The organism is Umezawaea beigongshangensis (genome assembly GCF_016464305.1).
Lineage (GTDB): Bacteria > Actinomycetota > Actinomycetes > Mycobacteriales > Pseudonocardiaceae > Umezawaea_A > Umezawaea_A beigongshangensis.
In genome coordinates, this window is record NZ_JAEIOJ010000009.1 from 110,178 (window position 1) to 167,848 (window position 57,671).

45 protein-coding genes (2 of these 45 cut by a window edge) are annotated in these 57,671 nt (G+C 74.2%); 28 read left to right on the forward strand and 17 right to left on the reverse strand.

The features are described 5' to 3' along the window. Together IMZ35_RS21915 and IMZ35_RS21920 are read right to left on the reverse strand one after the other, a co-directional pair. On the reverse strand, positions 1-426 hold the 5' portion of the coding sequence (locus tag IMZ35_RS21915; protein ID WP_199443032.1) for a B3/B4 domain-containing protein. 282 nt of this gene lie to the left of the window's left edge; 426 of the gene's 708 nt are visible here — the first part of the coding sequence; the start codon lies at positions 424-426; its stop codon lies off the left edge, out of view. A 973-nt stretch (positions 427-1,399) separates the two neighbouring features. After that, a complete protein-coding gene (locus tag IMZ35_RS21920) occupies positions 1,400-2,668 on the reverse strand; it encodes a hypothetical protein (RefSeq protein ID WP_199443033.1) in 1,269 nt (422 codons plus the stop codon). Positions 2,669-3,435: 767 nt separating this feature from the next. Between IMZ35_RS21920 and IMZ35_RS21925 the strand changes: the two genes are divergently transcribed. Then, complete coding sequence (locus tag IMZ35_RS21925) at positions 3,436-4,161, forward strand: dienelactone hydrolase family protein (protein WP_199443034.1); 726 nt, start codon at positions 3,436-3,438, stop codon at positions 4,159-4,161. Between the two features lie 230 nt (positions 4,162-4,391). Here the strand turns inward: IMZ35_RS21925 and IMZ35_RS21930 are convergent, their stop codons facing one another. Both IMZ35_RS21930 and IMZ35_RS21935 read right to left on the reverse strand, forming a co-directional pair. After that, positions 4,392-5,288 carry an alpha/beta fold hydrolase gene (locus IMZ35_RS21930; protein ID WP_199443035.1) on the reverse strand — a complete coding sequence of 299 codons (897 nt, stop codon included), beginning with the start codon at positions 5,286-5,288 and terminating at the stop codon, positions 4,392-4,394. 203 nt (positions 5,289-5,491) lie between these two features. Continuing rightward, positions 5,492-5,989 carry a MarR family winged helix-turn-helix transcriptional regulator gene (locus IMZ35_RS21935; RefSeq protein WP_199443036.1) on the reverse strand — a complete coding sequence of 166 codons (498 nt, stop codon included), beginning with the start codon at positions 5,987-5,989 and terminating at the stop codon, positions 5,492-5,494. Between the two features lie 278 nt (positions 5,990-6,267). Here IMZ35_RS21935 and IMZ35_RS21940 point away from each other — a divergent pair, with 278 nt between their 5' ends. Then, positions 6,268-7,242 carry a methyltransferase gene (locus IMZ35_RS21940; protein WP_199443188.1) on the forward strand — a complete coding sequence of 325 codons (975 nt, stop codon included), beginning with the start codon at positions 6,268-6,270 and terminating at the stop codon, positions 7,240-7,242. Between the two features lie 72 nt (positions 7,243-7,314). Here the strand turns inward: IMZ35_RS21940 and add are convergent, their stop codons facing one another. Together add and IMZ35_RS31505 are read right to left on the reverse strand one after the other, a co-directional pair. Beyond that, complete coding sequence (gene add / locus IMZ35_RS21945) at positions 7,315-8,319, reverse strand: adenosine deaminase (RefSeq protein WP_199443189.1); 1,005 nt, start codon at positions 8,317-8,319, stop codon at positions 7,315-7,317. Between the two features lie 320 nt (positions 8,320-8,639). Then, the gene (locus tag IMZ35_RS31505; RefSeq protein WP_267877214.1) at positions 8,640-8,774 is read right to left on the reverse strand and encodes a hypothetical protein; all 135 of its coding nucleotides are present in this window, start codon (positions 8,772-8,774) and stop codon (positions 8,640-8,642) included. 587 nt (positions 8,775-9,361) lie between these two features. Here IMZ35_RS31505 and IMZ35_RS21950 point away from each other — a divergent pair. Next, positions 9,362-9,619: a hypothetical protein gene (locus tag IMZ35_RS21950; protein ID WP_199443037.1), complete on the forward strand. Its 258-nt coding sequence runs from the start codon at positions 9,362-9,364 to the stop codon at positions 9,617-9,619. Positions 9,620-9,809: 190 nt separating this feature from the next. On the opposite strand, the gene IMZ35_RS21955 is transcribed toward IMZ35_RS21950, so the two are convergent. Further along, positions 9,810-11,792: an amino acid transporter gene (locus IMZ35_RS21955; protein WP_199443038.1), complete on the reverse strand. Its 1,983-nt coding sequence runs from the start codon at positions 11,790-11,792 to the stop codon at positions 9,810-9,812. A gap of 498 nt (positions 11,793-12,290) precedes the next feature. Further along, positions 12,291-12,716, reverse strand: a complete 426-nt coding sequence (locus IMZ35_RS21960) for a DUF3995 domain-containing protein (RefSeq protein WP_199443039.1) — start codon at positions 12,714-12,716, stop codon at positions 12,291-12,293. A 59-nt stretch (positions 12,717-12,775) separates the two neighbouring features. On the opposite strand from IMZ35_RS21960, the gene IMZ35_RS21965 reads away from it, so the two are divergent. Both IMZ35_RS21965 and IMZ35_RS21970 read left to right on the forward strand, forming a co-directional pair. Continuing rightward, positions 12,776-13,357 (forward strand): TetR/AcrR family transcriptional regulator, encoded by a 582-nt coding sequence (locus IMZ35_RS21965; RefSeq protein ID WP_199443040.1) that lies wholly within the window; start codon positions 12,776-12,778, stop codon positions 13,355-13,357. A gap of 61 nt (positions 13,358-13,418) precedes the next feature. Beyond that, the gene (locus IMZ35_RS21970; protein ID WP_199443041.1) at positions 13,419-13,919 is read left to right on the forward strand and encodes a S1 RNA-binding domain-containing protein; all 501 of its coding nucleotides are present in this window, start codon (positions 13,419-13,421) and stop codon (positions 13,917-13,919) included. Between the two features lie 138 nt (positions 13,920-14,057). Here the strand turns inward: IMZ35_RS21970 and IMZ35_RS21975 are convergent, their stop codons facing one another. Further along, complete coding sequence (locus IMZ35_RS21975) at positions 14,058-14,999, reverse strand: DnaB-like helicase C-terminal domain-containing protein (protein ID WP_199443042.1); 942 nt, start codon at positions 14,997-14,999, stop codon at positions 14,058-14,060. 69 nt (positions 15,000-15,068) lie between these two features. Between IMZ35_RS21975 and IMZ35_RS21980 the strand changes: the two genes are divergently transcribed. From IMZ35_RS21980 to IMZ35_RS22000, 5 genes are all read left to right on the forward strand, one after another. Continuing rightward, positions 15,069-15,383: a hypothetical protein gene (locus tag IMZ35_RS21980; protein WP_199443043.1), complete on the forward strand. Its 315-nt coding sequence runs from the start codon at positions 15,069-15,071 to the stop codon at positions 15,381-15,383. A gap of 303 nt (positions 15,384-15,686) precedes the next feature. Further along, the gene (locus IMZ35_RS21985; RefSeq protein ID WP_199443044.1) at positions 15,687-16,418 is read left to right on the forward strand and encodes an IclR family transcriptional regulator; all 732 of its coding nucleotides are present in this window, start codon (positions 15,687-15,689) and stop codon (positions 16,416-16,418) included. A gap of 116 nt (positions 16,419-16,534) precedes the next feature. Next, the gene (locus tag IMZ35_RS21990) at positions 16,535-17,647 is read left to right on the forward strand and encodes a carbon-nitrogen hydrolase family protein (RefSeq protein WP_199443045.1); all 1,113 of its coding nucleotides are present in this window, start codon (positions 16,535-16,537) and stop codon (positions 17,645-17,647) included. Continuing rightward, positions 17,644-18,606 carry a serine/threonine dehydratase gene (locus IMZ35_RS21995; protein ID WP_199443046.1) on the forward strand — a complete coding sequence of 321 codons (963 nt, stop codon included), beginning with the start codon at positions 17,644-17,646 and terminating at the stop codon, positions 18,604-18,606. The genes IMZ35_RS21990 and IMZ35_RS21995 overlap by 4 nt, the downstream gene beginning before the upstream one ends. Before the next feature lie 636 nt (positions 18,607-19,242). After that, positions 19,243-19,788 carry an AAA family ATPase gene (locus IMZ35_RS22000; RefSeq protein ID WP_307868566.1) on the forward strand — a complete coding sequence of 182 codons (546 nt, stop codon included), beginning with the start codon at positions 19,243-19,245 and terminating at the stop codon, positions 19,786-19,788. Between the two features lie 402 nt (positions 19,789-20,190). Here the strand turns inward: IMZ35_RS22000 and IMZ35_RS22005 are convergent, their stop codons facing one another. Beyond that, complete coding sequence (locus IMZ35_RS22005) at positions 20,191-20,403, reverse strand: hypothetical protein (RefSeq protein WP_199443047.1); 213 nt, start codon at positions 20,401-20,403, stop codon at positions 20,191-20,193. A gap of 241 nt (positions 20,404-20,644) precedes the next feature. Then, complete coding sequence (locus tag IMZ35_RS22010) at positions 20,645-21,445, reverse strand: NAD(P)H-dependent oxidoreductase (protein WP_199443048.1); 801 nt, start codon at positions 21,443-21,445, stop codon at positions 20,645-20,647. 262 nt (positions 21,446-21,707) lie between these two features. On the opposite strand from IMZ35_RS22010, the gene IMZ35_RS22015 reads away from it, so the two are divergent. From IMZ35_RS22015 to IMZ35_RS22030, 4 genes are all read left to right on the forward strand, one after another. Beyond that, complete coding sequence (locus tag IMZ35_RS22015) at positions 21,708-22,850, forward strand: sensor histidine kinase (RefSeq protein ID WP_199443049.1); 1,143 nt, start codon at positions 21,708-21,710, stop codon at positions 22,848-22,850. Next, on the forward strand, positions 22,847-23,524 hold the full coding sequence (locus IMZ35_RS22020) for a response regulator (protein WP_199443050.1): 678 nt from the start codon (positions 22,847-22,849) through the stop codon (positions 23,522-23,524). The genes IMZ35_RS22015 and IMZ35_RS22020 overlap by 4 nt, the downstream gene beginning before the upstream one ends. Positions 23,525-23,707: 183 nt before the next feature. Continuing rightward, positions 23,708-24,403: a DUF2306 domain-containing protein gene (locus IMZ35_RS22025; RefSeq protein ID WP_199443051.1), complete on the forward strand. Its 696-nt coding sequence runs from the start codon at positions 23,708-23,710 to the stop codon at positions 24,401-24,403. A gap of 308 nt (positions 24,404-24,711) precedes the next feature. Next, positions 24,712-25,164 carry a DUF2000 family protein gene (locus IMZ35_RS22030; RefSeq protein WP_199443052.1) on the forward strand — a complete coding sequence of 151 codons (453 nt, stop codon included), beginning with the start codon at positions 24,712-24,714 and terminating at the stop codon, positions 25,162-25,164. A gap of 639 nt (positions 25,165-25,803) precedes the next feature. Here IMZ35_RS22030 and IMZ35_RS22035 read toward each other — a convergent pair. Then, positions 25,804-26,568: a class I SAM-dependent methyltransferase gene (locus IMZ35_RS22035; protein ID WP_199443053.1), complete on the reverse strand. Its 765-nt coding sequence runs from the start codon at positions 26,566-26,568 to the stop codon at positions 25,804-25,806. Between the two features lie 107 nt (positions 26,569-26,675). Between IMZ35_RS22035 and IMZ35_RS22040 the strand changes: the two genes are divergently transcribed. The 9 genes from IMZ35_RS22040 to IMZ35_RS22080 are packed head-to-tail and all read left to right on the forward strand — an operon-like array spanning position 26,676 to position 45,935. After that, entirely contained in the window at positions 26,676-30,488 is a 3,813-nt protein-coding gene (locus IMZ35_RS22040; RefSeq protein WP_199443054.1) for a non-ribosomal peptide synthetase, read from the forward strand. Further along, entirely contained in the window at positions 30,485-36,907 is a 6,423-nt protein-coding gene (locus tag IMZ35_RS22045; protein WP_199443055.1) for a type I polyketide synthase, read from the forward strand. The genes IMZ35_RS22040 and IMZ35_RS22045 overlap by 4 nt, the downstream gene beginning before the upstream one ends. Then, entirely contained in the window at positions 36,904-38,412 is a 1,509-nt protein-coding gene (locus IMZ35_RS22050) for an ABC transporter substrate-binding protein (RefSeq protein ID WP_199443056.1), read from the forward strand. Before IMZ35_RS22045 ends, IMZ35_RS22050 begins: the two co-directional genes overlap by 4 nt. Then, positions 38,409-39,350, forward strand: coding sequence for an ABC transporter permease subunit (locus IMZ35_RS22055; protein ID WP_199443057.1), 942 nt, complete (start codon positions 38,409-38,411; stop codon positions 39,348-39,350). Before IMZ35_RS22050 ends, IMZ35_RS22055 begins: the two co-directional genes overlap by 4 nt. Continuing rightward, complete coding sequence (locus tag IMZ35_RS22060) at positions 39,347-40,123, forward strand: ABC transporter permease subunit (protein ID WP_199443058.1); 777 nt, start codon at positions 39,347-39,349, stop codon at positions 40,121-40,123. Before IMZ35_RS22055 ends, IMZ35_RS22060 begins: the two co-directional genes overlap by 4 nt. Next, positions 40,120-41,508 (forward strand): ABC transporter ATP-binding protein, encoded by a 1,389-nt coding sequence (locus IMZ35_RS22065; RefSeq protein WP_199443059.1) that lies wholly within the window; start codon positions 40,120-40,122, stop codon positions 41,506-41,508. The genes IMZ35_RS22060 and IMZ35_RS22065 overlap by 4 nt, the downstream gene beginning before the upstream one ends. Beyond that, a complete protein-coding gene (locus IMZ35_RS22070; RefSeq protein ID WP_199443060.1) occupies positions 41,501-42,829 on the forward strand; it encodes a class I SAM-dependent methyltransferase in 1,329 nt (442 codons plus the stop codon). Before IMZ35_RS22065 ends, IMZ35_RS22070 begins: the two co-directional genes overlap by 8 nt. Continuing rightward, positions 42,826-43,956 carry a class I SAM-dependent methyltransferase gene (locus IMZ35_RS22075; RefSeq protein WP_199443061.1) on the forward strand — a complete coding sequence of 377 codons (1,131 nt, stop codon included), beginning with the start codon at positions 42,826-42,828 and terminating at the stop codon, positions 43,954-43,956. Before IMZ35_RS22070 ends, IMZ35_RS22075 begins: the two co-directional genes overlap by 4 nt. A gap of 2 nt (positions 43,957-43,958) precedes the next feature. Beyond that, positions 43,959-45,935, forward strand: a complete 1,977-nt coding sequence (locus IMZ35_RS22080) for a condensation domain-containing protein (RefSeq protein ID WP_199443062.1) — start codon at positions 43,959-43,961, stop codon at positions 45,933-45,935. Between the two features lie 8 nt (positions 45,936-45,943). On the opposite strand, the gene IMZ35_RS22085 is transcribed toward IMZ35_RS22080, so the two are convergent. Further along, complete coding sequence (locus IMZ35_RS22085) at positions 45,944-46,897, reverse strand: NAD(P)/FAD-dependent oxidoreductase (RefSeq protein WP_307868568.1); 954 nt, start codon at positions 46,895-46,897, stop codon at positions 45,944-45,946. Between the two features lie 78 nt (positions 46,898-46,975). Here IMZ35_RS22085 and IMZ35_RS22090 point away from each other — a divergent pair, with 78 nt between their 5' ends. Both IMZ35_RS22090 and IMZ35_RS22095 read left to right on the forward strand, forming a co-directional pair. After that, positions 46,976-48,094: a saccharopine dehydrogenase NADP-binding domain-containing protein gene (locus IMZ35_RS22090; protein WP_199443063.1), complete on the forward strand. Its 1,119-nt coding sequence runs from the start codon at positions 46,976-46,978 to the stop codon at positions 48,092-48,094. Between the two features lie 73 nt (positions 48,095-48,167). Then, the gene (locus IMZ35_RS22095) at positions 48,168-48,602 is read left to right on the forward strand and encodes a Fur family transcriptional regulator (protein WP_199443064.1); all 435 of its coding nucleotides are present in this window, start codon (positions 48,168-48,170) and stop codon (positions 48,600-48,602) included. Positions 48,603-48,663: 61 nt separating this feature from the next. On the opposite strand, the gene IMZ35_RS22100 is transcribed toward IMZ35_RS22095, so the two are convergent. Beyond that, the gene (locus IMZ35_RS22100; protein ID WP_199443065.1) at positions 48,664-49,623 is read right to left on the reverse strand and encodes a GlxA family transcriptional regulator; all 960 of its coding nucleotides are present in this window, start codon (positions 49,621-49,623) and stop codon (positions 48,664-48,666) included. Positions 49,624-49,694: 71 nt separating this feature from the next. Here IMZ35_RS22100 and IMZ35_RS22105 point away from each other — a divergent pair, with 71 nt between their 5' ends. Further along, positions 49,695-50,417, forward strand: a complete 723-nt coding sequence (locus IMZ35_RS22105; protein WP_229372927.1) for a DJ-1/PfpI family protein — start codon at positions 49,695-49,697, stop codon at positions 50,415-50,417. Between the two features lie 292 nt (positions 50,418-50,709). On the opposite strand, the gene IMZ35_RS22110 is transcribed toward IMZ35_RS22105, so the two are convergent. Together IMZ35_RS22110 and IMZ35_RS22115 are read right to left on the reverse strand one after the other, a co-directional pair. Beyond that, positions 50,710-51,207: a hypothetical protein gene (locus IMZ35_RS22110; protein WP_199443066.1), complete on the reverse strand. Its 498-nt coding sequence runs from the start codon at positions 51,205-51,207 to the stop codon at positions 50,710-50,712. A gap of 130 nt (positions 51,208-51,337) precedes the next feature. Beyond that, complete coding sequence (locus tag IMZ35_RS22115; protein WP_199443067.1) at positions 51,338-51,544, reverse strand: hypothetical protein; 207 nt, start codon at positions 51,542-51,544, stop codon at positions 51,338-51,340. A gap of 214 nt (positions 51,545-51,758) precedes the next feature. On the opposite strand from IMZ35_RS22115, the gene IMZ35_RS22120 reads away from it, so the two are divergent. Further along, a complete protein-coding gene (locus IMZ35_RS22120) occupies positions 51,759-55,424 on the forward strand; it encodes a S8 family peptidase (RefSeq protein WP_199443068.1) in 3,666 nt (1,221 codons plus the stop codon). A 69-nt stretch (positions 55,425-55,493) separates the two neighbouring features. On the opposite strand, the gene IMZ35_RS22125 is transcribed toward IMZ35_RS22120, so the two are convergent. Continuing rightward, complete coding sequence (locus tag IMZ35_RS22125; RefSeq protein ID WP_199443069.1) at positions 55,494-56,108, reverse strand: leucine-rich repeat domain-containing protein; 615 nt, start codon at positions 56,106-56,108, stop codon at positions 55,494-55,496. 194 nt (positions 56,109-56,302) lie between these two features. Here IMZ35_RS22125 and IMZ35_RS22130 point away from each other — a divergent pair, with 194 nt between their 5' ends. After that, positions 56,303-57,671: the 5' portion of a reprolysin-like metallopeptidase gene (locus IMZ35_RS22130; RefSeq protein ID WP_199443070.1), read on the forward strand. It continues 1,130 nt past the right edge of the window; 1,369 of the gene's 2,499 nt are visible here — the first part of the coding sequence; its start codon is at positions 56,303-56,305; its stop codon lies beyond the right edge, outside the window.

Below are 57,671 nucleotides of genomic sequence, written 5' to 3' on the forward strand. Positions count from 1 at the left end.
CGGGATGAAGGTCTCGGTGCCCTCGGCGTGGCGGATCTCGACGTCGCCGGTGACGTGGTCGAGGTCGAAGGCGCCTGCGGGCAGGCCGTGGCGGACGGAGACGACGTTGTAGGAGTCGACGGCCGGGTTGATCCGAGGCAGGGTGCCCTTCTTCGCCATGCGGCGGCCGAGCGCGTCGACGCTGGGGCGGACACGGCGGGGGTTGGTGCCGAAGGAGCGGTAGGCCGTGTGCCACGCCTCGATGCGCGGGTCGTTCTCGTCGGCGGGAGTCCAGACGCCGGTGGCGAGCTGCCGTTCCAGGTCCTCCAGGGCGGCGGTGGTGGCGGGCCAGGTTTCGTGGCCGCGCAGGCCGGTGACGGTGACGACGGCGATGAGGGTGTCGGGAAAGGCGTCGGCGACGGCGGGGCTGAGGAGGAAGGTGGTCATCGCGTAGAGGGGTTCCGTTTCGGATGTCGAGCGGACTGGGGCGGTGCGGTCACGTGCAGCGCTGCGGTGTGCTCGCCTCCACCGTCGTGGGCCTGGCGACTCCTCCAGCGAGATCCACGCATCCCGCGAGGTCAACGACGCCGAGGCGCGCGGAAGCGGGAACGCCGAGTCGGAGACGTCCTGTCCTCGGCGCCGGTGGTGGCCGCGTGGAGCCGGACCGGCTCGGAGTCGGGCCTGCGCCGTGCCCGGGTTCGCAGCCTAACCGATGCGGCCGTCCCCGGGAGGAGCGAGCAGGAGGTGCTGACGCAGGGCGTGGAAGTCCGTTGACAGAGCTCCCAGCACAACGTGCTGCCGGTGTCGTCGCGCCGGTTTCGCGATCCCGGGGGCCGCGGACCGGGCCGAGCCCGGTCGACCGCGGCCGGGCGGGCGGCGAGCACCACCTGGTCACCGGCGGCGCGGGCGTCCCGCTGGCAGTGGTCCTCACCGGCGGCGACGCCGTCGCATCGGTGCGCGGCACACGCGGACGACCACGCCACCGACCGGGCACCCTGTTCGCCGACCGCGTCTGCGACAGCGACCCGCACCGCGAAGCGCTGCGGCAGCGGAGGATCGGGCCGTTCGTCACCCGACCCGGCACACCGCACGGCTCAGGCTCGCGCGTCGCGCGCCGGGTGGTGGAACGCAGCAACTCCCGGCCGCACCGGTTCCGGCGCCTGCGCGCCCGCTGGGAACACCGCGCCGACATCCACGAAGCCTTCCTCCCGCTCGCCCGCGCCTCATCCACCACCGACGCCCCGGGCATTCTGACAGAAGGTCTCATCACGACGAAGTGCTGCTGGAGCACCGGGAAGCGGGTGCACCGGTGCCTCGGCCGCGCTGCGTTCGGCCGGAGAGAGCGCGGTCTCCGCGAGCAGGTCGAGACAGCTCGCGGAGACCGCGGATGGCGGTGGAGCGGGTGCGGGTGCGGGTGCTCTCAGTAGTCGAAGGCGGGGTCGGCCCAGTTGTGCCACTCGTCCCAGACCCTGTGGGTTCCGGAACGATTGGGGCCGGCGTTCTTCGCCCGTTCGCCGGTGTGCTCGTCGACGGTGATCATGTACTTCCAGGCGTCGTGTTCTGTGGCGCCCGCGGTCGTAAAGGGGAAGTTGAAGAAGTGGCCGCGCCAGTTGTTCGTCGTGACCAGCAGCGTGTGCAGTGCCCGCACGGTGGTGTAGTTGTGCGGGTGGTCGAGATCGCTGAGGTAGGAAATGCCGTCTGCGGCATCTCCCCAGAACACGACCTGGGTGTGCTTCGGAAACTCGGCCTTGTGGTCGCGGGAGTGGCGTTCGAGGTCGGACAACCCCATGTCCTGCCGCAGGAAGCGGATCTGCTCCGGTGCGGTGCGGGTCGATTCGAGGCCGACGTAGTGGCGCCACCGGGGGTTGTACCTCGCGAGCCGGTTCTCCTCCTGGCTCTTCATGTGCTTGTAGATGAAGGCGAAGTGCGACGTCTGGCTCTGCATCTTCTTCAGCCACGCCCGGCCGCCCTGGTGGATGTTCCTGAAGTATCCCCCCATCGCCGCGCCGGGCATCATCAGGGTGTGCGTCTTGAGCCAGTTCCCGGTCTTGGCGTTGATGCCCCGTGCGATGTGCAGAGCGCGTTCCCGGACCTGCGCGGTGTTCTCCAGGTTCGTCTCGACCGGCATGACGCCCTGCAACGAGGTGATTCCCTCGTTCTTGGCCCGGTTGACGATCCCGCTCATGTCGTCGACGAACTTGTCCGCGTTCACCGTGAGCTTCCCGTCGTTCTGAAGCCACACGCGCTGGTAGAGGTAGACGTTCACCCCCTGTCGGTTCAGTTCTCCGAGCAGCGCCATCACCTCCTCGTCGCGCTGGGCCCGCGTTCTGTTGATCTCAGCCAGATCCGGGTCGGCGAGCATCCGCAGTGTCACCGTGCGGAATCCGTTGTTCTGCAGCGAGTAGGCGGCCGTGGCGTAGGAAATCCCTCGGGTGTCGAACGTGATCCCCAGGTGATCGGTTTCACCGCCCAACCACTCCGTCTTCCACTTCAGGCCCTGCACGGCTCCCGGGTCCTGTGCTCGTTCTGCGATCCCCGGAACGGACGTCGGGGCGGAGGTCGTCCCACCGGCCGCCGGAGCGCTTCCCGCTCCCAGCGAACTGCCCACCACCGCCACGGCGATGGCGATTCCCGCCAGTCGTGACTTCTTCGTCCGGCCGGTCGTGGCCTGCGCGCCGACCGGCATCACAATTCTTCGCACCTGTTTCCCCCGATTCTCGCTGCAGCGTCTCGTGGCGCCTGCTGAGCACGGTAGGCGGCATATCACCCTACGGTGCAGAACACCGCCCGAACGAGTGACAGCATCCCGACGCACTTCCGCGCACACATCTCGCGCTCGCCCTTCGCCGCCGCGTCAGCACAGCGCGAGAAGAGCCGAACACCCCACCTGAAACGCGCGTGCACCCGTTTGCCGCATCGCACCGGATTTCACGCACCCTTTTGCCGGAATTCTCCACTCCGGGTATCACCGGTGGGCCGCGGGGGTGAGGCGAACAAACGTTCAGCCCTTGGATGGTCACCTCTTTCAGAGCAACGGTGAGTCCGTGGAGTGTGCAGTGCTCGTGGCGACCGGCGCCACGCCGCGGTGTTCGGGGTACGCGCCGGACGGTCCGACGGGCCTCGACCCCGGACGTTGGACTCCAGACACACCTGGACCTCGATGGTCGGGGGTGAACCGGAGTCCTGCGGGGAACCACACTCCTCGCCCCCGTCACGCTCAGGGACAGACGGCACGGGGGCGGGCTGTGCGGGGAGCGAGGACGCGAGCGCTCTCTCGCATCGCCGCACGACACCAGGAGATCGAGCGCCCACGTGCTCGGGTCGGAGCAGGGAAACGGCAACCGAGGAACATCCGTGTCCTCAGAGGTTTCTGGCGCGGCCAGAGGGAGACCGCGCTGTTCTGCCAGCGGCGAACCCCGGCCCGACCGTGCCCGTCGATCGCTACCGTCCGCTCCCATGACGACGATCACCACGCGCACGGTCGAGTACCCGGCCGACGGCCTGACGATGCGCGGGCACCTCGCGCTTCCGGCCGGTACCGACCGCAGGCCCGCAGTGCTGCTCGGACCAGAGGGCACGGGGCTCAGCGACGTCGAGCGCCGCCGGGCCGACACCCTCGCCGAACTGGGGTACGTGGCGCTTGCCTTCGACATCCACGGCGGACGCTATCTGAGCGACCCCGAGGAGATGCTGGCCCGTTGCACGCCGTTGCTCGCCGACCCCGACCGGATGCGGGGCATCGGCCACGCGGCGCTCGACGTGCTGCGCGCCGAACCGCGGATCGACCCCGACCGGATCGCCGCCGTCGGCTACGGCACCGGCGGCGTGATCGCGCTGGAACTCGGGCGCGACGGCGTCGACCTGCGCGCGATCGGGACCGTCAACGGACTGACCACCGGCCGACCGGACGAGGCGGCGCGCATCCGCTGTCCGGTGTGGGCCGGGGTCGGGTCGGAAGACCCGATCATGCCGCCCGCGCAACGGGACGCGTTCACGGCCGAGATGCAGGCCGCGGGCGTCGACTGGCGCCTCGTGGTCTACGGCGGCGCCTTGCACGCCTTCCACCACCCGCCGGTCGACCACACCGTGCTCCCCGGCGTCGGACACCACCCGCGGCATGCGCAGCGGGCCTGGCACGACGTCGTCGACCTGCTCGCCGAGTGCCTGCCCGTGACGGAGTGATCTGGTCGATCCGCACTCGGGCACCCACTGCACGGTGAGGCTGCGCCGCGGAACGCTGCTGCTGCGGCCCGCAGTTCGGCGATCGGACGGCTGTCGGCGCCGACCGGATCGGCCTGGTCCACCCGGCGTGCACGACCGCGTCGCCCTCGTCCAGGCCCGCGCACCCCGTCGCCCCGATGACGAGGACCCGCACCCGGTGCTCCTGGAACTGTCGGTGCCGGGAAGGGAGGTCAGTCGGCGTCGGGCCCGAAGAAGCGGGCCAGGCGGGCGGCGAGCCAGCGGGGGTTGTCCGCGCCGATGGTGTGCGCGCTGCCGGGAACCACGTCCGCACGCACGTCGCGGGCCGCCTCGCGGGCGCCATCCAGCAGGGGTTGCTGCGGCAGGCCGTGCTCACCGTTGAGCACGAGCACGGGCATGCTCAAGCGGGCACCGGCGCGGGCGGCCCGGCCGTCCTCGACCAGGGTGGCGTAGTGCTCGAACCCGCCGCGCATCGCGTCCGGTGCCCGGTGGACACGCAGCAGTTCGGCCCGGTCGGCAGCGGTGATGCCGCCGGCCGTCATCAGCGACCAGAACCTCTCGAGGTACTGCTCCTCCCGGCCCGCGGTCAGTTCGGCGGCGAGTTCGGTCTGAGCGTGGAACCCGAAGTGCCAGTGGCCGCCGGTGGCCACGTTCATGCGCTCCTCCAGACCGAAACCGGGCAGGAACGCCTCGGACAGGACCAGTCGCCGGATCTCACCGGAGCGGGCCTGAGCCCAGGCGTGCGCGGTCATGGTCCCGACGTCGGTGCCCACCAGGTTCAGCTCGGTCAGGCCCAGGGACCGCACCAGCTGGTGCAGGTCTTCGGCTTCCTCCCGCTTGGTCCAGTGCCCGGCCGGCTTGTCCGAGTGCCCCGATCCGCGCAGATCCGGCGCGATGACGGTGAACCCGGCCTCGGCCAGCAGGGGCAGCGTTGCTCGCCACTCGAGCCAGGTGAACGGCCAGCCGTGCAGCAGGACCACGGCCGGACCCTCGCCGCCCAGCACGTAGTGGATGCGAACGCCGTTGACGTGCGCGTACTCGTGGCGGAAGCCCGGCAGTCCCGCGACTTCGCCGGGGGGAACCGCGCTGCGCGTCGATGGTGTGGTCATGACACTCCTTTTGCTTGCCCAGGCAACAATAGCCTCTTTGTCCTTGCCTGGGCAAGCAATGTGTGGCTGGCACCGCTCAGCGTCGCCGCGGCCACGTCGTGCCAGCGGCCGCAGGTGCCCGCTGCGCGCCTCCGGCCGTCCGGCCGAGAACGCGGCGGCCGACCGCGAGTCGGGAGCAGGGCGAGTGCACCGGGTCGTCGCGTTCAGTCCGAGCGGCGGCGGGGCGCGGCCGAGCGGGGTGGCGTCGAGCGCATGTGGTCGCGCACCGGCGCCAGCAGACGGGCGAGGACCGTGACGTCGTCACGGGACAGCGGTGCGAACAGCAGGCTGCTGACCACCTCGACGTGACCGGGCAACACCTGCGCGAGCAGCGCACGTCCGGCGTCGGTGATGGTGACGGTGACGCTGCGCTCGTCGTCCGGAGAAGGGGCGCGCACGACCAGACCCGCCTTCTCCAGCAGCCCCGCCTGGTAGGTCAGGCCGCTGCGGCTGTAGACGACGCCGTCAGCCAGGTCGGTCATGCGGTGACCGCCCGTCGGCGAGTCCCCGAGCCGGGCCAGCAGCTGGAACTGCACGTAGCTGAGGTCGCCGGCTTCGCGCAACTGCTGCTCGACCGCGTGGCGGAGCAGGCTGGTCACCTCGATGAGGTCGAAGTAGGCGCCGAGCTGCACGGAGTCGAGCGACGGCGGCGAATCAGGCATGATCGCAGTTTACTGCTTCGAATTCAAATGGTGCGTTGTGACGCCGTTCCGACCGCCACGACCCTGCCGGGCCGCGTCGGGTGCGGGTGTCCCCGCGCCCGCCTGCTCCGCGAACACGGCGGACACGGACGCGGCCGTCGCGCCAGCCTCCCGCTCTGCGGTGTCCGCGCGAGAACGCCGCGGTGGCCGCGCGCGGTGCCGAACGGGTCGCCAGAGCCGGTTGCCGTGGATAGGTTCGGGCCGTGGACCTACCAACGGCAGCACGCTCGGTCCTCGACATGGCCGATCTGGCCACTCCCATGTCCATCCGGGTCGCCGCGACGCTCGGCCTGGTGGAGCGCGCGGGGAGCGGAGCCACGGCCGAGCAACTCGCTTCCGAGACCGGGACCGCGACGTCCGCACTGCGACGCTTGCTCGATCATCTGGTCACGATCGGCGTCTTCGAACTCGATCCGCGGTCCGGCCGCTACCGCCCCACGCAGCTCGGAGTCCAGATGAGCGGGGACGCCCCGGCGGGGATCAAGCCCCTGCTCGACATCAACAGCGCCGGCGGACGCGCCGAACTCGCCTTCGTCGACCTCCTCCAGACGGTCACCACCGGCGCTCCCGCCTACCCGCACCGGTACGGGCGCGACTTCTGGGCAGACCTCGACGCCGAACCGGCACTGCGGCGCACGTTCGACGCCCAGATGAACTGGCGGTTCCGCGAGCAGGCGCCGCAGATCGCCCGACGCTTCGACTGGAGCCGCTTCCCCACCATCGTCGACGTGGGCGGAGGCGACGGGCCGCTGCTCGTCGAGATCCTGCGTGCCCATCCAGGCGTCAGGGGCCGGGTTCTGGACCTGGCGCCCGCAGCGGCCGCCGCCGCCGAGAGGTTCGCGGCCACCGGAATCGGCGACCGGGCGAGTGCCGCAGCCGGCAGCTTCTTCGATCCCCTGCCCGCAGGCGCCGACGCCTACCTGCTGTCCGACGTCCTGCACGACCGGGACGACGAACACGCCCGCCTGATCCTGGCCGGGTACCGCCGGGCCGCCGCGCCGGAGGACGGCACCGTGGTCGTCGTCGAGCCGGTGCGCGGCCAGGGCGTCGGCACCGCGATCAACCTGTTCGTGCTGGTGTGCTTCGGCGGCAGGGAACGCACGGTCGAGGAGCTGGCCGAGCTGGCCGCCGACTGCGGACTCGTCCTCCGCGGCTCGGCACAGGTCGCCGACGGGCGCACGGCACTGGAATTCGGGGTCGCGCCCGCGCGGTGAACCGACCCGGCCGCCGAACACGGCCCCGTCGTGCTGCCCGCCGCCGAACGCGGGCAGCACGACGGGGGACACTCACGCCGCAGGCACCGCGGAGATCTCCGCCAGGAGTTCCGTCTTCCGCTCCGGCGGCAGGAACGACGCCCGGACACCGTTCGCCGCCAACGCCGCCACCTCGGCGTGCCGCAGCCCCGACGTCGAGGCGACCGCCAGGTACTCGCCTTCGAGCGTGGCACCGAACATCGGCGGGTCGTCGGTGTTCAGGGTGACCACCACGCCGTGGCCGAGCAGCCGTCGCACCGGATGCGCCGCGATCGACGGCACCTGACCGGTCCGCACGTTCGACGTCGGGCACACCTCCAGCGCAATGGCGTGCTCCACCAGGTGGTCGAGCAGGGCCGGGTCCGTCGCCGCCGACGTGCCGTGACCGATCCGCTCGGCGCCCAGGTCCCGCACGGCCGACCACACCGTCGCGGGGCCCGTGGTCTCGCCGGCGTGCGGCACGCTGTGCAGCCCCGCCTCCCGGGCGGCGGTGAAGAACGGCGCGAACTGCGCCCGCCCCACCCCCGCCTCCGGTCCGGCGAGGCCGAACGCGACGAGCCCGTCCGGCCGTTCCCCCAACGCGAACGCCAACGTCTCCCGCCCGGCGGTGACGCCCTTCTCACCGGGGATGTCGAACACCCACGCCAGCTCGACACCGTGGTCCCGCTGTGCCTCCGCACGGCCGGACGCCAGGCCGGCGAGCAGCTCGTCGCCCGCCATGCCGTCGAGGACGTGGTTGTACGGGGTCACGGTCACCTCGGCGTACCGCACGTTCTGTCGTGCCAGCTCGCCGGCCAGCCCGGCGACGAGGACGTGGATGTCGTCGCGGTCGCGCAGCATCGACTGCACGGCCCAGTAGACCTTCAGGAAGTGGTCGAAGTCCCGGAACTCGTAGAACCGGGCCAGTTCACCCCGGTCGGTCGGCACCCCGGCCTCGGGGTGGCGCTTCGCCAGTGCCAACACGGTGTCGACGCTCGCCGATCCGACGAGGTGGACGTGCAGCTCGACCTTGGGCAGGGCACGGATGTACTCACGCAGCACGAAGAACAGCTCCCCGGGAGGAATGAGGCGGACGGAGTCAGGTGAAACGCGGTGACCAGGGAGCGGCGTCACCACGTTCTGTGTCACTGCCGTACAGCGGCAGCTTGAACTCCGGCACGAGTTCTACCGTAGCCAGCCGTGTTCCCGTGGTCCAGCACTCCCGCTGCGCTTCGCCGTTCTCGTGCTGTCCTCGCCGGTGGTGCGCTCGCCCGGCGCGGTGTTGGCGGCGTGGACGCCAGAAGGACCGTGCTCGACGCGAGAAACGCCGTCCACCGTGTGGACGGCCTCTTCGCGCCAGTCGCCGAGGACGTCGCCGATCAGGGCGGGTCGCGGCCCCCGCTGGCGTTGACGGCGCTGAACTTCCCCGTGGTCGGGACGGGCGGCACGCCGTCGGGCGGTGATCCCCCGCCACCGCGGTCGGCGACCGTGCCCCGTCCGGCGCTGCTGGACACCTCACCGGGCTGCGTGACCTCCGGGCCAGGGCGAGTTTCGAGGGCAGCACGACGGTGCAGTCGGTGAGAGGCCGCGCCCACCTCCGCAGCACGACCGGCCCGTCACCGGGGGCACGGCGCGGAGGAACCGACGAGGTCGCCGGGGAACAGCTCCCGGCGGGCGTCCACAGTGGCTCACGGGTGCGCGCGTCGGTGCTCAGATCGGTGTCCTCGCCCGGCTCCAGACCGGGTTGAGCGCGAACAGGTGCCGCTCCTCACCACCGACGACCACCGCGGCGGTGCGGTCGGCGGTGCCAGCGCCCGCTGGTCGGTCTCCGGCGCCAGCACGGCCCGCCTCGAGTCCTGCGACCGGCGCACCGCCGCGTCCAGCTCGGCGCGCGGGACGTCGACGAGTTCGCGGCGCGAGCCGGTCGGAGAGGTCCGGTCACCCTCCCGGCACACGCTGCGGCACGCCTGCACCACGCGGACCTCCACCCCGGCCTCGGAGACCGCACCTCCGTCTTCTCCACCGTCTACCGTGTGATCACGACCGTGTTCGCGCCACGAGCGATCGCGGTCCGGCTCACGGGAAGGGGGTGAGGTGTTCGGTGCGCTACCTGCCCGCGGGTGACCGACCGGGACTGTCGGCCTGGTGGGGGCCGATCTGCCTGGGCCTGGCGCTGCTGAGCTGGCTGTTCCCGGTGGGTGGCGTCGCCGTCGCCGCGGCGGCGGTGACGTGCGGCGTGCTGTCGATGGCCACGGACCGCGACTACCGCCTGGACTGGACCGCCCTGCTCGGAACTCCCATCGGCACGGCACAACTGGCGCTGTCGCTGCTGCTGGCGCTGGACGCCACGAGCCGGTGACACCACGGGTCGAACGGACCGGAGGCGAGCGGCGGGGCTCGCGGCGGGTCCGCGAGCCCCGCGAACACGACAGCCGCTGGCCGGACCTCCGCGGACCGGCGCGCAGGACGTCGAGGCGGCTCGGGGAAGAGCCCCGGAGCCGCCTCCCCGCCCCCGCCCGCGGAGCAGCAGGTCGCCGCAGGATCGGCGGTCAGCCGCCGACGTGGATGCCGGGTCGGCGATCGGGGTCCGGTTCGACGCTGCGGATGATCTCGCGGACGACGGGCGCGGTGTCACCGCGTCCCAGGATGAGGTAGCGGAACAGGTGCCCCAGGGGGTTGCCCTCGCTCCACGCGAAGTGGCAGTGCGGTCGCACACCGGTGGTGTCGCGCAGGGCGAGCAGGACGGCCGCGATGGCGTTGGGTGCGGCGGGGCTGCCGACGCGCAGCACGTGGAAGCCGTCGACGTCGACGCCCCGGACCACCAGCGCGTCGCTGAAGTCCGACGGGTCGACGACGTCGACCTCCAGGAACAGGACGTCGGCCGTGCCGGGCACGGGGTTCGTGCCGCGCTGCTCGGCCTCCTTGTCGCGGTACTCGGCGGCGTCACCGCCCTGACGGCGGTTGGCGATGACGGTCAGGGCGCCGTCGTGAGCGATGGAGTCGGTGACGAAGCGGCGAGCGGCATCGTCGAACTCGATGTGCTCCACCCGCAACTCGGTGGTGCGCGTGACGCGGGAGACCAGCGAGACGGCGATGATGCCGAGGATGAAGAAGGCGGAGATGGTGATGCCGTCGGGCTTCTCGATCACGTTCTCGACCAGGGCGTAGATCAGGATCAGGGTCAGCGCGGTGAACGCGATCGCCGCGCCGCGCTGCCGGCGTCGTGCGGCCGAGATGGTGACGGCGGCCGAGGCGGAGACCATCATGGCCAGGATGCCGGTGGCGTAGGCGCCGGCCTGGGCGTTGACGTCGGCCTGGAAGACGATCGTGACCAGGACGCAGATCGCCGTGTAGACCAGCACGACCGGTCGCACCGCGCGCGTCCAGTCCGGGGCCATGCCGTAGGCGGGCAGGTAGCGGGGCACGATGTTGATCAGCCCGGCCATCGCCGAAGCGCCGGCGAACCACAGGATGAGGATGCTGCTGATGTCGTAGGCGGTCCCGACCCACTCGCCGAGCAGTTCGTGGGCCAGGTACGCCAGCGCCCGGCCGCTGGCCTGTCCGCCGGGCTGGAACTCCTCCGCCGGGATCAGGACGGTGGTGACGAAGGTGGTGGAGAGCAGGTAGACGGACATGATCAGCGCGGCGGCGGTGAGCAGCTTGCGGGTGTTGCGGATGCGGTCGTCCAGCCGCTGCCCGGCCGTGTCGCCGTCGGCGGCCACCAGGGGCATCATGCTCACACCGGTCTCGAACCCCGACAGGCCCAGCACCAGCAGCGGGAACGCCAGGATCGCCGGGCCGACGACGCCGGCGACGCCACCGCCACCCGCGGTCAGCGCGTCCAGCCAGCGCTCCAGCGCGACGGGCCCGGAGATCACCTCCAGCACACCGGCGACCACGACCACGGCGTTGAGCAGCAGGAACACCGCGACCAGCGGGATCGCCACGCCCACGGCCTCGGAGAACCCGAGCAGGAACACCCCGCCCAGCACCAGCAGCAGCACCACGGTCACCAGCACCTCGTGACCGTGCAGCAGCGCCGGGGCGTGCGGGTTCTCCAGCGCGTGCACGGTGGCGTCTGCGGAGGACAGGGTGATGGTGATGATCCACGACGTGGCGACGAACCCCAGCAGGACCAGCACGAACAGCTTGCCGCGCCAGAACGGCAGCAGCTTCTCCAGCATCGCCACCGATCCCTGCCCGTGCGGGCTCTCCTTCGCCACCCGCCGGTACATCGGCAGCATCCCCAGCAGGGTCAGCGCGACGATCAGCAGCGTGGCCAGCGGTGAGAGGGCCCCGGCGGCCAGCGCGGCGATACCGGGCAAGTAGGACAGGGTGGAGAAGTAGTCCACACCCGTCAGGCACATGACCTTCCACCACGCCTGCGGGGTCGTGTGCTGCTCCGTGCTCTCCGGTCCCACCGGCTGCACCCGGTGCTGCAACAACCACCGTCCCAGCCGTGACGAGGGCGTGGACGGCCGAACCGGACCGTCCACCCGCGCGGGGAGCGCGAACTCCGGTGTGTCGGTCATGCAGAGTCTCCTGGTGGTGAGCACTCCGGCGGGTCCGGGGTGCGGCCGTGGCACACCGGGGCGTGCAGCGGTGGTCCGGGCCGCACCGGGTCGATCCGGCCGGACACAGCGGGCAGTCAACTTCCCCGCGAGTTCCGCTGAGGTGAAAATCGCGGCGTTCGGCGTAAAGATCGCGTCAAAACCGCTCCGCCGAGGTCGCCGTCGAACTCGATCCGCCTCCGGTTCGCCCGAAGCAGGCCGCCCGGCTCCCCCGCACAGCCCGCTCATCACCGCACCACCCGGCACCAGCCCCGAGCGGCAGCTCACGAGCGACGGTCCCGGCGGGAACGGTCACGGGGCCACGAGCGAACCGGCTCGGAATGCGCGCTCCGGCACCGCGAACGCCACCACCGCTGTGCCGGTCCGCCGACGAGCACCCTCGCGACGCCGTGTCGCGGCCGAGGAACTCGCGACGGCGGACGTCCGGCTCGCGTGCAGCTTCCGCAGCTCCGCCGCCGATCAGGGGGCGGGGTGGAGAAGTGCGAGGACCGCGCAGGACGTGGCCAAGCCCAGGCACAGCGGTGAGTAGTAGCGCCTGTCGAGCCGGGCGAACTCGGTGTCGCGACGCGACGACATCACCAGCCCGGCCGCGCCACGCAGCAGGAGCACGACCGCGACGCCTCCCGCACCCGCGGCGGGAAGCCACCGGGGTCCCGGCACGGCGACCAGATCGGCCCGCGCGGCGACCAGGTAGGCAGCCACGCAGAGCAGCGAGGCCACCGCGAGCGTCATCCCCGGCGTCGGCAGCTTGTCCACGGGGACGTCCACCACCCGGCGGGCGAAGTCCTCACGTGTGCGCAGCGGCCACGGCGAGAACGTCCACACGACGTGCAGCACGCCGACCAGCAGCAGCACCACGGCGGTGAGCAGGGCCAACACGGTCACGACGACCTCCCATCCTCCATACACCCCTGTACGGTTTTCCGTACAGTACCGTACGGAAGGTGGCGAAGCAGCGGCTCTCGAAACAGGACTGGCTCACCGCGGCGCTCACCGCCCTGGCCGAGGGCGGGGTGGGCGCCGTGGCCGTCGAGCCCCTCGCCCACCGGCTCGGTGTGACGCGCGGCAGCTTCTACTGGCACTTCGCCGATCGCAACGCCCTGCTGCGCGAGGCGCTCGAGTGGTGGGAGGCGCAGGGCACCGAGGCCGTCATCGAGCGGGTCGACGGCATCGCCGAGCCCCGTCAGCGGCTGCGAGCGCTGTTCCGCATCGCCATCACCGAGGACCCGACGAACGGGCTGGAGCCCGCGCTCGTGGCACACGCCGACGATCCGGTGGTGGCGCCCGCGCTGCACCGCGTCACCCGACGCCGCACCGCGTTCCTCGCCGAGGTGTACGCCGAACTCGGCCTTCCGGCACCGCAGGCCCGCTACCAGGCCGCGTGCGCGTACGCGGCGTACGTCGGCTGGATGCAGCTCCGGCGAGCCACCCCGACGGCACTACCGGAGATCGCCGACGACCCCGACGCCCTCACCCACTTCGTGGAGCACCTCGTGCTCGCGATCCCGGACACCACACCGCCCTGATCACGACAACGGCTCGTTCCGCCACGTGTCGCCGCGGCGGATCGGGACGGCGGAACGAGCGGTGCACCCCCTGATCGAGGAACTCCTCACCCCGGTCGACCACCTGACGGCCGAGACGTCCGCGGTCGACGTCGGCGGCTTCGAAGCGATGATCACCGTTCCCGAGCTGTCGTGGTGCCACGTCGGCCACCCCTGCCAGGTCGTCTCCGTCGGCCAGGCGATCACCGCCACGATCCTCGACGTCGACCCGGTCCGCGAACGCGTGTCGCTGTCGCTCACGGACCTGCACGACGACCCGGTACCGCTTCTGGCCGCGAAGATCGGTCAGACCGTCCTCGGTCGCGTCACCGAACTCGTGCCGTTCGGCGCGTTCGTGCGCGTGGAAGAAGCGGACCGCACGTTCGCAGGACTGGTGCACGACTCCGACCTGTTCGCCGGGCGCACCGACGATCTCCGGCGCAGCATCCAGGTCGGTCAGGCTCTCCGGGTCGCGATCGTGGACGTCGACCCGGTCGAACGGCGCACCACGCTCTCGCGTCGGCACGCCGCCCCGCAGTCCTGATCCGAGCCGTGCCCCCGACACCGGACTGATCGCCGTCGACGCCGGACTGCCCGCGTTGCGCAGCGGGGAGCAGACACGTCACCGACCCGCCGGTGCTTCTGCGACCCGGCACCAGAAGCGAGTCCGCACCTCGCGGTGTCACCCCGTGACGATGGGGACGAAGCGGCCGTAGTGGAGTTGCTGGGCGAGCAGGACGGTGGCGGTGGGTCCGTGCCGGTGTTTGGCGAGGATCAGGTCGGCTTCACCGGCCCGCGGGTCGTCTCGGTCCCAGGCGTCGGGGCGGTGGATCAGCAGGACGTGGTCGGCCACGTGGGCGATGGTTCCGGAATCGCGGAGATCGGCGAGGCTCGGCGGTGGCGGGACGGGTTGCCGGGGGCCGGGGTTGACGGACAGCTGGGCGGTGGTGACGATCGCGGTGCCGGTGTCCAGGGCGAGCCGCTTCAACCGCCGGGTGACCTCGGCGACCTCGCGTTCGCGGTTCTCGTAGGGCGTGTCGCGGCGAGCGGTGACCATGTGGAGGGAGTCGACGACGACGAGCCGCACGTCCTGATCCGCGGCCAGCGTCGTGACGGTGTCGGTCAGGGCGGTGATGTCCGGGTCGGCCAGGCGGGTGATGACGACGGACTTGTCCTGGATGGCGGTCATCCGTTTCGCCACGCGGCTCCGGTCGGCTTCGGTCAGCTGGCCCGACCGCGCGTCCGCGAGGCGAATCCTGGCCTCGGCGCTGATCAGCCGCCGGGTGATCGCCTCCGCTGTGTCGTCCAGCGACAAGTAAGCGGCGGGAACGTCGTGGCGGAAGGCCGCCCTGCGGAGGAAGTCCAGGGCCAGGGTGCTGGAACCGACGCCGGGATGAGCCCCGATCACGGTCAGCGATCCGCGCGGCAGGCCGTTCGTGACCGCGTCGAGCTCGGCGAAGCCCGTCGGGATGTCGTGCGCGGCGCCCCCGCGGCCGGCGGCGGTGTCCAACTCCTCCAGCGTCGCCCGGAGCACGTCGTCGAACTGCCCGTCCCGGTGCGACTCGACGACCTGCTCGGTGCGGGCGGCAGCAGGATCCGGGTCTGCCTCGGAAGAAGTTGTCACCCGGCCTTTATATCCACTTCCGCAGACGCGGCTCGCACAGCACTCACCTCGATCCGCCAGGCCGGTGACGTGGTGCCTCTCGTCCGTCTGCCGCTCGACGCGGTGCACCACACCACACCGACGCCGGATCGCGAGGAGCGCTCCGGGAAGGCGGCGCTGCGCGGGGTCGGCGCGCGGGTTCGCGTCCTGCCGGCACTCACCGATGTGATCGACCAGCACGAGGCTCCGGCGGTTCAACTCGGGGTTCGAAGCGACAGTGCCGATTTCGGGAGCGTCGTGGACAGCGGGTGCGCGAGAGCGACGTCGCGCACCCGGCTCGACGAGTTGAACTTTCCGGGGTCGAGCTTGCCGCTGGCGACTCGGGGCGTCAGACGATGCGCGTGACACGATCGTCGACTCGCCACCGGTCCGGTCCGCTCCCCCGCTCCGCCGACCTGGTTCCTCTCCAGGAGGTCGACACGGGTCGGCCCGGCCTCGTCGAGGTGCGGTCGCCGAGAGCGGTGCGCGCGTCCAGGCCGGTGAGGTCGCCGTACGCTGGGCGTCGAGGGCGTGGAGGTTCAGGGCCAGCCCCGCGGCCGGCACCGGCAGGACGGTCACAGCGCGGGAAGTGCCGACGGTCCGGCTCCGTTCGTCCTGGAGCCCGGACCACCCTCCTGACAGGAGTGCACGGGGAAGGACGGTGAGACGATGAGCGGACGGTCGCTCGGACGCGGGGTCTTGGACGGGGCCTTCTCGATCCTCGGTGCTCTGGAGGCCTCCGGTGCCCCTGTGCGCTGCGCCGAGATCACGCGCGCGACGGGTATACCCAAGCAGACCGTGTCCCGGTTGCTGGCACAGCTGGAGGCGCGCGGTGCCGTGGAGCGGGTCGGCGAGGGGTTCGCACTCGGCTCCGGCCTGTTCCGCCTCGGATCGCGCTGGTCCGGAGCGCAACTGGCCGCAGCGGGTCAACCCGTCCTGGCGGAGCTGCACCGACGGACGGGAGCGACCGTGCACCTCGCGGTCATGGTCGACGACGCCGTCTGCTACGTGGCCAAGCTCGTGGGGCGGGACGGGAACGTCGCCCCTTCGGAGGTCGGACGCCTTCAGCCGCCGGCCGGCAGCGCGGTCGGCAGGGTCCTCCTCGCGGGGCTCCCTCCGGAACAGCGCGGGCGCGTGCTGGCCTCCGTGACCGACCGGGAGATCGCGAAACGCGCTCGTGCGGCCCTCGACGGGTTCACCCGATCCGGCGTGGCCTTCGACCACGAAGAGGTGAGTGCCGGGCTGTGCTGCGCCGCCGCGCCCGTCGTGGCCCGCCGCGGGTCCATCACCGGGGCGCTGTCGGTGTCCGTCCCGGCGTCCCGGCCGCTGTCCCCACTGGCGGACCAGGTTCGTGCAGCCGCCAGGGCGCTCTCGCGTCTTCGCGAGGCCGTCTCACCGTGAACCGCCGTGAAGCGGGTCGACCGTCCCGTCGCAGTTCGAGCCGGCTACTGCCCCGCGTGTCCCGCTGAACGGGGCGACGGCTTCCCCAGCTGCGTCGTCGTCGGCATCCTCACGGCATGACCGGTGACGACAGCACTCACGACAGCACGGGCACGGGCACGGGCACGGGCCGGGCGAGAGTCGTTCGGGCAGGCGTGGTGCAGGCCGCTCCGGTTCCGTTCGATCCGGTGGCCACGCTGCGCGTCGTGGAGCGGTGGCTGTCCGAGGCGGCCGAGCGGAACCTGGATCTCGTGGTGTTCCCCGAGGCGTTCGTCGGCGGCTACCCCAAGGGGTCGGCGTTCGGGGGAGTCGTGGGCGACCGGACCCCCGCGGGACGGGACGAGTTCGCCCGGTACTGGAACGGCGCCGTGGAGGTGCCCGGTCCCGTCACGGACCGCTTGGGCGAACTGGCGGCCGATACCCGCACGCACCTGGTCATCGGCGTCGTCGAACGGGAGTACGGCACGCTCTACTGCACGGTCCTGTTCTTCTCCGACACGGGAGTCCTGCTCGGGAAGCGGCGCAAGCTCGTGCCCACCGGTGCCGAGCGGATGATCTGGGGGTTCGGCGACGGCTCGACCCTCGGGGTGCACGGCACCGAGCTCGGCAGACTCGGGGCCGTGATCTGCTGGGAGAACCTCATGCCCGCGCTGCGGTTGGCCATGTACGCGCAAGGCGTCGAGCTGTACTGCGCGCCGACAGCGGACAGCAGGGAAAGCCACCACGCGACCATGCGCCACATCGCCGTGGAGGGCAGGTGCTTCGTGCTGGCGGCGAACCAGTACCTGCGCACGGGGGACTTCCCCCCGGACCACCCCACGCCGTACGGCGACGACCCGGCGCAACTCGTCTCGCGGGGTGGTAGCAGCATCATCGGCCCGCTGGGCGAGGTGCTGGCCGGTCCCGTCCTGGACCAGGAGGCCCTGCTGACCGCGGACCTCGACATGGCGCTGATCCCCCGCGCTCGCTACGACTTCGACGCCGTCGGCCACTACGCGCGGCCCGACGTCTTCCGCCTCCAGGTGGACACCACGGCCCGCCGCGCCGTGCAGATCACCGGCGGGCCGAGCGCCTCCCCCTCGGGCGAACCTCCCGACACGTTCACCTCGTCGGGTGTCACGCCCGGCGACACGACCGACACGTCCGTCCTCCTTCACGGGTGGTCCGGCCCCCTCGGACACCGCTCATGAGCGCACAGCCCGTCACCGTCCCCACCTTGCGGGACATCGAGCGCGCGGCCGTGCGGATTCGCGACGTGGTGCGCCGCACACCCGTGATCCGGGTGGCGGCCGGGGAGTTGGACGTGCCCGTCCCCGTCGTCGTGAAGCTGGAACTCCTCCAGCACACCGGCTCCTTCAAGGTCCGCGGCGCGTCCAACGCGCTCGCCCTCCTGCGCACCGCGGAACGCGGCGCCCCGACCGCCGGCGTCTGCTGCGCGTCGGGGGGCAACCACGGGGCCGCCGTGGCCTGGGCGGCGCGCGAAGCTGGCCTGCCGGCCACCGTGTTCGTGCCCGACTTCTCCCCCGAGGTCAAGACCGACGTCGTCGAAACCCTCGGCGCACGCCTGCGCCGCGTCGAAGGCTTCTACGCCGACGCACTGGCGGCCAGCCAGGACCACGCCCGGCGCGAGGGCGCCGTCCACGTCGACGCCTACGACGACCCGCAGACGGTGGCGGGGCAGGGCACGCTCGGCCTGGAACTCGCCGAGCAGGTACCGGAGGGGCAGCCCGTGCTGGTCGGGTGCGGCGGAGGAGGCCTGTACGCGGGGGTCGCCCTGGCGCTGGACGGACGCAACCGCGTGATCGCAGCCGAACCGTCCTCGGCGCCCTCGCTCACAGCAGCGCTGGAGGCGGGAGAACCGGTGGACGTGGAAGTCGGCGGCATCGCCGTGGACAGCTTGGGCGCTCGCCGAGCGGGGCGCATAGCCACCGCTGTCGGCCTCTCGCTCGGAACGAAGACCCTCACCGTCGCCGACGAGGACATCGCCGCCGCCCGCGCACTCCTGTGGCAGCGGCTGCGCGTCGTGGCAGAGCCCGGCGGAGCCACCGCCCTCGCCGCGCTGCTCGCCCACCCCGAACGCTTCCCGGACGGGGCCACCGTCGTCGTCTCAGGAGCCAACGCAGCACCCTCGTCACCCACCGGCTTCTGAGGAGCCGCTGTCCTGCGGGATCTGCGCGACGTCCGGCTCCCGGCCACGGCGGAGGAGCCGGAGCAGGTCGAGACCGGCGCCGTCGCGGGATTCGTGCCGCGGAGGGGGTCCCCGGAGGCGGAAGCCCGCACGGACCTCCCGCGGCGGTGGTCGCGCACCCTCCGACGCCGGGGTGCGCTCGGCCCGCCTCACGAACCGGTGCCGCGCCGCGCAGCAGTGGAGTCGTCGCACGACCCGTTGGCGTCCGGGTCCTCGCTCTGCCGCCGCATCCCGCAGCGCGCTCCGCCCAGCCACCCCGAGACTCACCGGCGCCACTGCCGGTACCGTTGTCCTGATCACGGACCGCCCGCGGTCGTGGTGCTGTCGCGCGGTACCCGCGACTCAGCCGATCCCGGGGCGATCGGTGACGTCACCCGCCCCACCCCCGGAAGGTCGCCGAGTGCTCGACACCGCCGACTCGTGGTCGACCACCACCGGTTCCGCGGTGAGGGTCGCACCGCTCGGTGCGCGCCGCACCGCAACCGCGGCGAACCGCACCCGCACCAGCGGCGCCGTCCAGCGCCGGCAAGCCAGCTCCAGCGGCTGGACCGCACGCGCCGCCGACGTCGGTGGACGAGACCGGAAGGACGCACACCCGTGATCTCAGCACCGGAGCAGGCCGTCGTCCTGATCACCGGGATTCAAGCGGCCGGGAAGTCGACCACCGCACAGCTGCTGGCCGAACGCCTGCCGCGCTCGGTGCACCTGCGAGGTGACCTGTTCCGGCGGATGGTGGTCAACGGCAGAGCGGACATGACTCCCGAACCGTCCGAGGAGGCGGTGCGGCAACTGCGCCTGCGCTACCGGCTGACCGCGGCCGCAGCCGACGACTACTTCCGGGAGGGGTTCACCGTCATCGCCCAGGACGTCGTCCTCGGCGAGCACCTCACCGACGTGGTCCAGATGATCCAGCAGCGGCCGCTGCTGGTCGTGGTGCTCGCCCCGCGGGTCAGCGCCATCGCCGCCAGGGAGGCCGGGCGGGGGAAGAACGCCTACGGCGAATGGACGATCAACCTCCTCGACCGCGGCCTGCGCCACGACACACCACGCCTCGGCCTCTGGCTCGACACCTCCGACCAGACCCCGGAGGACACCGTGGAAGAGATCATCGACCGCGCGTGGACCGAGGCCCGCGTTCCCTGAACGAGCGAGAGCTCCACCTGTCGCAGGACGGCCCCGGCACCGGGGACCGGGGCCACCGCGGATGAACACGCCGTCGTCGACCGCGCTCGTGTCCACCCATGCCGCGGGATCGACGAGGATCTTTCGGGACGTGCCGTCCGCTGCCCGGTCGGGTCGAGCGCCGTGCTCGTCAACCGGGACGTTCGACGACGCGTAGTCGGCTGCGGCCAGCAGGACCACCCGGGTGTGGAAGCGCGGAGTCGCAGTCCCACCACGATCGCGAGGAGCGGGAGCGAGCGCGGCGTGCGCCCGGCAAGATCTCGGTCCTCCGGTGTTCCGCCGGTCCTGCCCAGCAGCACGCCGCACGGCCGTTCCTCGGCCCCGCCCTCGTCCACCAGCCCGATCGCTCCCACTCCCCGTCCGTCACCTCCGGACGCGCTGGTCCGACGCGCGCGGCGCTGCGAGTTCGGCCGTCTGCCGCCGTTCCAGCCGCAGCCGGGCGTTGGAGACCAGCGCGATCGCGACAGCGACGGAGACGACGGAGATCCGCGCCCACAGGGGGACGTCGAAAGCGGCCAGCACGACCCCCAGATCCAGGTACAGCACACCCTCGACCACAGCCAGAGCTCTGCTCACCCGATCGACCCCACTGCGCCGGAGAGGAGTGCGACCAGGACCACGAGCGGGCGCGGGCGGCTGCGCTGTCACCTCGCCGACGACGCTCTGGACCGGACGGGCCGTCGTCGTGTTCGCGGCTCTCGTCCTCGCCGCAGCACGGCAGGGGCCGACGTGGAACTCGGCGGCGGCTGCCCACCCCGCTGGACCTCTTCCGCACCCGTCCGTCTCCGATCCGGCGCCGTGCCGACGCATCGTCGGGTCAGTCGTGATCAGCCAGGTGGATTCCCAGGTCGGTGCGGCCGGGCATCAGGTCCTCCCGCAGCGCGCGCGTGTTGCCGTAGTCGCCGTCGCGCAGCCGCCGGAACCTCCGGGCGGGTTCGGCGGCGACACCGCCGAGTCTGGTGACCAGACGCTCGACCTGGTGCTCGACGCCGTCGAGCCCCAGCGCGTCGGCGTCGTGGACCACGTGCAGGTCCAGAGCTTCGATCCCGACGTACCACAGGATGCCGTGGGTGAGGGGGAAGAGCAGGGAATCGAGGTCGCCGCTGATGCCGCGCCGTCCGACGGAGCGCTCGTCCTCACCGGCGGTGACCACGATCAGCGCCTTGCGCCCGACCAGTCCGCCGTCGCCGTACCGGCGGGGCACGCCGAGTTCGGGGTCGAGGTCGCCGTAGGCGAACCCGTTGGTCAGCACCCGGTCGAACCACCCCTTGAGGATCGCCGGCGGTCCGTACCACCACAGCGGGAACTGCAGGACGAGCAGCTCCGCCGCCGCGAGCTTGGCCTGCTCCTCACGGACGTCGGCCGGCAGCTGCCCGCGGGCGTGGGCCTCCCCGGCCAGGTCGGCGATGCTCCCCTCGCGTCCCGACGGTTCCCCCAGGTCGCGTTCGGACAGCACGGGGTCGAAGCCCTGGGCCCAGAGGTCCGAGACCGCCACCTCGTACTGCTGCGACAACGCCTTGGTCCCGGCCTGCAGGAGGCGGTCGTTCAACGATCCCCGACGCGGGTGCGCGTACACCCACAGAGCGGTGCCGGGCTCCGGCGGATGAACGATGGTCATACGTCACCTCTGCGTGAAGAGCGCTTGCGTGTCACAGCTCCAGTGAAGCGACGAACAACGAGACGCGGAATGGTCCACGCTCTCGATCCGATGTGCGATCGTCCGAAGATCGCGGCACGGACGCCCTCCGCCGGGCAGGACGTGCGGCGAGTCACCCACCCCGCCGCAGGCGGTCGCCGGCGTGCGAGCACCTCCGCCCGCGGTGCCGGCACCTCCTGCCTCGGGCCGATCCGGCGGGGCGGGGCTCTCGTATCATCAGCGGGTGCAGGACGTTCTCCGCTCCACGTGGGGTGAACCGCGGCCCCACCGGCCGCCGCGGCAGGTGTGGCGGGACCGGGCGCTCGTGGGCGTGCTCGTGGTGGCGGCGACCCTGGAAGCGGTCCTCCGGACGGATCTCCCGTGGCGGGGGCTGTGGGCGGTCGTGGTGATCGGGCTGGCGCCCACGCTGCTGTGGCGCCGCACCCGGCCGCTGCTCGTCGTCGCCGTCGCCTTCGGCGTCACCGGTCTGGTCCCGCTGGTGACGGGCGACCGGGCGGAGCCGTACACGGCGGCCTTCATGCTGGTCCTGGTGTACTCGGTGGTCAGGTGGGGCTCCGGCCGCGAAGCCGTCACCGGCCTGGTGATCGTGGTCGGCGCCGCGTCTCTCTCCCTGGCCCTCCGCCAGGCCGTTCTCGCCGACGCGATCGGCGGGGCGGCCGTGGTGTTCTCGGCCGTGGCCCTCGGTGCGGCGCTGCGGTACCGGGCCCGGTCGCGGACCCGCGAACTGGCTCAGGTCAAGCTGCTGGAACGGGAACGGCTGGCCCGCGACCTGCACGACACCGTCGCCCACCACGTCTCGGCGATCGCGATCCGCGCCCAGGCCGGTCTCGCGACGTCGGTGTCGCAGCCGGACGCCGCGGCCGACGCGCTGCGCCTGATCGAGGCCGAGGCGTCGCGCGCCCTGGCCGAGATGCGAGCGATGGTGCGCGTCCTGCGACGCGACGACCTCGTCGACCTCGTCGACCTGGAGCCCAGCCCGCGCATCGCCGACCTCGGGCAGCTCTCGGCCAGGGCCCGCACCGGCCCGTCGGTCGAGGTGAGCCTCTCCGGCGACGTGGACGACGTCCACCCGTCGATCGGCGCCGCGACCTACCGCCTGGCCCAGGAGGCGGTCACCAACGCGCGGCGGCACGCCCGGCACGCCACCCTCATCGAGGTCCGCGTCGCCGCTGACGACACGTCGGTGCACCTGCGCGTGAGCGACGACGGCGAGGGTTCCGCCCGCCGGACGACCCCACCGGGGTACGGACTCATCGGCATGTTCGAGCGCGTCGACCTGCTCGGAGGCACCTGCGCGGCGGGCCCCGGTCGTGATCGGGGCTGGACCGTGACGGCCACCCTGCCCAGGACGGGGTCCGCGCTGTGAGCGTCCGGGTGGTCGTCGCCGACGACCAGGAGATCGTCCGCACCGGGCTCACGATGATCCTCGACGCCCAGCCTGGCATCGAGGTCGTCGGCGCGGCGGCCGACGGGGGACGCGCCGTGGAGCTCGCCCGGAGCCTGCGCCCGGACGTGTGCCTGTTCGACATCCGCATGCCGGGGGTCGACGGCATCGAGGCCACCCGGCTCCTGGCCGGACCGGACGTGGCCGACCCCCTGGCGGTCGTCGTCATCACCACGTTCGACCTGGACGAGTACGTCTACGCCGCGCTCAGGGCCGGTGCTCTGGGCTTCCTGCTCAAGGACGCGGGGCCCGCGCTGCTCGCCCAGGCCGTCCGGGCCGCCGCCGACGGCGACGCGCTCATCGCCCCGAACGTCACCGCACGGCTGCTCAGGACCTTCGCCGCCGCCGGTCCCTCGGCACCGCCCGCGCAACCCGTCGAACCGCTCACGGACCGCGAGGAGCAGGTCCTCGTCACCGTGGCACGGGGGCGGACCAACAGCGAGATCGCCGACGAGCTGCACATCACCCTGAGCACGGTCAAGACGCACGTCGCGAGCCTGATGGCCAAGCTGGGGGTCCGGAACCGGGTCGAGATCGCCATGTGGGCCCACGAGACCCGGCGCGTCGGGAGCGGGTCCGGCCGTCACAGGCGGTGACGCACGACCGGGCGCCGACCGAAAGTACGAGTCGCCACCCGTCCGGGAGAACGGCTCGGCTCCGGCCCTTCTCCCGATGACCGCCACGGCGTCGGTGACGAGACTCGGACCACGACGCCGGACACGGCGTCGTGGCGCCGACCTCCCGCCGACGGGCGGCCGGGACGACGAAGGGCCTCCGCCATGACCTCCTCCTCCACCAGGGCCGACCGGCTCGTGCCCACCGCGCTGATCGCGCTCACCCTCGTCCCGGCGCTCGGCGGGGCCGTCCGCCTCGCCGACCTGGCGGGCGGTGAGGCCACCCCGGAGAGCGCGAGGTTCTTCGCCGCGCCCCTGCCGGTGGTGCTGCACATCGTCAGCGCCGTCCTGTACTGCCTCGTGGGCGCCTTCCAGTTCGCGCCGGGGTTCCGCCGCCGCAACCCCGGCAGGCACCGCGCCCTCGGCCGCGTCCTGGTGCCGGCCGGTCTCGTGATGGGCCTGTCGGGGTTGTGGATGACGCTGTTCTACCCCTACCCGGAGGGTGACGGCGACCTGCTCGCCGCCTTCCGGCTGGTGTTCGGTGCCGCCACGGTGCTGGCCATCGTCCTCGGCCTCACCGCGATCCGGCGACGCGACGTCGTCCGGCACCGTGCGTGGATGATCCGGGGTTACGCGATCGCCCAGGGCGCGGGCACGCAGGCGCTGGTCACGTCGGCGTGGGTGGTGCTCGTCGGCCCTGCCGCCGGGTTGACCCGGACACTGCTGCTGGGAGCGGGCTGGGTGATCAACGTGGCCGTCGCGGAGTGGCTGGTCCGGCGACGGCGGTCCGGTTCCGCGCGCACCGCCGGTGTCACCGGCCGCCGGTCCGGTGCGCCGCAGGAGGTCGGTCGACGGTTCTGACCACCGGTGAGGCCAGGAGGAGGACGGCGCCGTGCCGATCACCACGACGGCCGTCGACACGATCGTCCCGAGGTCGACGTCGGACGTCGGGTTCGCGAACCGGATCACGACCGCGGGAGTTCACCCGAGTTCGACGTCTGCCGAACGCGTGTCCCGCACGGGAGCAGGGACCCCGAACGATGTTCGGCGCACCGCGCTGCCGGCCGCTTCCGCCCGAACGAGGTTCTGCGGCGCGCGACCACGGCGGTGTCGGGTGGTTCGCTGCGTCCTCGACACCGTCGACGCTCGACCCGAATTAGAGTGATCTCGTGAACGACCCGGTGGTCGGCCGTCTGGAGACGAAGATCGTCGTCATCCTGGCGGAGGGGCTCGGCGCCGCGGAGGCGGCCAACGCCGCGGCGGTGCTGGCGCTCAGCGCCAGCGCGGAGAGCTCCGACCTGGGCCCGGCGGGGATCGACGCCCACGGCGTCGACCACGGGCGGATCGACCGCCACCCCGTGCCCGTCCTCGTGAGCGACCAGGCCACCCTGGCGAGGGTGCACGCCGAGAGCACGCAGGGGGACGAGCCCCTGCACGTCGTGGCGTTCACCGAGGTGGCGAGACGGGCGCGCGACTACGACGCGTACCTCGCCGACCTGCGCACGACCGCTCCCGAGGACAACTCCTACGTGGGCCTGCTCCTGCGCGGCCCGCGACGCCGCGTCACCCGCGTCACCAGGCGTCTGCGGCTCTACGACGGGACCGGTGCCGCACCGGCGTAGACGGACCGCGCAGACGCCCCTCCCCCGCGCACCCGCGCCGGACTCCGGCCGAGACCGCCGAGCTGTCCACCGGTTCGTCGCTCGTGGAGACGGGGATCTGCGGTCAGCCGGTGGCGCACCACGCGACGACCCCGGCCAGGAGCGCGCTGACGGAGAGGTCGAACTCGGTGAGCACGACGCCGTGGCCCCGCAGCGGGTCGACGACCCGCTGCGCGCCGCGCTCGTCGCCGTCGTGCTCGTGGTGGTCCAGGTGGACGTGCGCCGCGCCGACGCCCGCCGCCGGCGGGGTGTGACGAGGCCGTACCGGCGCACCACCTCCGCGCGGTCGGGACCGGTCCTGGCCGACACCCCTCCCCGGTCCACCTCGACCGCGGTGGTCGGCACCCGCACCTGTGTCCCGGAGTCCTCGTCCGGTGTCGCTGTCGTGCGACCTCCTCGACGCGGACGTGACGGCCGCCGCGCGGCCGCCGGAGACCGGCGGTACCGGGACGACCGGGCGGCGGGGCCGGTCTCGGACGGGGCGACGGACCGGCGGGGCTCCGGCGGACGACGAGCAGGCGATCCGGTCCGCGTGGTGGCCCTGCCGAGCGCGGCGCAGGTCCCGCTCACCGGATCGTGGTCCTCCCGTTACCCGCGCGATCAGCCCAGGCGCCAGGCCGCCACCGCGGGCGGCGCCGTCAGCGGGACGAAGCCCGCTGCGGCCAGTTCGGCGTCCAGGGTCGGACGGGACACCACGGCGGCGTCGAACTCGGCGGTGTCCTCGGACACGAGAGCGTCCTCGCGCCACGCGCGGTAGGTGATGCTCCAGCGCATCGCGTCAGGCCCGGTCGGGACGGCCGAGGCGGTGTGGTCGTAGCGGTGCCGGCCGAGGGCGCGGCCGGGCACGGTCACGGGTGCCACCTCCAGCGGCTCGTCCGGTACCGGAGCGTCGACGACCACCACACCGCCCGGCGTGAGGTTGCGGGCGCACCACGACCACAGCCGCGGCCGGTCCTCGGCACCGAAGTGGCTCAACGCGTTGAACGCCACCACGGCGTCCACCGGTCCGGGCAGCGCCACGTCCGGTGCGCGTCCCGGCAGCAGGGTCACGGCACGCGCCGTGCGCTCGCGCTCCAGCATCCGCGTCGCCAGGGCGGCGCGCATGGCCGGCGCGGGCTCGATCGCGAACACCTCGCCGTCCGGCGGCAGCAGCTCGACCAGGGCGCGGGTGAACGTCCCGGTGCCCGGTCCGATCTCGGCGACCGTGGTGGCGCCGCGCAGCGGGGACGGCAGCGCCGCCACCACGGTCTCGACCGCCGCCGCGGGGAAGATCGCGTCGTAGTACTGCGCGTTCACGGCGTAGTTGCGCTCGACCGACTCGTGGTCAGCGTTCATCAGGACCTCCAGGACAGCGGTGCCGATCACACCACGAGTTGACACACCAATGGGTGAAAATGATAACCATTAATAGGAAGGTCGGGTGAACGGGTCGACTGCGACACGACGAACCGACGCGAACCGAAGGAGCCACGGTGAGCACCACCCCCGCCCACCCGACCACCGCCGGAGACGAGTTGACGGCAGCGGTGACGGTCGCCGTCGCCGACGCGCTCGACCTCTCCCCCGACGAACTCGACCCCGAGGTCCCGCTGGTCGAGCTGGGCCTGGAGTCCTTCACCGCCGTGCGGCTGCGGCGGCGGCTGCGCGAGGACACCGGGGTCGGGCTCGCGCTGACGGACTTCCTGGGCGGCGCCACGGCGCGCACGGTCGCCGAGGCGCTCGCCGCGGCGGACCCGGCGCGCGGCGCGGCCGTGGACGAGACCGCTGCGGCCGACGCGGTCGCGGACGACGGGACGTTCCCGCTGACGCCCGTGCAGATCGCCTACTGGGTGGGACGCGACCCGTCGTTCCCGCTGGGCGGGGTGGCGACGTTCTTCTACCGCGAGTTCGAGCACGACACCGCCGAGGACCCGGACGCCGAGGTCGCGCGGCTGACCGCCGCGTGGAACCTGCTCGTGCGGCGGCACCCGGCGCTGCGGACGGTCGTCGACGGCGACGCGCGCGGCCGGGTCCTGGAGGAGGTGCCGGAGCTGGTGCTCCCGGTGACCGACCTGCGCCACCTGCCCCCCGCCGCGGCGGTCGACGAGGCCGAGCGGTTGCGGCACGGCTGGTCCCACCAGGTGCGGCCCGCCGACCGGTGGCCGCTCTACGACCTGCGGGTGGTGCTGCTGCCCACCGGTCGTACGCGGGTCTGCGTCGGGACCGACGTGCTGGCGCTGGACCTCGCCGGGTGGGTGCAGGTGATCTCCGAGTGGGGCGCGCTGGTCGCCGACCCCGTCGCCGAACTGCCGCCGCCGGCGTCCACGTTCGCCGCGTTCGCCCGCCGCCGCACCGCACCGGCCGCCGTCGCCGCGCTGGACCTGCCGCCCGGTCCGGCGCTGCCGCTGGCCACCGATCCGCGGGAGCTGCGTTCGCACCGCTTCACCCGCACCGCGACGGAGCTGACGCCGCGGAGGTGGGCGGAGCTGCGGCGGCGGGCGGCCCGCCACGGGCTCAGCCCGACCGGGGTGCTGCTCGCGGCGTGCTCGCTGACGCTGGCCCGCTGGGGCGCCACCGACGAGTTCTGCCTCACCGCCACGCTGTTCGACCGGCCCGACGAGGCCGAGCTGGCGCACGTGGTGGGCGACTTCACCTCCACCGTCCCGGTGCGCGTCCCGCGGTGGGAGCCGTTGCGGGGCGAGGGTTTCGCCGCCTGGGCGGGCTCGGTCAACACCTCCTTCTGGTCCGCCATGGACGGACGCGACAGCGCGCTCGTCAGCGGCGCGGCGGCGCTGGAGGCACCTCGCCACCCGGTGGTGTTCACCAGCGGGCTGGGTCTGACCCCGGACGGCCGCGACCCGGCCGGCTGGCTGGGCCGGGAGGTCTTCGGCATCTCCCAGACCCCGCAGGTGCTGCTGGACCACATCGTGCTGGAGGAGGGCGGCCGCCTGCGGATCTGCTGGGACGCGGTGGACACCGCGTACCCGGACGGACTCGTCGCGGGCATGGCGCGGGCGCACGCGCTGCTGCTGGAGCGGCTGGCCGACTCCGACGCGGCGTGGGAGGACCCGTCGCTGGGCTGGGTGCCGTCGTTCGAACCGGACGCGGAGCTGAACGCGACCCCCTTCGGCGAGGCGGGACCGCTGCTGGACGACCCGCTGCGCGCCGCCGCGCGGGACGCGGGTGAGCGGCCCGCGCTGCTGGACGCCCGCGGTGTCACCTCGCACGAGGAGCTGGCCGCCGTCGCGCGCGCCCTGGGGGCGCGGCTGGCCGGCGCCGGCGTGGGGCCGGGAGATCTGGTCGCGGTGTCCGCGCCGAAGGGGCGCGAGCAGGTGGCGGCGCTGCTGGGCGTGTCGGCGAGCGGCGCGGGGTACGTGCCGGTGGAGCCGTCGTGGCCCGCGGAGCGGGTGGCGTCGGTGTGCGAGCAGGCCGGGGTGCGGCACGCCGTCGTCGCGGCGGGCGCCGCTCCGGCGTGGCCGGAGGGCGTGCGGGTGCACGAGGCCACCACGAGCGACCCGGCCGGCCCGGCCACCACAGCCGACCCGGTCGGCGAGCCGCGGCGGCCCGTGCCCGGCGACCTGGCCTACGCGATCTTCACCTCCGGCTCGACCGGCCGCCCCAAGGGCGTGGCGGTCGAGCACCGCGCCGCCCGCACCACGATCGACGACCTCGTGGACCGGTTCCCGATCGGGCCGCGGGACCGGGTGCTGGCGCTCTCGGCGTTCAGCTTCGACCTGTCGGTGCACGACGTGTTCGGCGTCCTCGGCGCGGGTGGTGCGCTGGTGCTGCCCGACGCCGACCGGCAGCGCGATCCGGGCCACTGGCTGGAGCTCGCGGAGCGGCACGGGGTGACGCTGTGGAACACGGCGCCCGCGCTGCTGGAGATGCTCGTGGAGTACGCCGAGATCGACCCGGACCTGGCGGCGCGGGCACTGCGGCCGCTGCGGCTGGTGTTCCTCTCCGGCGACTGGATCCCGGTGACGCTGCCCGACCGGCTGCGCGCGCTGGCCCCGTCCGCGACGGTGGTGAGCCTCGGCGGGGCCACCGAGGCGGCGATCTGGTCGATCTGCCACGTGGTCGAGGACGTCGACCCGGCGTGGAGCAGCATCCCCTACGGGCGCGCGCTGCGCGGACAGAGCTTCCACGTCCTCGACGAGCACGGCGCTCCCTGCCCGGTGGGCGAGCCCGGTGAGCTGCACATCGGCGGTGACGGTCTGGCGCGCGGCTACGCCGGTGATCCCGCGCAGACCGCGCAGCGCTTCGTCCACCACCCGGTGCTGGGGCGGCGGTTGTACCGGACCGGCGACCTGGGGCGCTGGCGGCACGACGGTGAGATCGAGTTCCTGGGCCGGGTGGACCGGCAGGTGAAGATCCGCGGTCACCGCATCGAGCTGGGCGAGGTCGAGTCGGTGCTCGACCGGGTGCCGTCGGTGCGCAAGTCGGTGGCGCTGGCGGTGCCGGGGCCCGACGACCGGCCCCGGCTGGTGGCGCACGTCGTGCCCGCCGGGTCCGCGGAGTCCGTGGTGGAGGCCGACCTGGTGGCGCACCTGCGGCAGCGGGTGCCCGACTACATGGTGCCCAGCCGGTTCTGCGTGCACCCGGAGTTCCCGGTGACCCCCAACGGCAAGGTCGACTACGCGGCGCTGCCCAACCCGTACCGGCGCGGCACCGCGCACGCCGAGGTCGTCGCGGAGGCGCCGCCCGCCGCGGACCCGGTGGTGGACGGGTCGTGGTGGGAGAACGCGGTGGCGCGGGCCGCCGCGCTGGGGCTGGAGGTGTCGCTGGGCGTGGCCCCCGGCGCGCTCGCTCCCGCCGACGCGCTGGAGTCGGCGGCCCGGTGGAGCCGCGAGACGCGGCGAGAGGCGCGGGCGCGCGGTGCGGCGCTGGAGGAGCGGTTCGCGCCGGACGGACTGGTGCGTCTCGTCGCCGCACCCGGCGCCGTGCCGGTTCCCGCTCCGCTTCCCGAGTCCGCTCCCGTCCCGGTCGCCCCGGTCGCCGACCCGGAGGTGGAGCGGGTCGTGGCGGAGGTGTTCTCCGAGCTGCTCGGCTGCGCGGTGGACGCGGAGGCGCCGTTCTTCTCCCTCGGCGCCACGTCGCTGACGCTGGTGCTCGCCACGCGGCGGCTGGTCGACCGCGGCTGGTCGCGGCTCGCGGTGGTGGACCTGTTCGCCCACCCGTCCGCCCGCGCCCTCGCCGCCTTCCTCACCGGCGTCGCCACCCCCGCCGCGCCACCACCACCGGTGCCGTCAGCGGCACCGGTGGGTCGGCGGGCGGCTCGGCTGCTGGCGCAGGAGGTGGCCCGGTGATCGCCGTGGTCGGAGCGGCGTGCCGCTTCCCCGGCGCCGCGGACGCGGAGGCGTACTGGGACCTGCTGATCGACGGGCGCAGCGGCCTGACCCGTCTGTCCGAGGAGGACATGCGGGCCGCGGGCACGCCGCCGGAGGTGCTGCGCTCCCCCGGACTGGTGCCGGTGGCCGGCCTGATCGCCGGACAGGACCTGTTCGACCCGGAGCCCTTCGGGCTCACCGACGCCGAAGCGGCGCTGATGGACCCGCAGCAGCGGCTGTTCCTGCGCGCCTGCTGGGAGGCGCTGGAGAACGCCGGGCACGGCGGCGGGCGCGGGGCCGGCACCGTCGGGGTGTACGCGGGATCGGCGCACAGCGCCTACCTGACGGCGAACCTGCCCGGTCGCTGGGACCCCGCCGGTGGTGGCACCGATCCGGTGGGCAGTCTGCGCACCGCGATCGCCACCCACGCCGACTACCTGCCGCTGCACGTCGCGCACCGGCTGGACCTGACCGGTCCCGCGGTGTCGGTCGCCACGACCTGCTCCACGTCGCTGGTGGCCGTGCACACCGCGGCGCAGGCCCTGCTGGCCGAGGAGTGCGACACCGCGCTCGCCGGAGGCGTGTCGCTGATCGTGCCGCAGGGCCGGGGCTACGTGCACGTGCCCGACGGCATCTACTCCGCCGACGGTGTCGTGCGGCCGTACTCGGCGCGCGGCACCGGGATCGTGTACTCCCAGGGCGTCGGCGCGGTGGTGCTGCGGCGGCTGGAGGACGCGCTCGCCGACGGCGATCCGGTGCTGGCCGTGCTGCGCGGTTCGGCGGTGAGCAACGACGGCGCGGACCGGGCCGGGTTCACCGCGCCGTCGCCGCGCGGGCAGGCCAGGGCCATCGCCGAGGCGCAGGCCGTCGCGGGGGTGGCCCCGCGCGCGGTCGGCTACGTCGAGGGCCACGGCACCGCCACGGCGCTGGGCGACCCGGTCGAGGTGGCCGCGCTGCGGACGGTGTTCGGCTCGGCGGAGCGGCCGTGGTGCGGCCTGGGTTCGGTGAAGGGCAACATCGGCCACGCCAACAGCGCCGCCGGCGTCGCCTCGCTGATCAAGACCGTGCTGGCGCTGTCGCGCGGTTCGGTGCCGCCGTCGCTGCACGCCGAGCCGCTCAACCCCGCGCTGGGTCTGGAGGGCTCTCCGTTCGAGGTGGTCACCACCGCGCGCCCGTGGTCGCCGGACGCGCCGTTCGCCGGGGTGAGCTCCTTCGGCATCGGCGGCACGAACTGCCACGTCGTGCTCGGTCCTCCGCCCGCGCCTCGGCCGGTGTCCCCCGACCCCCGGCCGCAGGTGCTGGTGGTGTCCGGGCGCGGTGACGACGCGGCCCGCGGCGCGGCCCTCGCCCTGGCCGACCACGTCGAGGGTGTCGGGCCGGACGTTCTGGCCGATCTGGCGCACACCCTCGACGTCGGCCGGGTGCACCAGCGGCGGCGGGTGGCCGTCGTCGCCTCGCCCGAGGACCCCGCGGCGGCGGCGCGGACGCTGCGCACCGCGGTGCCGGTGCCCGTGACGGCACCGGCCCCGCGGGTGGTGTTCGCCTTCCCCGGCGCCGGGAGCCAGTACGGCGGCATGGGCGGCGGGCTCTACGAGCGCGAGCCGGTGTTCGCCGAGGCGGTGGACGAGTGCGCCGCCCTGCTGCGGCCGCTGCTGGGCGTGGACGTGCGCGAGGTGGTGCGCGGGACGGCGGCGGAGCACCGGGTGCGCGACGCGGCCCTCGGGCTGCCCGCGCTGTTCACCGTCTCGCTGGCGACGGCGCGGCTGCTCGCGGCGTGGGGCGTGCGGCCGGACGCGGTGCTGGGGCACAGCCTCGGCGAGTACACCGCGGCGGTCGTGGCCGGTGGCCTGGAACTGCGGGACGCCGCACGACTGGTGGCGGTGCGCTGCACGGAGGTGTCGCGGGTCGCCGGGAACGGGGCGATGCTGTCGCTGGACCTGGGCGCGGACGAGGTGCGGACGCTGCTGGGCGGGCACCCGCTGGTGGACCTGGCCGTGGTCAACGGCCCGCGGGCGAGCGTGGTGTCGGGACCGTCGGACGCCGTGGCGGGACTGGCGGCCGAGGCACGCCGTGCCGGGGTGCGGTGCCGGGAGCTGCGGGTGGACGCGGCGCTGCACTCGCGCCTGGTGGACCCGGCGGTGCCCGCCGTGCGGCGCGCGGCGGCGGGCCTGCCCGCCCCGGTGCCGACGGCGACCGTGGTGAGCACGCTGACCGGCGGGCCCGTGCTCGCCGAGCTGGCCACCGCCGAGCACTGGGCGCGGCAACTGCGGGAACCCGTGCGGTTCTCCGAGGCGCTGCGTGCCGCCGTGGGCGCAGGACCGTCCCTGCTGGTGCAGGTGGGGCCGGGTGCGGCGCTGGTGTCGCTGGCCCGCTCCCACGCCCTGCCCGGTCTGGTGGACTCGGTGGGGACCCTCGATCACGAGCGGCGCGCCGAGGAGCCGGTGACGGTGCGCGAGGCGGTGGCGCGGCTGTGGGCGCGCGGCGCGGACGTGGCGCTGCCCGGCGAGCCGGGTGCGCGCCGCAGGGTCGCCGCGCCGGGCTACGCGTTCCAGGAGCGGCGGCTGTGGATCGACCCGCCCGCCGAGGACCGTCCGGTCCCCCGCGACCTGCTGCTGCACCGGCCGCGCTGGCAGCGGGTGCCCGTGCTGCCCGCGCGCGTGCCGCGGGGCCGGTTCGCGCTCGTGCGCGTCGGCGGGGACGTCGCGGTGCACGACGCGCTGCGCGCCGCGACGACGTGGACCGAGCTGTCCGACGTGGACGGCCCGTCGCTGGACGGGCTGCTGGTGCTCGCCGGTGGCGACGACGTCGCCGCCGTGGTGCGCGACTGCGCGGAGCTGGCGCGGACGCTGACCGAGCGCGGCGTGCGCCCGGCGGTGCTGCTGACCGCCGCGGCCGGAGCGGACGCGGTGGAGAGCGCCGACCGGCCGAACCCGGCGGCGACGGCGGCGAAGGCGCTGACCCGCGTGCTGGCGCAGGAGCAGCGCGTCGCCCGGTGGCGCACCGCCGACACCGGGCCGCTGGCCCCGGCCGAGGCGGCCGCGGCGCTGCTGGCCGAGCTGGCCGACCTCGCCGGAGGTGGCGAGGTCGGCGAGGTCGCGCCGCGCGGGCGGGTGCGGTGGCAGCGGGAGGTCGTCCCGCACGCCCCCGATCCGGCCGAGCCGGTGACCCTGCGCGGCGGGTGGGCGGTCGTGGCGGGCGGGCTCGGCGACGTCGGCCTCGTCGTGGCCGCTCACCTGGCGCGGGCGGGAGCACGGGTCGTGGTGACCTCGCGACGCCCGGTCTCCGACGTGCCGCACGCCCGGCGGGCGCTGGCGGCGCTGGCGGGCGACGGCTGCGACATCACCACCCGCGTCCTGGACGCGGCCGACCCCGCCGGGTGGGAGCGGCTGCTGGTCGAACTGGCGGGAAGCGCGCCCGTGGCGGTCGTGGTGCACGCGGCCGGTGCCGCCGCCACGGCCGGGACGCACCCGCTGCGGGTCACCGGCGCCGAGCAGGTGGCCCGGCAGCTGCACGGCAAGGCCGGTGGCGCGGTGGCGCTGCGCGAGGCGGTGCGGCGGCTGCCCGCGTCGGCCCGCCCGGCGTCGGTGCTGCTGATGTCCTCGGCGGCCGTGCTGGTCGGCGGGATCGGCACCGGCGCCTACGCCGCTGCCAACGCCGTGCTCGACGCGACCGCCGAGGCCGCGGACGACGACACCGCGACCCGCTGGACGAGCGTGGTCTGGGACGGCTGGAAGGTCGGCCCCGGCGGCGACGAGCGCACGGTCGTGCTGCGCGACGCCCTCGACGCGGCGACCGGCGCGTCCGCTCTGGAGCGCGTGCTCGCGCTGCACCGCGACGGCCGCGCCGAGTCGGTGGTGGCGGTGTCGCGCACCGACCTGCGCGCCCGCTCCACCGCACCCGTCCCCGTCGGCGACGAGCCGGGCGAGGGCGACGAGCTCACCGATCCGGTGCAGCGGCGGATCGCCGCGCTGTGGAGCGAGCTGTTCGGCGTGCCGGTGCGTTCGGCCGACGCGGACTTCTTCGCCCTGGGCGGGCACTCGCTGCTGGCGACCGGCATGCTCACCTCGCTGGGCCGCGAGCACGACGCCGACCTGCGACTGCGGGACCTGCTCGACGCGCCGACCGTGGGAGCGCTGGCCGGGCTGGTGCGCGAGCGGGCGGGTGGGAGCGCGTCCGCGCCCGTCACCACCGCCGCCGTCCCGGCCGCCGAGGTGAGCTCCTGGCCGCTGACGCGCGTGCAGCACGCCTACTGGGTGGGGCGCGACGGCGGCTACCGGTGGGGTGACGTGCCCTGCCACTTCTACCTGGAGCACGACTGCGCCGAGCTGGACGTGGCGCGTCACGAGGAGGCGTGGAACCGGGTCGTCGCCCGGCACCCGTCGCTGCGGGCGGTCGTCGACGCGCAGGGCAGCATGACGGTGCTCCCCGAGGTCCCCCGCTACCGGATCAGGGTGCACGACCTGCGCGAGGTCGGCGAGGCCGAGCGGGAGCGACGGCTGGCATCGCTGCGCGAGCGGGTGTCCCGCAAGCCGGGACCGTCCGACCGGTGGCCGCTGTTCCAGGTGCGGGCGGCGCTGCTGCCGCACGGGCGGGTGCGGTTGTTCACCGGCGTGGACGTGCTGGTGTGCGACGCCGCGAGCTGGGGCGTGATCGACCGCGAGCTGCGTCACCACCACCTGAACCCCGACGTCGACCTCCCTCCGGTGGGGGTGCACCCGGCGGAGTGCGTGCGCGCCCTGGAGGAGCGCCGCGACGGCCCCGCGGGACAGCGGGCCGCCACCTACTGGCGGGAGCGGCTGGCCGAGCTCCCCGCCGCTCCCGCCCTGCCGCTGGACGACGCCGCGGACGCGCCCCGGTTCCAGCGGCACGCGGCGGTGCTCGACGCGCCGCGCTGGCGGGCGCTGCGCGAGACCGCCGCCCGCCACCGGGTCACCCCGACGGCGGTGCTGCTGACCGTCTACGCCGACGTGCTGGCGGCGTGGAGCGGCCAGGACTCGTTCTCCGTGGTGCTGACGCTGTTCGACCGGCCCGACGTGCACCCGGACGTGGCGCACGTGGTCGGCGACTTCACCTCGCTGGTGCTGCACGCCGTGGACCGCTCCCCGGCGGAGTCCTTCGCCGAGCGGGTGCGCCGCACGCAGCGGCGGTTGTTCGACGACCTGGACCACCGGGAGTTCTCGGCGCTGGAGGTGCTGGCCGAGCGGTCGGCCGCCGCCGGTGAGCTGGTGTCGGTGCCGGTGGTGTTCACCAGCGCACTCGGCCTGTCCGGCGAGGACCACGATCCGGCCTGGGCCGGCGAGCGGGTGGCCGCGCTGAGCCAGACCCCGCAGACGCTGCTGGACCACCAGGTGCTGGAGGAGCACGGAGAGCTGCACCTGCAGTGGGACGCGCTGCACCCGGTGCTGCCGCCCGATCGGGTGCGCGCCGCCGTGGCCGAGCACGCCGAGCGGGTGCGGCTGCTGGCCGACGACCCGGACGCGTGGGGCTCTACCGCGGAGTCCGGAGTGGACGACGGGTCCGAGGAGTCCGGAGTGGACGACGAGGACGTGGCGGTGCTGCTGCGGGCCGGCACGGGCCGGCGGACGCTGTTCCTGCTGCACCCCTCCGGCGGCGACGTGCTGTGCTACGCCGACCTGGCGCGGCGGCTCGACCCCGCGGTGTCGGTGGTGGCGCTGACCGATCCCGGTCTGTCCGGCGCCGGCGCACCGGAGAGCGTGACCGGACTGGCGCGGCTGTACGCGGGGGTGGTGCGGCGGTACCAGCCGTCCGGGCCGTACCTGCTGGGCGGCTGGTCGATGGGCGGCGACCTCGCCCACGAGGTCGCCCGCGTCCTGCACGAGCAGGGGCTGCGCACCGCGGCGCTGGTGCTGCTGGACTCCCACGACCCGTCGCTGATCACCGCGACGCCGGGAGAGGCGGAGCTGGCTCGGCGCTACCTGGCGTCGCTGGAGGGCTACCTCGACGTCGACCTCGGCTCGCGGGAGCGCACGACGGGGCACGTCGACGGCGCGCTGCAGCGCGAGGTCGACGACGCGCTGACCTCGCACGGCCTGCTGCGTCCCGGCGACACCGCCGCCACCCGCCTGGAGGTGTTCGCCCGGCACCTGCGCGGCCTGGCCGAGCACACCCCGCGCCCGCTGCCCGACCCGAGCACGCGTGCCCTGGTCGTGCGAGCGGCGCGCACCTCGCCCCGCAACTCCGGCATCGGCATGGGCGTGGACGACGTGCCCGCCGGAGTGCCCGACCTGGGCTGGTCGGCCCACCTGGCCGGGCCGGTGCGCCTGGCCGCGGTCGACGCCCACCACTACTCGCTGCTGCGCGGCGACGCCGTGTCCGCGATCGCGGACCTGGTCGACGCGCTGCTGCACCGCACGGACGACGAGAGGCACACCCCGTGAGACACCCACTGCGCCGCGCCGCGACGCTGACCGCCGCCGCACTGACCGCCGCGGCCTGCTCCGCCGGCGCGGACAGCGCGGCACCGGAGCACACCGACGTGCTGCGCTACGCCGCGGTCGGCGCCGCCGCCACCGCGAGCAACGACCCGCACGGCGGGCTGGGCAACGAGTCGGACGCGATGCGCTTCGCCCTGGTCTACGACGTGCTCACGGTCGCCGGGCCGGACGGGCGGACCGCGCCGCGGCTGGCCGCGTCGTGGGAGCCCGACGAGAGCCTGACGCACTGGCGCGTCGCGCTGCGCGAGGACGCCCGCTTCACCGACGGCAGCGCCGTCGACTCCGGCGACGTGCTGTTCTCCCTGCGGCGGATGGCCGACAAGGCCGCCGAGAACTACGGCCGCATGGCGATGTTCGACCTCGGCGCCTCCCGCGCCGTCGACGAGCACACCCTGGAACTCGTCACCCGCGCGCCGTTCGCACGGGTGCCGGAGGCGTTGCAGTCGGCCACGTTCGTCGTGCCCGAGGGCACCACCGACTTCAGCAGCGCCCCGCCCGGCTCCGGCCCCTACCGCATCGCCGGTGGTGATCCGGCCGCCGTCGCGCTGGAGCGCAACGACGACTGGTGGGGCGAGCCGGCTCCGACCGGGCGCGTGGAGATCTCCGCGATCGCCGACCCGCAGGCCCGCGCGGACGCGGTGCTGTCCGGGCGCGCCGACGTCGCGGGCAGCGTCAGCCCCACCGCCGCCGAGCAGGCGCGCGGCGCGGGCGTGCAGGTGGTGCGCCGCCCCGGTGTCACCGCCTACCCCGTGGTGATGCGCACCGACCGCGCCCCGTTCGACGACCCGCGGGTGCGGGAGGCGGTGAAGCTGGCCGCCGACCGGCAGCAGCTGCTGGACACCGTGTTCCTCGGCTTCGGGGAGATCGGCAACGACCTCATCACCCCGGCGGACCCCAGCAGCCCGGACCTGCCGCAGCGGGAGCGCGACCTCGACCGGGCGCGCGCGCTGCTCGCCGAGGCCGGACGCGGCGACGGACTGTCGGTGGAGCTGGTCACCACCACCGCCTACCCCGGCATGGACGCCTCCGCGACCCTGCTGGCGCAGCAGCTCGGCGAGATCGGCATCGACGTGTCGGTGCGGGTCGAACCGCAGGAGACCTACTGGACCTCGGTGTACGCGCAGTCGGACTTCTACGTCAGCTACCTCGGCGGCATCGGTTTCCTGGACGTGTCGCGGATCGCGCTGCGCGCCGACTCCCCCACCAACGAGACCGCTTGGCGGCGGGCCGACTGGGAGCGCGACCTCGACACCGCGCTGGCCGACCCCGACCCCGCCTCGTCGGACCGGGCGCTGGGCGAGCTGCAGACGCGGCTGCGCGACGAGGGCGGCTACCTCGTGTGGGGCACGGGCGACGGGCTCGACCTGGCGCGGCCCGGTGTGAGCGACCTGCCTACTGGTCCGGGGTTCGCCCGGCTGTTCGTCGACCGGGTGCGGGTCGGGGCGTGACGAGCGCACCGCCGTTGCGCGCCGGGGTCGCGGTCCTGGCGCGTGCCGGCGCCACGGCGGTGCTGCTGTCGGTCGTGGTGTTCGCGGCCGTGGAGGTGCTGCCCGGTGACGCCGCGGCGGCGCGCACCGGCGGGCGCGCGGACGCCGCGCGACTGGCGCGGCTGCGCGAGGCCACCGGGCTGGACGACCCGCTGTGGCAGCGGTGGCTGAGCTGGGCCGCCGGGCTGCTGCGGGGCGACTGGGGCACCTCGCTGCTGACCGACCGGCCGGTGGCCGACCTCGTGCTGCCGCGGCTGGCGGCGACGGCCGTGCTCACCGGTGCCGCGCTGCTGGTGGCGGTGCCTCTGGTGCTGGCGCTGGCGTGGCTGGTCGGCACGGCGCGGCCGGGGCGCTCGCGCGTCGGCGGCGCGGTGCTCACGGCGCTGGCGGCGGTGCCGCAGGCGGTGGTGGTCGCGGTGCTGGTGCTCGTGCTGGCCGGGTTGCTCCGGTGGCTGCCCGCGGTGTCGCTGCTGCCGCCGGGAGTGCCTCCGCTGCGACGCCCCGAGGTGCTGGTGCTGCCAGCGCTGGCCCTGGCGCTGCCGTCGGCGGCGTGGGGCGGTGCGCTGCTGGCGGGTGTGGTGGCCGACGCGTGCGCCGCGCCGCACGTGCGGGACGCGCGGGTGCGCGGGATGCCGCCGTGGCGGGTGCACCGCGACCACGTGGCGCCGTTCGTGCTGGCCCCGGCGGTGCGGGTGCTGGCGGCGGTCGCGGCGGGAGCGGTGTCGTCGGCGGCGCTGGTGGAGACGGTGTTCGGCTATCGGGGACTGGGTGAGCTGCTGGTGGGCGCGGTGGCGGGACGCGACGCGCCCGTGGTGGCGGTGACGGGTCTGCTGGGCGGGCTGGTGGTCGTGGTGGGCGCGGCGGTGGCCGACCTGGTGGCGCTGGCGGTGACGCGGTGAGGCCGGGGGCCGGTGCGGTCGCCGGGGTGGTCGTGGTGGTGGCGGCGCTGAGCGGTGGGCTGGTCGCGCCGCACGACCCGGCCGCGGTGGTCGGGACGCCGTTCTCCGTGCCCGGTGGTGCGTTCCCGCTGGGCACGGACGGGCTGGGGCGCGACGTGCTGTCGCGGGTGCTGGCCGGGGGTGCGCGGCTGGTGCTGCTGGCCCTGGCCGGCGGAGCCGCGGCGACCGCGGCCGGTGTGGTGGTCGGGTTGCTCGCCGGATGGGTCGGCGGGGTGACCGACCGGCTGCTGACCGCGGCGCTGGACCTGCTCGCGGCACTGCCGCTGCTGCTGGTCGCGCTGGTGCTGGCGGTCGCGGTGCCCGGTGGCGCGGCGGTCGTGGTGGCCGCCGTCGCCGGAGGCGCGCCGCTGACCGCGCGCGTGGTGCGCGACGCGGCGAGCCGCTTCCGCGGCAGCGGCTGGGTCGAGGCGGCCCGCGGGCGCGGGGAGAGCACGGGTGCGGTGCTGGTGCGCGAACTCGCGCCCGCGCTGGGCCCGCTGGTCGCGGCGGACGCGGCGCTGCGGTTCGTGCTCGGGCTGCAACTGGCCTGCACGGTGGCGCTGCTGGGCTTCGGGCCGCAGCCGCCCTCGCCGGACTGGGCGCTGATGCTGCGGGAGAACCTGCCCGGCGCGGCGCTGAACCCCGCGGGTGTCGCCGCGCCCGCCGCGGCGCTGGTGCTGCTGGCGTGCGGGGTGGCGTGGTCGGCGCTGTCCCGGCGCGGGGTGGCGGGATGAGCGCCGTGCTGGACGTGCGGGGACTCGTGGTCGCGGACGCGACCGGCCGCGTCCTGCTCGGCCCGGTGACCGTGACCGCCGGCAACTCCGAGGTCGTGGCGGTCGTGGGCCCCTCCGGCACCGGCAAGACGACGTTCGTGCACGCGCTGCTGGACGCGCTGCCGCCCGGCCTGGCGCGCGCGGGCGGCGAGGTGCGCTGGCGCGGCTCGGTCGTGCGGCGGGGGCGGGCGGCGCGGACGTGGCGCAGGCGGGAGACCGCGGTGCTCGGGCAGGACCCGGCCGCCGCGCTGCACCCGCTGTGGCCGGTGGCCGGGGTGGTCGCCGACACGGCGGCCGGTGCCGCGGTCGTGGACGACGCGCTGCGCTCGGTCGGGCTGGACCCCGCGCTGGTGCGCGAGCGGCGGGTGCGCGAACTGTCCGGCGGGCAGGCGCAGCGCGTGGCCCTGGCGCGGGCCGTGGCGGCGCGCCCCGCGCTGCTGGTGCTCGACGAGCCGACCAGTTCCCTCGACGCCGACGCCGCGGCGCTGGTGGAGCGGCTGGTGCGCGCCCGGCGCGAGCGCGGCGACGGGCCCGTCCTGCTCATCTCCCACGACCGGGCGCTCGTGGCACGGCTGGCGGACCGCGTCCTCGCCCTGCCCGGCGACCACGCGCCACCACCGGCGGTGGTGCCGCTGCCTCCGGTCACCGGCGACCCGGTGCTGCTGGTGCGGGAGGCGGTGGTGCGCCGGGCCGACGGCGCCGCCCTGCTGGCGGGGGTGGACCTGGGCCTGCGGGCGGGCGAGTTCGTGGTGGTCCGCGGGCCGTCCGGGTCCGGGAAGACGACGTTGCTGCGCGCTCTGGCCGGTCTGCACCCGATCACCGGCGGAGAGGTCCTGCTGGACGGTGGGCCGCTGCCCGCGGACGTGCGCGACCGCGACCGCGCCGCGCTCGGGGCCGTGCAGCTGCTGCACCAGGACCCGCTCGGCGCGCTCAACCCCGCGCACCGCGCCCGCAGCGCGACCGCCCGACCCGCCCGGCTGCTGCGCGGTCTGGACCGCGCGGCGGCGTCGCGCGAGGCCGACGCGCTGCTGCACGCCACCGGGCTGCCCGCCGACCACGCCGAGCACCGGCCCGCCCGGCTGTCCGGCGGGCAGCGGCAGCGGGTCGTGCTGGCCCGCGCGCTGGCCGCGCGCCCGCGGGTGCTGCTGGCCGACGAACCCACCTCGGCCCTGGACGACACCACCGCGCACGCCGTGCTGGACCTGCTGGCGGCGCGGTGCCGGGACGGGACGGCCGTGCTCGTCGCGACCCACGACGAACGGGTCGCCACCCGCGCCCACCGCAGTCTGCGCTTGACCGATCGCGGTCAGCTGATCGACGACGAGGAAGGACCCGACCGTGCCTGACGACACCGCCACGGCCGCACGCGATGCGGCGGCCCACCTGGAGGGCCACCCGTGGGTGGCGCGTGCGCGCGCCGACGGCGACCGGGTTCGCCTGGTGCCGCACGCCCACCTGCTGGCCAGCACGCCGCGTCCGGGGGAGCTGGTCGCCGAGCACCTGGAGCAGTGGGGGGAGGTGTACGAGCTGACCTACGGCGACGGGTCCGGCGGCGACTTCGACCTGCGCGGCTGGCGGGCCTCCGACACCGGTGAGCCGCTGCCCGCCGACCACATGGCCGAGTGGGTGACGCGCACCGTCGACCTGGTGGCCGGTCTGCGACCCCGGCACGTGGTCGAGCTGGGCTGCGGCACCGGGATGCTGCTGCACCGCCTCGCCGCGCGCGTCGAGGGCTACGTCGGCACCGACGTGGCCGAGCACGCCGTGCGCGCGGTCTCCGCCGCCGCACCGCCGCACGCGCGGGTGGTGCGGGCGGCGGCGCACGAGCTGACCGGCCCCGCGGTGACGGCGGCGGTGGCCGAGCTGGGGTTTCCGGCGGGACGGCCCGACCTGGTGCTGCTCAACTCGGTGACCCAGTGCTTCCCGGACACCGGCTACCTCGCCGCCGTGGTGGCCGCCGCGGTGGCCGCGGTCGCGCCCGGCGGGCACGTGGTGGTGGGCGACAACCGGCACTCCGGACTGCTGGCGGAGTTCAGCGCGTGGGTGGAGCGCAGCCGCTCCCCCGGTGCCGACGACGCCGAGCTGGCGCGGCGGGCGGCGGCGCGGGCCGAGCGGGACGAGGAGCTGCTGTTCGACCCGCCCGCTCTGGCCAGCGCCGCGGCGTCCACCGAGCGCGACGTCCGGATGGTGGCGCTGCCCAAGCTGCTGGCCGACGACTCGGAGCTGACCCGCTACCGCTTCGACGCGGTGCTGCGCGTGGACGACCCGGCACCGGTGGCGGAGCCTCCGGTGCTGCGCTGGACCGACGTGGACGCGCGGGACGTGGCGACGGTGGTGCGCGACGGACCGGTGCGGCTGGTGGACGTGCCCAACGGGGCCCTGGTGCCCGGCGCGCGGACCGCGGCGCGGCTGCGCGCCGAGCTGACCGGCCTGGACGCGGTGGTGGTGCTGGCCCCCGGCGACCCGCGCCGCCTGGAGGTGGTGTCGCCGGCGTCGGCGGCGTGGCGGCCGGTGGCGGAGATCGCCGCCGCGGCCGGTGCGGGCCCGCACGAACCGCTGCGCCGCTTCGCCCGGCAGCGCCTCGCCGCCGCGGCCCGCACCCACCTGCGCCGCCGCCCCGAGCTGTCCGGCGTGCCGGTGGAGATCGACCTGGACGGCGCCCGGTGACCCCGCACGAGCACGGACTGGCCGCGATCGGCGACACCGGTCTCGACCGCCTGCCCGAGGCGATGCGGGGCCTGGACGAACTGGCGCTGGCGACCACCGCCGAGGTGCTGCGCCGCGCGGGCCTGTTCCGGCCCGGAGTGCGCCACGCACCCGAGCAGGTGCTCGACCGGCTGCGTGTCGCACCGCGGCACCGGTGGATCGCGCGCGGCTGGCTGCGCGCCCTGGTCGAGGAGCACCTGCTGCGCCGCGATCCGGCCTCCGGCCTGCTGCACGACCTGTCGCCCACCACGCCGGTGGCCGAGGTGCGGGCGCGGGTGCCGGAGCTGTGCGCACGCCTGGGCTACCCGCCCGCGGTGAGCGCGTTCTTCCTGGCCGCCGCCGAGCGGCTGCCCGCGCTGCTGCGCGACGAGATCGCGGTGCAGTCGCTGCTGTTCGACGCCGGTGACACCGCCGCCGCCGACGGCGCCTACCGCGGCAACGTCGTCAACACCTACCTCAACGCGGTCGTCGCCGCGGTCGCCGCCGAGCGGCTGCCGACGTCCCGGCGGGCCCGTGTCCTCGAGGTCGGCGCCGGGGTGGGTGGCACGGCGCTGCCGCTGCTGGCCGCCCTGCGCGGCCGGGACCTGGAGTACGTGTTCACCGACGTGTCCCGGTTCTTCCTCGACAGCGCCCCCGGCGTGCTCGGCGGCGACCCGCGGGTGCGGTTCGCCCTGCTCGACGTCAACGACCCCGCCGCCACCCCTCCCGTGCCGGACGCGGACCTCGTGGTGGCGGCGAACGTGCTGCACAACGCCGTCGACGTGCGCGACGTGCTGCGCCGGGCGCGCTCGTGGCTGCGGCCCGGCGGCGCGCTGGTGCTCGTGGAGTCCGGCCGGGAGCTGCGGCAGGCGTCGGTGTCGATGCAGTTCCTCATGTCCCCCGCGCCCGGCGCGCGCCCCGCTGGCGACGGCGACCTGCGCGCCGGGCAGGACCGGGTCTTCCTCACCCGCGACGAGTGGACGGCCGAGCTGGGCGCGGCGGGACTGCACGTCCGCACGGCGCTGCCGCCCACCGACCACCCGCTCGACGCGCTCGGTCAGTTCGCCGTGATCGCCGAGCGCCCCACGCCCCACCCGAACAGGAGCTGACCGTGACCACGACCACCACCCCGGCCGACCTCGACCGCGAGCTGGCCTCGATCTGGGCCCAGCTGCTCGACGTCGACCCCGCCACGATCAGCGGTGACACCCCCTTCCTGTCCCTGGGCGGGGACTCCGTGCTGACGGTGCGCATGTCCGCGCTGGTGCGCAAGCGCCTCGGCGTGGTGCTGGCCCTGTCGGACATCCGCGTCGAGATCACCCTCGGCGAGCTGACCGACCTGGTGCGGCGTCGCGCCAGCGGCACCGACGGGCGCGCGCTGCCCGTGGAGATCACCAGACGAGCGGACCCGCGCGCGGTGTTCCCGCTCCTGCCGCTGCAACAGGGCTACTTCGTCGGCCAGCAGGACGGCTGGGAGCTGTCCTACGACTCCGCGCACCACTACGTCGACATCGGACTGTCCGAGGTGGACGCCGACGAGGCGCCGGAGGCGCTGGAGGACGCGCTGCGGCGGCTGGCCGCGCACCAGCCGGTGCTGCGCGCCCGCGTGCTGCCCGACGGCACCCAGCGCATCCCCGCGGCCGACGAGCCGGGGGCGCTTCCGGTGCTGCGGGTGCGGGACCTGCGCGGCGAACCGGCCGAGCGGGTGGAGGCGGAACTGGCCGCCACCCGGCGGGAGATGAGCACCAGCGGTCCGGACCCGCAGCACGGGCCGGGTGTGGACATGAGGTTGACGCTGCTGGACGACGACCGGGCGCGGCTGCACTGCTCGGTGAGTCTGCTCATCATCGACGGCTGGTCGTCCAACGTGTTCTACCGCGACCTGTTCGCGCTGGTGAGCGACTGGAACGCGACCCTGCCGCCGCTGGAGGTCGACTACGGCGACTACGTGGAGTCGGTGCGGCGCCTGCCGGAGACCAGCGCGTGGGAGGCCGACCGGGACTGGTGGTGGGACCGGCTCGACGGCTTCCCGCAGCCCCCGGCGCTGCCGCTGCGACGCGACCCGGCGCACGTGCGGCCGGAGCTGATGGCCTCGGTGCAGAGGACCCTGGACGCGCGGACGTGGGCGGCGGTGCGTGCGCGGTGCACCGCGCACGGCGTCACCCCGTCCGCGGCGGTGTTCACCGCCTACGCCTGCGTGCTGGCGCGGCGGGCCGGTCACCGGGCGCTGCTGCTCAACTCGTTGCAGCTCAACCGGTTGCCGCTGCACCCGGACGTGCACCGCATCGTCGGCGCGTTCGCCTCCACCACGCTGATCCCGGTGGAGCTGGCCGCGGGCGCGTCGTTCGCCGCGCTCGCCGCCGACTGCCAGCGGTCCTTCGGCGACGCCGCAGCGCACAACCTCGTCAGCGGTGTGGAGGTCTCCCGCGAGCTGGGCCGCCGCCGCGGCACCCACCGGCCGATCGCGCCGGTGGTGTTCCAGAGCACGCTGGGCATGGACGCGGCGATGGGGCAGCGGCTGCCCTCCGACGCCGGGCCACTCGGCGTGATCGACATGCACGACCACCACCAGCAGTTGCGCACGCCGCAGGTGGCGCTGGAGGTGCGGCTGTTCGAGCTGGACGACACCATGATCACGGTCTTCTCCCACGTGGCCGAGCTGTTCGAGCCGGGCCTGGTGGAGTCGCTGTTCGACGAGCTGCACGACGTGGTGCGCTCGCTGGCCGAGTCGGACGCGTGGGACGCGGTGGTGGACCTGCCGGACGACGCGCACGTCGACGGTGCGGACGAGGCGCTGCTGCTGGGCCGCTACCGGGCCGAGGAGGTCGCGCACGAGGCCGGTGCGCCGCGCGACGACGTCGAGCGGCGGGTGGCGGCGCTGTGGGAGGAACTGCTGGACGTGGCCGGGCTCGACCGGGCGGCGGGGTTCTTCGCCGCGGGCGGCGACTCGCTGCTGGCGGTGCGGGCCCTGGCGCGACTGGCCCGCGAGACCGGGGTCGTGGTGCCGGTGCGGGACTTCCTGGCCGCGCCGACGGTGGCGGGCGTGGCGGAGCTGGTGCGGCGGGCCGGGTCGCCCGCCGCACCGTGACGCACCGCTCAGCCGGTGGTGGCCGCCGCGCGGGCCTCCAGGCCCGCGCGGAACAGGCCCTGCTCCAGCCAGACCGCCGCCCGCACGCCGTCGGCGGCGGCCTGGCTGACCAGGGTCAGCGCGTCGGGCAGCGCCGCCATGCGGGCGGCGTCGCCCGCGGCGAACACCCCCGGCACCGTGGTGGCCTGGAACTCGTCCACGCGCACGCACCCGTCGTCGAGGACCTCGCAGCCCAGATCGGCGGCGAAGGTCGTGCCCGGCCGGGTGGGGGCGCGGTGGAACACGGCCTGTCGCCGCAGCACCTCCCCACCGGCGAGGTGCACCTCCACCGCGTCCAGCTCGCCGGTGACCCGTTCCACCGGCTCCTCCCGCACGGCCACACCGCCCGCCGCGAGCCGGTCGAGCACCGGCTCGGGCAGCTGGTGCGGGCCGTGGGTGAGCACCACGACGTCGTCGCTGTAGCGGTCGGCCAGGTACAGGCCCAGCATCACCTGGGGCACGTCGCTGCCCAGCACCGCCAGGGTCTTGCCGCTGACCTCGAAGCCGTGGCAGAACGGGCAGTGGAACACGCTGCGGCCGAACCGCTCGGCCACACCCGGCACGTCCCACGGCTCGTCCACCTGCCCGGTGGCGAGCACGAGACGGCGAGCGCGTTCCACCCGGCCGTCCCCGACCTGCACGCGGAAGTCGTCGACCTCACCGCCGACCGCGGTGACGCGCGCCCGCTCCAGCACCACGTCCGGGTAGGCGGCCAGTTCCTCGCGCCCGCGGCGCAGCAGCTCCACGGGCGTGAGCCCGTCGTGCCCCAGGAACATGTGGACGCCGTCGGACGGCGCGTTGCGCGGCTGTCCCGCGTCGAGGACCAGGGTCTTGCGGTGCTGGCGGCCCAGCACCTGGGCGGCGGAGAGCCCGGCGGCGCCCCCTCCGATGACGATCACGTCGTGCACGACGGAACCCCTCACGTTGACCACTTAGATTGACAACGACTATCACTATCAGAAACGAGCGCGGCGGGGAACGCCGCGGGAAGAGGTGACGACGTGTCAGGAGCGACGATCGCGGTGCTCGGCGGTTACGGTGCGGTGGGCGCGGTGGCGGTGGACCGGCTCACCGGCGCGGCGACCGAGCTGCGCGTGGGCGGGCGCGACCTCGACGCGGCGGGCGCGCTGTGCGCGCGGCTCGGCGGCCCGGCGGCGGCGCACCGGGTCGACCTGACCGACGAGGTCTCGCTGGCGGCGTTCTGCGCGGGCGCGGACGTCGTGCTCAACTGCGCGGGTCCCTCCTACCGCGTTCTCGACTCCGTCGCCCGCGCGGCGCGCGCCGCCGGAGCGCGCTACGTGGACGTGGCCGGCGACGAGCCGCTGCTGCGCCGCGTGCGCGCCACGGATTCGCCCGACGCGCCGGCCGCCGTCGTGTCGGCGGGTGTCCTGCCGGGACTGACGGGCGTGCTGCCCGCACTGCTGCTGGCCGACGACGAGGACCCGGCGGCGGTGCGACTGGAGCTCCACGTGGGCGGCGCGGCACGGATCACCCCGGTGTCCGCGGTGGACGTGCTGCTGGCCACCGGCCCGGAGTTCGGCACGTCCCTGGCGGCGTGGCGCGACGGTGCGATCACCCGCGGCGCGCTGAGCCCGCGCTGGCACACCCGCGTGCCGGGCTTCAGCGGCGTGGTGCACGCCCTGCCGTACCTGACGACCGAGGTGGCCGACGTGGCCGCGGCGCGCGGGATCGGCGAGGTGCGCCAGTTCTCGGTGTACGTCTCCGAGCGCGTCCCCACCGTCCTGGCGACGGCGTGGGCGGAGGACCCGGAGGACCCGACCGGCTGGGCGGGAGTGCTCGCCGAGGCCGCGGACGCCGACGTGGCCGAGCGCGGCCGCCACTACGCGCTGACGCTGCGCCGCTTCGACGGTGACGAACCGACGGCGGAGGTCTCGGTGCACACGCGGGACCCCTACGAGCTCAGCGGCGTCGTGGCGGCGCTGACGGTCCGGGCGCTGCTCGACCAGGAGTCGCTGCACGGTGCTCACCCCGCCCGCGACGTGCTCGATCCGATCGCGACCTGGCACGCCCTGACCGCCGATCCGCTGTGCGACACCGGCGGCGCACCGCTGGTCGCCGGACGGGGCGCGCACGATCCGGCCGCCGACGCGCTCCGATGACCCCGGTCTCCGGCTCCACACCCGCACGGATCGGTCGACGCCGTCGCGGCCCGAGCACCGCGAGGGGGCGACGGTGTTCCACAACGCCATCGGCCACACCCGGCCACGGGTGACGCCGCACCGCGAGACGGTGCTGCGCGTCCTCTCCGAGCTGGCCGGACCCGCCACGGCACACGTGATCCACCGGCACGCGCGGGCGACCGGCGGGCGGATCGGCCTGTCGACGGTCTACCGGCACCTCTCCTCGCTGACCCTGGCCGGAATCGCCGACGTCACGCGCGACCCGGCCGGTCAGCACCTCTACCACCTCAGGTCGGACGACGAGCACGACCTCCCGCTGACGTGCGCGCGGTGCGGCCGCGGCACCAGGGTGGGCGCCGCCGCGGTCGCGCGGTGGGCCGCCAGGACCGCGGCCCTGCACGGGTTCACCGACGTGCGGGTGACCGCGGCGGTGACCGGCGTGTGTCCACTGTGCCCGGTCGAGCGCTCCGCCGCGCCGGGCGGGTGACGGAGCTTCCCGCCCCGGGCGCGCGGCGGCTGCCGGGGAGCGGCCGGACGCGGGCACGTGCTCACGTCCGGCCGAAGGCCCGGCGGTACGCGGTCGGACTGGTGCCGGTGGCCCTGCGGAAGCGGGCACGGAGGTTGGCCGCGGTGCCGAGGCCGACGCGCCGGGCCACCTCGTCGATGCTGTCGCCACCGGATTCGAGGAGCTGCTTGGCGAGGTCGATCCGGGCCGCCAGCAGCCACTGCGTCGGCGACACACCGGCCTCCTGGACGAAGCGGCGGGCGAACGTGCGCTCGGACAGCGCCGCGTGCTCGGCCAGCCGCGGGACCGACAGCTCCTCGCCGAGGTGGTGCAGCGCCCACTCCCGCGTCCGCGCGAGCGACTGTCCGGACGTCGGCGGCATCGCCCTGGTGATGAACTGGCTCTGACCCCCGGCGCGGTGCGGTGCGGCGACCGCGAACCTGGCCGCGGTGTTGGCGGCGACCGCGCCGTGGTCGCGCCGGACGACGTGCAGGCAGAGGTCGAGTCCCGCGGACGCTCCGGCGGAGGTCAGCACCTGACCGTCGTCGAGGTAGAGGACCTCGGGGTTCACCGTGACGGCCGGATGCCTCCGGGCCAGGAGGCCCGCCGCCCGCCAGTGCGTGGTGACGGTCAGTCCGTCGAGCAGGCCCGCCTCGGCCAGGGCGAAGGTGCCGGAGCAGATGGACACCATGCGGACACCGCTGGCGTGGGCCCGGCGCAGTGCCCGCAGCGCGGCGTCCGGGACCGGCTGGCTCAGGTCGTAGCCGGGGACGATCACCATGTCGGCCCGGAACAGCTCGTCGAGTCCGCGATCGACGTTCAAGGAGTAGCCGTCGCTGCTGCGGACCGCTCCCGGCTCCAGCGCGCACAGGGTGAGCTCGTAGTGGTGGGGCAGGGAACCGAACACCAGCAGCGGAACGCCGAGGTCGAAGGTCACCACACCGTCCAGAACCAGAACGGCGAGGGTGGTGACCGTCGTGGCGGAGTGCGCACGAACGTTCATGGCAGAAAAATAGCAGATTTTGTCAGAACAGCCACTCGATCACGAGTGCGCCGACCATTAGCGTGTGTTGCATGAGCAGCTACACAACGATCAGCGCCGAACGCCGTCTCGTCGTCGCCGTGCTTCTCTTCGAGGGTCACACCGCGCTCGATCTCGTCGGTCCGTGCACGGCGTTCGCGAGTGCGGGAATGGAGATCCACCTCGTCTCCGAAACGCTCGAACCGGTGCTGACCGACACCGGATTCACCATCTCGCCGACCACCACGTACGACGACTGCCCCGCAGAGCCGGACGTCCTGTTCGTGCCGGGAGGGCTCGTGAACGAGGTGATGCTCGACGACAGGGCCATCGCGTTCCTCGCCGACCGCGGTGCGACCGCGTCCTTCATCACGTCGGTCTGCACGGGATCGCTCGTCCTCGCGGCGGCCGGCCTGCTCGACGGCTACCGCTCGGCGACGCACTGGTCCACCCGCGACCACCTGGCACGACTGGGTGTCGAGGTCTCGACCGAGCGGGTGTGCGTCGACCGGAACAGGTTCTCGGGCGGTGGCGTGACAGCCGGAATCGACTTCGGCCTCACGATCGTCGCCCACGTCCTCGGCGAGGAATCGGCGAAGTTCGCTCAACTCGTCATGGAGTACGACCCGGAACCGCCGTTCGACGCCGGTTCCCCGGAGGGCGCCGGACCCGAAGCGGTGGCCCAGTTCACCCGGTTCGCCTCTCAGCCCGACGAGAATCTCGGGAAAGCCGTGTCCCGCGTGCTCGAACAGCGGAGGGCGACGGTGTCGAAATAGTCCCGGTGTCGCGACCGACGTGACGAACCGCACCGGCCCTGGAATGGGGAGCGCATTTCATCGCACGGTTCCGAGAACGACGCTCCTCGACGTCGCGGTGGCGGTTCGTCCGGTGCGGGAGGTGTCGAAGGCACCGCTGCCCTCCGCACGTCACCGTTGTTCGGGTGACCTCAGCGCGGCCTCCGCGGCGTTCCGCGGGGGTGCGGCCGCTTCGGGGTTCGCGATCCGGCGGTGCGTTCGACGTGTCCACCACCCCGGCGAGCCGCTCGGACACCGCGGTCGGTGGAGACCCTCAGACGTGGAGGTGGTCGACGTCCGAGGAGGTCGCTGTGTGCAGTTCGAGAGTGCCGAGGTGGTCCGCAGCTCCGGTGAGGAGGACGGTCTGGTCCTTCCAGCCGACCCGGATCACCACGGCACCCAGCGCGTCGATCCGGGTGCCCGGTACGAGGCCGTGGTCGATCACGACCTCCACGGGCACGACGGACGCCTCGGCAACAGCCGCACGGACCCGGTCGTGGTTCGCGACGGAGCTTCCGCGCACGGGCACCACCAAGCCGCTTCCGCGATCCCGGGTCCTGCTCAGGAAGTCGAGCAGCTGGCTCTCGGCGTTCTCCACGGGAAGCCCTCGCGGGGACAGCCCGTGCGACGACCGCACGGTCTTGATCACCAGCAGCAGAGTCCCGGCCGAGGACCGGTGGGTGACCTCCACGGCCCACGGCCGGTCGTTGACACCGTGCGTCCCCACCGCCGCGATCGGCCCCAGACCCATGACGGCGGACGCCGCGGCCACGGGACCGGGAAACGCGGCGAGGTGTTCACCAGGACGGCGAAAGCGAGGAAGACCTGCGTCCCCCATCGGCCGGTGGTCCACGAGACGTGCCCCCTCGCTCGACCGAGCGCCTCCCCCGCGTGGCAGGCGCTCAGCAGGTGTGATCGAGATCGGCGGGCCCGCCGGAGCAGCAGACCGAACCACTCACCACCGTAGCGACCAGGACGACGGCGTCCAGCGTCACCGGACCGGGCAGGAGGTGGTCCCAGCCGGTGACGTGGTCGCGGGAGCACTCCTCGAGCACGGCCACCTCCCGACCCCGCTCCCGGAAGCCCGTCTCGGTGCTGCCGCACTCCACCGACCTCACCTCCGCACGCGCAACCACCGGTTGCTCCGAACGGCGACCACCTCGCTCCGGGAGAGGGCGTCACCGAGGAGGTCGTCGGTCGCGGTCGATCACAACGGGTTCTGAACCGGATCACAGCGGGTTCTTCACACCTCGCCGCCATCGTCGTGCTGCGGACGCGCCACCGGCGCGTCCTCGACGACAGCGACGGGAGCGACACCACCCGATGAGAAGACTCCGACATCCGATCCTGCCGACGGCCGCGTCGGCCACCGCGGCCCTGGTGGTCGCGGCGGTGCTGGTGGCTCCGATCCGTGCCACGGCGGCGGACGAGCCCCCGGACACCGGCACCGAAGCTCTGCGATCGGTCACGCTGATCACCGGTGACCGCGTTCTGGTGCGCGGCGACCGCGTCGCCGGTGTGACCGCGGCACCCGAACGCGCGGGAACGGGGTTCCTGCGCAGACAGGTCGAGGGCCACGAGCACGTCGTGCCGCTCGACGCCGTGCCCCTGCTGACGGAGGGACGGCTGGACGAGCGGCTGTTCGACGTCACCGAACTGCTCGCGCAGGGCATGACGGACCAGGACGAGCCGGAACTGCCGGTGATCGTCACCGGTGCCGCTGGCGACGAGTTGCGCGCCGCGGACGTTCCGGCCGGGGCCGAGGTGACCACCAGCGTGCCGTCGCTGGGCGTGCGGGCGCTGAGCGTGGACAGGTCCGACGCCCCCGCCTTCTGGAACTCGTTGCGCGAGAAGGCGACCGCCCGCGCGTCCGGCGCCGTGGACAAGATCTGGCTCAACGGCAGGGTGAGCGCCTCGCTGGACCGCACGGTGCCGAAGATCGGCGCCCCGCGGGCGTGGGAGCAGGGCTTCAGCGCGCAGGGCGCGAAGGTGGCGGTGCTCGACACCGGGTACGACCCGACGCACCCCGACCTGGTCGGCCGGGTCGACGCGGCCGCCGTGTTCACCGGCGAGCCCGACGCCGTCGACCGCACCGGGCACGGCACGCACGTCGCCTCCACCATCGCGGGTTCGGGCGCCGCGTCCGGTGGCCGGTACCGGGGCGTGGCCCCCGACGCCAGGCTGCTGGTGGGCAAGGTGCTCGACGACAACGGCGGCGGCAGCGACGCCGAGGTCATCGCCGGGATGGCGTGGGCCGTGCAGCAGGGCGCGCGGGTGGTGAACATGAGCCTGGGCTCGCGCCCCACCGACGGCACGGACCTGCTGTCGCAGAAGCTGAACGAGCTGTCCGAGTCCTCCGGCGCGCTGTTCGTGGTCTCGGCGGGCAACAGCGGCCCGAACGGTGTGGTGACCGCGCCGTCCACGGCCGACCGGGCGCTGTCGGTCGCCAGCACCACCGTCGACGACGTCGTCAGCGACTTCTCCAGCACCGGGCCGCGACGCGGCGACCTCGGTCTCAAGCCCGAGATCGCCGCGCCCGGCTCGGACGTCGTCGCGGCACGGGCGGCGGGCACGCTCGCCCGGCAGGCCGTGGACGAGCACCACGCCAGGCTGTCGGGCACCTCCATGGCCAGCCCGCACGTCGCGGGTGCGGCGGCGATCGTCGCCGGGCAGCACCCCGAGTGGACCGGGCAGCAGATCAAGGCCGCGCTCACGGGCACCGCGGAGGTGCTGCCCGACGCGCCCGTGTTCCGCCAGGGCGCCGGGCGCGTCGACGTGGCGGACGCGGTCCGCAGCACCGTGCGGGGGCAGGAGGCCACGCTCGGGGCGGGTCTGCTGAGGTGGCCGCACGACGACACCGAGCCGGTCGTGCGCACGCAGACCTACCACAACGACGGGGACCAGCCGGTGACCGCGCGCCTGGACCTGCAGGTGGCCGCGGTCGACGGTGCCCGGCCTCCGGAGGGGATGTTCTCCCTGGACCACGAGGAGATCGTGATCCCGGCGCGCGGCAGCGCCTCGGTGTCGGTGACCACCACCCGCGCGAACGCGTGGGTCGGCCGGTACGCGGGTCGGCTCACCGCCACGACGGCGGAGGGGTCTCTGACGACGCCGTTCGCCGTGGGGCTCGACGTGGAGAAGCGCGAGCTGACCGTGCGGACGCTCGGCCGCGACGGTGAGCCCGCGCTGGCGAACGTGATGGTGCAGAACGAGGACACCGGCTTCGTCACCAGCGCTCTGACCGCCGGCGGGGTGTTCACCGAGCGCGTGCCGCTGGGGCGCTACCGGGTGATCGGGCAGGTGGTGGACGTCCAGGACGGTTTCGCCGGTGGCCACTACAGCGACCTGACCGAGTTCGCGATCGGCGTCGAGGGCACCACCGGCGACGGCGAGGTGGTCGTCGACGCCCGCGAGGGCAGGCCGCTCACCACGTCCGTGCAGGACCCGCACGCGCGGAAGATCGGTGTCTCCGCGTACAACGTGTCCTCCAGCCTGGACACCCCCGGTGGTCGTTCCAGCGCCAGCACGTTGTTCTACGGCACTCTGGACGGTCACCACGCGATCGGCGCCGCGATGCCCGGTCTGAGGTACGGCTTCATGGAGCACTGGGACCACCCGATGGCCTCGGTGCGCATTCCCGGCGCGGACGGTGTCGAGGTGCAGAGCGTCGTCGACAACTCCGCGGGCCACCTCGGATCGGTGCGCGCACCGCTGGTCGACGTCGGTGACGGCGCGACCGAGACGCTGCCCGACGTGACCGGCGCCGTCGCGCTGATCGCCGACGAGCAGCCCGTCGACCAGGAGGTGATGAACCAGCGGGTCCGTGCCCTCGCGGAGCGGGGCGCGGTCTTCGTGCTGTCCTACAACTACGTGCCCGACCACAGCACCGTGCCGGTGTTCCAGCTGTTCGGAACCCGCGACGTGACGCTGCTGCGGGCCCGCCTGGCGGCGGGACCGGCCGAGGTGGAGATCGAGGGGCGGCTCGGCGGTCCCAGCAACTACCACCTCAGCGAGACCGTGCGCGGTGAACTGCCCTCCGGGCGCCACTGGAGCTTCCGCGACGCCGACCTGGGCACCGTGCAGGCCGAGTACCGCGACCTCGACTCCGATCACCGCACCGAGCACGTGATGAACGTCCTGGAGTCCGACGGCATCAGCGGCGTGTACGAGTCGTCCTTCCGGTCACCGCACCGGCGTGTGGAGCACTACTCGCCCGGCACCACCTGGCAGGCCCTGTCCACCTCCGGCTACGACACCGAGACCGGTCAGCCCTTCGGCGGCGAGGAGTCGGCGCCGTGGACGCCGCGGGCGGGTGAGCGGCGCGCGCAGTGCTGGCGCTGCGGCGTCTTCGGACCGCAACTGCCCGAGGGAGGCGCGGCGGTGGTGAGGGACGGCGACGCGCTGGCGGTCGACGTCCAGCCGCTCTCGGTGGGGGACCCCACGCACCGTTCCCCGTCGGAGCCGCACGACACCCGCAGCACGGTCCTGCTGCGCGACGGCGTGGAGATCGGCCGCAGCGACGCGGTCGGCCCGGTGAGGTTCGCGCTTCCCGCCGAGGACTCCGCCTACCGGCTGGTCGTCGCGGGGACCCGCGTCGGCGCGCACCGGCCGATGGGCGACTCCGTCTCGGTGGAGTGGGCCTTCCGCTCGGCCGGTGGACGGCAGACCGTGTCCCTGCTGGACGTGCGGTTCGCCCTGCCGCTGGACGAGGACAACGCGCTGCCCGCCGACACCGCCACCAGTGGGACGGTCTCGGTCGTGCGGCAGGGCGGCGCCGCCGCGGAGACCGCCGATCTGGGTGTCGAGGTGTCCTACGACGACGGTGTCACCTGGCTGGCCGCGCCCGTGAGCAGGACCGGGCAGGACTGGACCGTGGCCCTGCCCGCCGGTGGTGCGGCCGGCGGGTTCGTCTCGCTGCGGGCCACCGCGAGCGACGTGGAGGGCAACTCCGTCGTCGAGACCGCCCTGCGCGCCTACCGCCTGCGGTGAGCACCGGGTGCGGGGGTGTCCTGGTGACGTCCCCGCACCCGCGCCCGACCGGAACGGCCGCGCCGCGGATCACCGGTGACGGCGTTCGGCCCGCGCCGCGCGGTCACGTCCAGACGACGCACCCCCGCCGGTGCAACTCGTCCAGCAGCGACGGGGAGGGCACGCAGGGGTTCCAGCGCAGGTCCAGCCTCTCCAGGACGGCAGCTCGACGATCCGGTCCGGCAGCTCGACGAGGTGGTTGCTCCGCACGTCGAGCTGCCGGAGCAGGGGAAGACCGGCGAGCGGTTCCGGTAGCGCGGTCAGCGAGTTCTCCCGCAGGTCCAGGTGACGCAACTGGTGAAGAGCTGCCGCGGACGACGGCAGGTCCTCGATCACGTTGCCCCGCAGCCACAGCTCACGAAGCTCCCGGCAATCGCCGATGCCGTCGGGCAGGGCGCTCAGGCGGTTGTGCTGGGCGCGGAGCTCGATCAGGCCGGACATCCCGCCGATGCTCTCCGGCAGGACGGTGAGGTCGTTCTCGCCGACGTCGAGGTAGCGCAACCGGGTCAGCTTCCCCAGCGAGTCCGGCAGCTCGCGCAGGTCGTTGTCGTGCAGGTGGAGGCAGTCGCTCAGGCTGGTCAGGTCGCCCAGCTCGTCGGGCACCGCGCCGAGCTGTTCAGGCCACAGGTTCAGCACGTGCCGCACGCGACCTCGTTCTCCTCCGGGTGCTCGTCACCCTCCACCCTCCGGTCGATCTTCGCCAGGTGCCACGCCGGTGATCGCCGTGGTGGAGCCGGTGCGGTGCGGGGTCGAACTGCCTGCTTTCGCCGCTATCTCCGAAAGTCGAAAGCCGTCAGGATGTGAGCCGACCCGGCACCCGTGTCGACGGGAGACCTCACGTGGCACCTCGTTCCCCGGCACGTCGTGCCCTGACCGCGGTGGTGGTCGCCGTCACCGCGAGCGCGCTGCTGATCCCGTCGAGTTCCGCCTCCGCGGCCGACAACCCGTGGACCAGAGCGGACAGCGGTACCGTCGCGGCCCGGTCGCTCCAGCAGGGTGATCTCCGCACCGACCGGTTCGCCGGGTTCACCCTCGACCGGCCCGCCATGGCCGCAGCCCTGGACGCGGGAGCGGACGTCGAGGTCGTGCTGCCGACGCCCGCTGGCACGTTCGAGCGCTTCTCGCTCGTCGACGTCCCGGTCCTGGAGCCGGGGCTGGCCGCCCGGCACCGGGAGATCAGGACCTACGCGGGCAGAGGCCTGGACGACCCGACGGCCTCCGTCCGCGCGGACCTGACCCCGCTGGGCTTCCACGCCTCCGTGCGGTCCCAGCGCGGCCAGTGGTTCGTCGACCCGCACTCCCACCGCGACCAGAGCCTCTACGCCAGCTACCACGGCCACGACCTGACCCCGGTCGCCCCGTTGCCGGAGATCGAGTTCCAGCACGCGGACCGGCCGCTCCGGCCCGCGACCACCGCGGCGAGTCCGGTCGTGCTGCTGCGCACCTACCGCCTCGCGATCGTCACGGACCCGTCCTACGCGCGCTACTTCGGCGCGGAGAACGTGACCGCCGCCAAGGCGACCCTGGTCAACCGGATCGCGCAGGTGTACGAGGACGAGACCGCGATCCGGCTGCTGCTGGTCGACGAGACCGACAAGACCAACCTGAACACCGACGCCGAAGCGACCGGTCCGAACGGGCCGTGCGGCGCGGCACCGTGCTTCCGGCCAGAAGAACTTCAGGGCTGCGCGACCGGGACCCTCGGCCACAACGCGACGGTGCTGGGTCAGCTCGTCGGCGCGGGCGACTACGACATCGGGCACGTCGTGCTGGGTGTGCGCGGCGGCGGGGCCGGCGTGCCGGGCGTGGGCGGAGCGCACAAGGCCGCGGGGTGCACGGGTCTCGCCACGCCGACGGGCGACCTGCTGGCCGTGGACTACGTCGCGCACGAGACGGGTCACCAGTTCGGCGCGGAGCACACGTTCGACGGCGACCGGTGGGGGTGCGGCACCGGACAGCGCTGGCCGGGCTCCTCCTACGAGCCGGGCAGCGGTTCGTCGATCATGGCGTACGCCGGGATCTGCCAGCAGGACAACCTCCAGCGCCACGCCGACCCCTACTGGTCGCACCGCAGCCGCACCGAGATCACCGCGTTCACCACCTCGGCACCGTCGAACGACAACGAGGTGCAGAACGTCTCCCTGCGGGACTTCGACAGCGGTGACTCCTTCACGCTCACCCACGGAGGCCGCAGGTCGGCGCCGATCC

Coding starts and splice junctions, on each gene's coding strand:
- IMZ35_RS21925 (WP_199443034.1), top strand. CDS start 3,436: ATGACGACGATCACCACGCGCACGGTCGAGTACCCGGCCGACGGCCTG.
- IMZ35_RS21930 (WP_199443035.1), bottom strand. CDS start 5,288: ATGACCACACCATCGACGCGCAGCGCGGTTCCCCCCGGCGAAGTCGCG.
- IMZ35_RS21935 (WP_199443036.1), bottom strand. CDS start 5,989: ATGCCTGATTCGCCGCCGTCGCTCGACTCCGTGCAGCTCGGCGCCTAC.
- IMZ35_RS21940 (WP_199443188.1), top strand. CDS start 6,268: ATGGCCGATCTGGCCACTCCCATGTCCATCCGGGTCGCCGCGACGCTC.
- IMZ35_RS21955 (WP_199443038.1), bottom strand. CDS start 11,792: ATGACCGACACACCGGAGTTCGCGCTCCCCGCGCGGGTGGACGGTCCG.
- IMZ35_RS21985 (WP_199443044.1), top strand. CDS start 15,687: ATGAGCGGACGGTCGCTCGGACGCGGGGTCTTGGACGGGGCCTTCTCG.
- IMZ35_RS21990 (WP_199443045.1), top strand. CDS start 16,535: ATGACCGGTGACGACAGCACTCACGACAGCACGGGCACGGGCACGGGC.
- IMZ35_RS21995 (WP_199443046.1), top strand. CDS start 17,644: ATGAGCGCACAGCCCGTCACCGTCCCCACCTTGCGGGACATCGAGCGC.
- IMZ35_RS22010 (WP_199443048.1), bottom strand. CDS start 21,445: ATGACCATCGTTCATCCGCCGGAGCCCGGCACCGCTCTGTGGGTGTAC.
- IMZ35_RS22025 (WP_199443051.1), top strand. CDS start 23,708: ATGACCTCCTCCTCCACCAGGGCCGACCGGCTCGTGCCCACCGCGCTG.
- IMZ35_RS22065 (WP_199443059.1), top strand. CDS start 40,120: ATGAGCGCCGTGCTGGACGTGCGGGGACTCGTGGTCGCGGACGCGACC.
- IMZ35_RS22100 (WP_199443065.1), bottom strand. CDS start 49,623: ATGAACGTTCGTGCGCACTCCGCCACGACGGTCACCACCCTCGCCGTT.
- IMZ35_RS22105 (WP_229372927.1), top strand. CDS start 49,695: ATGAGCAGCTACACAACGATCAGCGCCGAACGCCGTCTCGTCGTCGCC.
- IMZ35_RS22120 (WP_199443068.1), top strand. CDS start 51,759: ATGAGAAGACTCCGACATCCGATCCTGCCGACGGCCGCGTCGGCCACC.